Genomic DNA, 55,467 nt, shown 5'->3' with positions numbered 1-55,467 from the left:
CGTCTCGTAAGGCATGACCAGCGCCCGGTAGCGCGGTCCGAACAGCAGCATGCCGATCAGCGCACCCTTGGCGTCGAGAACCGGGCCGCCCTCGAAACGGCCGCCGGCGCCGACGGCAAGATTGATGCGCCGGTCGATGGTGCCGCCGCGCATCGAGCGCCAGGCCGGACCGACTTCGCCGACCGAACCTGAGACGGCCAAAGCGGAACCCTGGCTGTTGCCGATGGCAATGGCGATGTTGCCCGGCCGCACCGCATCCGCCTTGGCCAGCGCAGGCGCTGTAGTCGCGTCAGCGGGCTTCAGCAGGGCGACGCCCGTTGAAGGATCGCGACCAATCAGTTCGGCCTTCACCGTCTCGCCCGAGGTCAACACCAGCTCGATCTCCTCGCCGGCCTCGACAGCCTCTTCGGCGGTGACGAAATAGCCGTCGCGCCAGTGAAAGGCGGTGGCCGTGCGATGATGATGCGTGGCGAAACTCGCCGTCGCCGGCGCTGCCGTGGCGGCGAGATCGGCGATGGCTTCCGAAAACGCACTCAGATTGAAATCGCTCATGAATATCTCCTGGGTTTTCTCTGCCCCAGATATCGCTCGACAGCGCGCCCGGAGGTACTCGCCTGACGGCTAGTTGCTGGTTTGACTGGCCATCTGGTCAGGTCGCGATGGTTCGGCCCGCTCCGCACATATAGTCATCCTTTCGCCCGAAAACACGGAGCCCTTCCATGGCCCTCGCCGCAGCCAAATTCGAACCTGACGATATATTGCTCGACGCCTATTCGACGACGGTCGCCGATGCCGTCGACCGCATCGGCCCGGCTGTCTGCCGCATCGAGCGCGTCGGCGGTCAGGGCGGCCATGGCTCCGGCTTCGTCATCGCGCCGGACGGGCTGGTCGTCACCAACTTCCACGTCGTCGGTGATGCCAGGACAGTGCGTGTCTCGATGCCGGACGGCGCCTCCCGCGAAGGCCGCGTGCTTGGCCGAGACCCCGACACCGACATCGCGCTGGTGCGCGCCGACGGAAGCTTTGCCGATATCGCACCGCTCGCTGATTCCAAGCGGCTGCGGCGCGGCCAGATCGCCATCGCCATCGGCAATCCGCTCGGCTTCGAATGGACCGTCACCTCCGGCGTCGTCTCGGCGCTTGGCCGCTCCATGCGCGCCTCGACCGGCCGGCTGATCGATGACGTCATCCAGACCGACGCAGCGCTCAACCCCGGCAATTCCGGCGGGCCGCTGGTGTCGTCGGCCGGCGAGGTCATCGGCGTCAACACCGCCATGATCCATGGCGCGCAAGGCATCGCCTTCGCGGTTGCCTCCAACACCGCCAATTTCGTCATTTCGGAGATCATCCGGTTCGGCCGTGTCCGCCGCGCCTTCATCGGCGTCTCGGCCGACACCGCCAGTTTGCCGCGCCGCGCCGCCTTGTTGTCGCAAGTCTCGACCAGCACGGCGGTTCGCCTGCGCAGCGTCGAGAAGGACGGCCCGGCGGCCAAGGCCGGCCTGAAAGAAGGCGACATCATCGCCGCCATCGACGGCCGTCCCGTCACCGGCGTCGACGACCTCGTGCGCATCCTCGACGCCGAACGCATCGGCCGCGAGACGCTGTGCACCGTCGTGCGCCGCACCGGCGTCAGCCAGGTGACGGTGACGCCGGTGGCAAGGGCCAGTTGAGGCGGGCGCTCAGGCTCCCGCCACCCCTTCCGTATACTGCGCCAGAAACGCCTCGCTCGGCGGGATCGGCTTGATGACGTCGATCAGCACGCCATTGGGGTCCTTGGTGATGAAATGGCGCTGGCCGAAGGGTTCGTCGCGCAGAGAGCGCAGGATCGGCAGGCCGGCGGTGACGACCCGCTCATAGACGGCGTCCGGGTCGCGAACCTCGAAACTGATCAGCAGGCCCGAAGTGCGGCCCCGCCCCTCTTCCGGGATTGTCTCATGGTCGCCCTGGACGATGCCGAGATTGACTCTTCTGTCCTCCACCGATTGCAGATGCACATACCAGTCGCTTTCGAACAGCGGCTGGAAGCGGAAATGCTTCACATAAAAAGCTGTCGTGCCGGCGACGTCGCCGGTCATCAGCACCGGGTAATAGCTCGTCGTCTTCATCCTTTCCTTCTCCCGTCAATTAACATACAGTCTGCATGTAAACCGAATTAACATACAGGCTGCATGTATGCAACACGATTCCGCGCGTCGTTCCAACCGTGATCGCACCGAAGCGACGCGCGCCGTCCTGATTGCCGCGGCGCGAAAGCTGTTCACCGAAAAATCCTATGCCGAGACCGGCACGCCAGAGATCGTCGCCGTCGCCGGCGTGACGCGCGGCGCGCTCTATCATCACTTCGCCGACAAGCAGGCGCTGTTTGCCGCCGTGGTCGAGCAGGAGGCGGCAGCGGTCGCCGAGGAGATCGAGCGCGCCTCGCCGCCATCGCTGTTTGCCCACGACGCGCTGATTGCCGGCTCCGACGCCTATCTCGCCGCCATGCGCGCACCGGGCCGCACGCGGCTGCTGCTGCTCGACGGCCCGGCCGTGCTTGGCCGTGCCGCCATGGACGCGATCGACAATCGCCACGGCAATCGCTCGCTGCGAGAGGGGCTGGTCGCGGCCATGCGGGCGCAAACGATGACGAGGTTGCCGGCCGACGCGCTGACCGCGCTGCTCGGCTCCGCCTTCGACCGTGCCGCCCTGGCCATCGAGGCCGGCGCCTCGGCGCAAGATTACCGCGCCGTGCTCATGGCGCTGATCGATGGACTGTCTCGTGCTCCTCATCAGGCACCTCGCCCGGCTCGAACTCGTTGAAGCAGCCGAGCTGGCGCTTGAACTGGTCGATGAGCCAGGCCGCCGCCGGCTTCGGGCTGCGATCGTTGCGATGCATGGCAAACAGCGGCGAGCTCACCTCCCTGAAGGATTCGAGGTCGATTTCGACCAGCCGGCCACTCGCCAGGTCGTCTGATATCAGCCAGCGCGGCAGCCCGCCCCAGCCCAGCCCCTCGCGCATCAGCATATGCTTGGTGCGCACATCCGTCAGCCGCCAGGTGCGGTAGGCGAAGACGCCGAAATCGCGTCCCTTGGTGCGCTCCGACTGGTCGGTAACGACAAGCTGCGTGTGTTCGCGCGCATCCTCGATCGCCACCGGCTTCGGCAGCAAGGCCAGCGGGTGGCTGGGTGCGGCGGCCAGCACGATCGACATGACGCCGATGCGCACAAGATGCACGTTGACCTCGCCCAGCAGGCCACCAATGCCAAGGTCGGCCTGGCCGCTGACGACATGGTCGGGGATCAGGCCGAGCGTGCCGATATGTAGCCGCAGCATCACGGTCGGAAACTGCGCCTCGAACGCCTTCAGCACCCGCACCAGCACCGGCGACGGCAACGCTGAATCGACCGACAGTGCGACTTCAGCCTCAAGCCCCTGATGATGGCCGTCGACGCGCGAGCGGATGCGCTGCAGCACGCCGATCATGCGCCGCGCATCCTCCAGCATCGCCCGGCCGATCTCCGTCAATTGCGGCTCGCGCGTGCCCTCGCGCTCGAACAGTTTCAACCCAAGCTGCGCCTCGAGATTGGCGATGCCGTAGCTGATCACGGACTGTGCCCTGTTGAGCTTGCGGCCGGCGGCCGAGAAGCTGCCGGCATCAGCGACCGTCACAAAGATCTGAAGTTGATCGAGCGTCGGATTGGGCTGCATCATCATATCCATTTAATGGATGGATCGTATAGAAAATATACCAGTTTATCGAATGGATCGATAGCCCCATATCTGGCGGGACAAATCATTTCAACCGCTGGAGAGCCCAAAATGTCCATTCTTCTTGTCACCTCAAGCCCGCGCGGCGCGGCCTCGCATTCGACACGCATCGCCACCGAATTCGCCGAAAAGCTCGTTGCGGCCGATCCGTCGAACACGCTTGTCGTGCGCGACCTCGTCGCCAATCCGTTGCCGCATATCGATGCCGACTATGCGACGGGCATCTATACCCCAGCCGAAGCGCGCACCCCGCGCCAGGCTGAAGTCGTCGGCGTCTCCGATGTTGTACTCGACGAGCTGTTTGCCGCCGACACGGTGATCCTGGCCACAGGCTTCATCAACTTCAACATTTCCTCGACGCTGAAATCCTGGGTCGACCACATCTCCCGTTCCGGCAAGAGCTTTGCCTATGGCGAGAACGGCCCCAAGGGCCTCGTCACCGGCAAGAAGGTCTATATCGTGCTGGCTTCGGGCGGCATCTATTCGGAAGGCGCTGCCGTTCAGTTCGATCACGCCATTCCCTACCTGCGCGGCGTGCTCGGCTTCCTCGGCATGACCGATGTCGATGTCATCCGCATCGAAGGCGTCGGCATGGGCCCTGACGCGGTGACCGCAGCGCTCGCCAAGGCGACCGCCAAGGTCGATGCCGTGGTGGCCGCCAGCCAGGGTGTCGCGGCTGCGGCGTAACGAGCCGAAATTTGTCCGCATCGAAAGGCAGGCGTGCGCGCCTGCCTTTTGCGTTCTAGCCAATGAAATGCCTGAGCAACCCCGCCGAAGCGACCCCGATCAGCACAGTCGGCAGCATGGAAAATCGCGTGGCTGCGATCAAGGTAATGGCCAGCGCCAGAAGGTCGGCCGGATTGCTCGAGACAAAGGCGGGCGCGATGACAGAGATCAGCACGCAGCCGGGCGCCGCTTCCATCACCGCCGTGGCACGGGCGCTGAGCGTGCGGTTGCGCAGCACGACATAGCCGCCGATGCGCGTGAAATAAGTGACGCCGGCCATCAGCACGATGGTGAGAAGGGTCACGGCATCAATCATGCATCACCCGCCATCAGCCAGGCCGCGACCAGTCCCGACATGGCGCCCGCGGCGACATACCAGGCACCGGGAACGAAGAGATAGAACAGTGCTGCAACGACCAGGCTGCCCAGCCAGGGCCGCGCCGCCGCAATGCCTGTCCACATGCCGCGCATCAGCACCAGGAAGACAGCCGGGAAGGCCATGTCGAAACCATAGGTCCCGACGTCGCCGAGCATCGGGCCGAGCACGGCACCGAGCGTGGTGAAGGCCACCCAGGTGAGATACATCGCCAGCGCCGCGCCCATATAGTAGCGCGGGCTGAAGGCCGGCGTGATGCCGGCGGCGGCCCGCTGTTTGGCATCGGCCAGGCCCAGCGCCCAGCTTTCATCGCACATAAGGAAAAGCGCCGGAAACACCTTGCGCCGTGGCAGGTCGCGCAGGAATGGCGCCAGGGCCGCTCCCATCAGCAGATGGCGGCTGTTGACCAGGAAGGTGATGGCGACGATGAGCACGATGTGCGGCGGCGACGTCCACAATTGGATGGCCGCGAATTCCGAGCCGCCGGCGAAGTTCAGCCCTGTCATCATGGACAGTTCAACCGTGCTCAAGCCTTTCTGCGTGGCCTGGGCGCCAAGCACCAGCGCATAGGGGATGGTGCCGAACAGCACCGGCGCGCAGGACGCCACGCCACGGCGGAATTCGGATTTCGAACCATCTGCCATCGCCTCGACTGCCTGTGAAATGCTCATGTGTCTCCACTGGCGCGCCTCGCGGCCGCCGCTTCCGGGTTGCGTCTGGACTCCCGTGATGTCGGCCGCAAACATAGCGGCACCGGCTCACAATTTGGTTGCGAAGATTGTTGTATTTCATCAGAATTTGGCATCAGATGCCACGAAGTTATAAATAGATGGAATCCGAAGCCATGAAACTTGATGAGATCGACAAGCGGATACTGCGGGCGCTGCAGCGCGACGGCCGCATGGCCAACAACGATCTGGCCAATGAGGTCGGGCTGTCGCCATCGCCTTGCCTGCGTCGCGTGAAGTTGCTGGAGGAGGCCGGTGTCATCGACCGCTACGTCGCCGTGCTCAACCCGGCCAGTATCGGCAAGGGTCTGACCTTCTTCACCCGCATCTGGCTGAAGACGCAGGACGAGGACACGATCGAGCATTTCGCCACCGAAGTCGCCAAGCTTCCGCAGGTGATGGAGTGCTATTTGATGCTCGGCGATTGCGACGCCATGGTGCGCGTCGTGGCGGGCGGCATCGACGATTACCGCCGTTTCCAGTCGGAGCATTTGAGCCGCATCAAGGGCGTGCAGAACGTCAAGACAGACGTCCCCAGCCAGACGATCAAATACACGTCGGAACTGCCGATCTGATCTACCGAAAACGGCGCCCTTTCAAACTGGATAAAAAATGCAACCGGATTGTAGGATCGGCCTCGGTGCCGGCGTCCTTCGGATGCAAGCAGCGCTGAGCGCTGCCCTCTGGCATGGGAGATTTGAATGAGCCTTTCCTATCGTTGGGTCATCGTCGCGGCTGGCGCGCTGATGTCCTGTGTCGCCATCGGGACGATGTTTTCGCTGGCGATCTTTCTCGAGCCGATAGCGATCGACACCAACTGGTCGCGCGCCGGCATTTCGAGCGCCATGACGCTCAACTTCCTGGTGATGGGCCTTGGCGGCTTCGCCTGGGGCGCGATATCGGACCGTTTTGGCGCCCGCATCGTCGTGATGATCGGTGCGGTTCTGCTTGGGTTGGCGCTGGTGCTGGCCAGCCGCGCCGGTTCGCTGTTGAGCTTCCAGATAACCTACGGCGTGCTGGTTGGTCTCGCGGCAAGCGCCTTTTTCGCGCCGATGATCGCGCTGACCACGGGCTGGTTCGACACCAACCGCAGCCTTGCCGTCTCGCTGGTCTCGGCCGGCATGGGCGTGGCGCCGATGACGATTTCGCCCTTCGCCCGCTGGCTGATTTCGGCCTATGACTGGCGCACCGCCATGTTCGACATCGGCATTACCGCCTGGGTATTGCTGTTGCCGGCGGTGCTGCTGGTGCGCCAGCCGCCGAAGCCCGTCGTGGCCGATACCGGCTCCGCGCCGGTTGCCGAAGGTGCCGGCCTGACGGTCGGCCAGGCGCTGCGCTCACCGCAGTTCATCGTGCTGGGGCTGACCTTCTTTGCCTGCTGCGCAGCGCATTCCGGGCCGATATTCCATATGGTCAGCTATGCCATGCTGTGTGGCGTCGCCCCCATGGCAGCTGTCTCGATCTACAGTGTCGAAGGCCTGGCGGGCCTCGGCGGCCGGCTCTTCTACGGCGTGCTGGCCGACCGGCTGGGCGTCAAACCGGTGCTGATCGCGGGCCTGGCGATCCAGGCGATCGTCATTGCCGCCTATCTCTCGATCAGCCGACTTGAGCAGTTCTACATGCTGGCCGTTATCTTCGGTGCCACCTATGGCGGCGTCATGCCGCTCTATGCGGTGCTGGCGCGCGAATATTTCGGCCAGCGCATCCTCGGCACCGTGTTCGGCGCCGCCACCATGCTGTCCAGCCTCGGCATGGCGCTGGGACCGCTTGCCGGCGGCATGGTATTCGACGCCTACGCCAACTATTCTTGGCTGTTCATCGGCTCGGCTCTTATCGGGCTCGGCGCGGTCGGCATCGCCATCGCGTTCCCGCCACTGCCGCGCAGGGAGTTGCAAGTGGCTTAGTCCGGGTCGATTTCCCAAACCTTTGCTGGCCAGGCACGCAATCAGCTTGGCCGGTTTGGTTCGCTGCGGATCCTGTCCCCTGTTTCATCCGTTCCCCGTTGTGCGAGTGCGGAAGTCCACGGCCAACGTTTGCACCAAGCGACGACCGACCTCGCGCACCCTGTCCACACCAGTGAGGGGCACCCTTATGGCCGAACATCCTAGTGGAAGAGAAAACAACAGAATTGCAGCGAGCGCTGTTGCCGACGACGATCCGCGTCTCGCATTCATTTATCAAGAAGCGGTGAGAGGTCTCACGCAACAGCAAACCCTTGTGGAGAACATGAGCAGCCGCGCCGGCAGCCTCGTCTTCGCCACCGCATTCGCAAACTCATTGCTTGGCGGTGCAGCCCTTTCCAACGGGCTTGGGCCTTGGGACTGGACTGCGGTGGCCCTGCTGTTCGGCATCGGCGGGCTGATCGTCTTCATGCTTTGGCCCTACCACCAATACACATTCCGCTTCGATCCCGAAGAGTTGCTTGACCAATATGTCGACGGCGACAGGCCGACGACGATGTCGGACATGCGCCGCGCGCTTGCCCTTCGCATCAAGGCGGACATGGCCGGCAACTGGCGAATTATCCAGCGGCTGCGGAAGGCGCTGCAGGTTGCGTTGCTGTTCCTGTTGCTTGATATCCTGGCCTGGCTTTTGGCGATTGCGGACGTTTAAGCCGGAGGGCACCCGGCTCTGCCCGGCCGACGCTTGAATGACAGGCAACCTACGATGGATCGAAAAGCTTTCTTGAGCATTTAAGCTTTGGCTAATAGTAGCCCAGGAGAGAACCAATGAAAAAGACGCTGCTCATTTTGAGCCTGCTCATTCCGCTCTCGGCGTGCTCCCGGACTGAACAAGGCGCTGCCGTCGGCGGCTTGGGTGGTGCGGCCGTAGGCGCCGCGGTGGCCGGCGACCCTGTGCAAGGGGCGGTTGTTGGCGGTGCGGTTGGCGCAATAGCCGGGGCCGTCATCGGGCACGCCAGCGAAACCGGCCAGTGCAGATATCGCGATCAGTATGGCCGGGTTTACGTTGCACGATGCCCGGAGGGTTACTGACCTCGAGGCGCGTGATCTCTTTCGATCACGCGCCTGCTCCGGAGGGAGATAAGCGAATGGTCTATCGGATCAAAAAACTGCTGGGTTGCTGGTTCGCCGTTGTCAGCGCCGCCGCAATATATGTCGCATCCACAGCCGCGATCTCCGCCGCGCCGGTTGATGCCAAGACGATTGCCGATCACTTCTCGTCGGTAAGGTCCATGTCCGGGGACTTCGTCCAGTCGGGTCCAAATGCGGAAAGGACCCGTGGCAGGTTTTTTCTACAACGCCCCGGCAAGATCCGGTTCAACTATGCAGGCCAATCTGGGATCAGCGTGATTGCGGATGGCAAATCCCTGGTGGTTCATAACAAGAGACTGAAGACGTCGCGGCTGCATGCTCTCTCGAAGACGCCGCTTAAGCTGCTGCTCGACAACAAGGTCGACTTCTCCGGCAGTCGCCTCAAAAGCATCAGAGAAGACGGCGCCCAAGTTACCGTCAAGCTGGCCGACAGATCGGCTTTCGGCAATTCGAACATCTCCATGGTGTTCGACAGAAAATCGCTCGATCTGCGCAGATGGAGCCTCACCGACGAGAAGGGACTTACCACAACGGTGACCATCTCAAATGTGAAGCAGGGCGTTCGCGCGCCCGAGGGCACCTTCGTTATCGACTATGCGGCAAACCGTGAATTCAACACGACAACGAAATAGCCGAAACTGCAGCCATAGTCACAGCGCCGGAACCAATAGGATCATCGGCGGTTTAGTCCATGAAGGGACCGGAACCGCAAAGGACGCGGCACAATGATTGAAATTCACAGCATCGAAGCGGCCAACGCCAGACTGCGCATAAGGAGAGCAGAGAACTCTTTGAAGCGCGCCAATGACTTGCTGGACGAGGAAGGCGGCGTCGCCCTTAATCTGGCATTGTGCGGCCGGATAAGGGCCGCGCAAAGGCACCTGATCGAGGCCAGGGCACGCCTGATGACGATCGACCCCGCTAGGACCAATTGATCCGCTGGCGGCCGCACGTCAATCCCTGAACGATAGATTTATCGCGGCGCAAGGCCCGCGTGGTTAGGCGTTAGTCTGGTGGCGACGATCCGCCCTCGGCCCTACCCGAAAATCCGCTCGCCCTGTTCGTCGACCAGTTGGATGCCCTTCTTGATCGAGATGTCGACGGCGTCGTCGAGCCCGGCGAAGCGGTCGGCGCGGATGAATTTGTGTTCCTTCACCACGCCGTCGATCTCCCTGGAGACGACGCCGCACGTCTGGTACTGGCCATCCGCCTTGTAGGGCGTGGCGCTGACCAGGAAGCCCTTGTGCTCGACCTGCTTGGCTGGCGCTGCACTCGTCGGCTCGGCCGTCTGGGTTCCGCCGCCGCCACCGCCGAAAAGACGCTTCAGAAAAGACATCGGACTTCCTCCAACAGCATTCATCCCGCATCATGTAGAGCGACGCGGGATGAATTTCACTATCGGTCCTTGGCCCGGCGGGCAAGGGCGGCGTCCCATCGGCCGGACGAGCTTACTTGTGCGACAGCGCTTCCAGCGCCTCGGCGGCAGCTTCGAGGATGGCGATCGCCTCGGCCTGTTTGTCGGCCGGGGCGTCGACGAAGTCGCCCAGAGCCGTGCGCAGCCGGTGGCGGACTGCGCGGAATTCGTCGCGCGCTTCCGAACGATCCCCGCGGCCTCCCCGGCCGCCACGACGCCCGCCCTCTTCGCTCTCGTCGTTCCAGCCGAACCAGTCGCGCGCCTTGGCCATTTTGCGGCCGAAACGCTCGAGATGGTCGAGCACGCCGTCGATCATCTCGCGGTTATCGGCGAGATGCGCCTGGCCCGCTTCGGTGATCGAAAACACCTTCTTGTTGCCGTCGGCGGCGGAGGCGGCATAGCCGGCCTCTTCCAGGAAGGTCAGCGTCGGGTAGACCACGCCCGGGCTCGGGCTGTAGATGCCGCTGGTGCGCTCTTCCAGGGCCTTGATGATGTCGTAGCCGTGGCGCGGTGCCTCGGCCAGCAGCGACAGCGTGATCAGCTTGAGGTCGCCGTCGGCCAACATGCGCCCGGCGCGGAACATGTCGCCCGGGCCGCCGCGTCCTCCGCCGCGGCCGCCGTGGCCGCCGTGGCCGAACGGGCCAAAGCCGCCGCCCCCTCTGCCGCCGAATTTGCCGGCCATGTGCATGAACATGCGTTCGCCGAAATGATTGTTCCCAAAATGTTTGTGCATTGATTGCTCCTTGAGTTGTATCTTACGATATATCTTAATTAGGCAAGCCAATCGACGGAGTCAAGATATATCTTACGATGTATCTGAATGCGACGCCAGAGGCTTGCTTTCACCGGAACGTGCCGCTAGAAGACCCGCGAGCGCCTCGGCTGCTCCGTAAGCGTCTGCCGTCAAGCAACGCATCCAACCCGGTCTTTCCGGGCAATTCAGCCGATCACCGGCGAATGGATGCAATGCGACGGACCGGACACTTCAGGGAAACTCCCAAAATGACTGCAAGACGCCAGCGCAGAAAGCTGCCTGCCCGCTATGCCGCTGTTCTCAGCCCGTTGGTGCTGTCGCTGTTGATGACCTTCATCGTCTCGCTCATCTCGACGTTGAAAAGCCTTGGCTTCCACCCCGACCTGCCGTCCATCTGGCTGACCGCCTGGGGCCTGTCCTGGCTGGTGGCGTTTCCGACGCTGCTGCTGGTGCTGCCGGTGGTACGCCGGATCGTCGGCGCGCTGTGCGAGCCGGCCAGCCGATAGATCGCACGAAAAGGTCCGGAGATGTCCTCCGGACCTTTGCGCTCCGGTCGTCAATCACGAAGCGCTACCAGCGACCCTTGCGCCGGTTCCAGGCATAGAGAAGATCGGCGAAGCGGTCGTAGGCAAAGCGTGTCAGCGGCAAGGCAACCGGATTGCCGAACAAAGTCGCCAGCCAGCCCTCGCCCGGCGTGACCTTCCACACGGCGATGGCGACGTCGGCGCCGACCAGCAGCCTGCCCGCCGCGTCGGTGGCGTGCAGCCGGCGGCGGATATCCTCAAGCGCGGCGCCATGTCCGGCAAGCGCTGCCGGTTCAAAATTGATGTCGCGGAATTCGATCTGCCCGGCCTTGACCGCCTCGACCAACCGCCGCTTCTGCCGGCTGATCCCGGCATCGCAGACCGGGCAGCGCGTGTTGTACCAGACAGTCAGCATCTATCCGTGGCCATGCCTATGGTGCAGGTCGGGATAATGCGGATGCCGGTGGCGCATCGGGGCATGCCGGTGCCAGTGCGAATGCGGCTCGCTCACCGGCCCGTCATGATGGTGCTGGTGGTGCTCGTCATGCACATGGCTGTGTTCGTGTTCCAGTTCCTCATGATCGTGCTCGTGCTCATGGCGTTCCGACAGATGCAGCCACAGGCCAACGCCCATCAGCAGTCCGGCGACAGCCAGCTTGAGCGTGACGGCGTCACCCAGGAGGACGATTGCCAGCAACGCGCCGATGAAGGGAGCGAGCGAGTAATAGGCCCCTGTCCGCGCGGTGCCCAGATGACGCAGCGCCACGATGAACATCACCAGGCTGACCCCAATGCCGAAGAAACCGACTGCGGCGGTCGCTGCAATGACCGACGCCGGGGGAAACAAAGCCCCGCCGGCAAGCGCCAGCCCGACATTGACGACACCCGCCACTAGCCCCTTGAGCATGGCGATCACCACCGGGTCGGTGGCGGAGATCCTGCGCGTGAAATTGTTGTCGACCCCCCAGGCCAGACAAGCCCCTGCCACCAGCAAGGCGCCACGGTTGAAAGCTACGCCCTCGCCTTGCCATGACAGAAGAACGGCGCCCGCCAGAATGGCGAAGGCGCCAAACAGCAGGCGCCGGTCGACATTCTCGCGATAGACGAGCCAGGCGATCGCCATCGTCGCCAGCCCTTCCAGGTTGAGCAGCAGCGCCGAACTGGACGCCGTGTTGAGGGTCAAGCCGAACATCAGCAGCACCGGCGCGATGACGCCGCCCATGCCGATCGCCAGCGCCAGCCAGGGAATATCCCCGGCGGTCAGTTGCGCCTCCCCGGCCGCGGCCTGCCTGCCCCGAAGCTGGCGGTACAGAGCGAGGCCAAGACCGGCACCGAGATAGAGCAGCCCGGCCAGCATGAAGGGATTGACGCCATTGAGCAGCAGCTTGCTGAGCGGTGGCGTCGCCCCGAACAGGACGGCCGAGCCAAGCGCGAGTGGCACGCCGGGCCACAGATGCGAATGGGAATGCGGTTCGGACATGATCTCACCCTATCATGGCAGGTGCGTCACTTGCGGCGCATGGCAATCTTTGGCCCGACGCACTTGTTGTCGCGAAACAGCGCCCACTCCTCGCAAAGGCGCCTATTGGGCAAGCGGCAAAACCCATATTCGTTGCCGGCCTTGTCCTTCCTGATCACCAGGCGCCCGCCGATCTCGCCACAATGGACGGATGCCGGATTGGCCATGCCGACCGGTTTTTGGGCGCTGGCGCTGGCGGAGAACGGCAGCGAGGACAAAGCAGCAAAACTGGCGACCAATATCGAAACTTTTTTCATCGCGATCTCCCTCGGCCGCATTCTATCATGGCGAAACGCCCCGTCTTGCGGCAAAGCGCCACCAAGCCGGCACCAACCAGCACCTTCGAGACACTCTGCCGATTCCTTCACCCGAGCGAGGTGATGATCTCGCGGTAGGCCAATTCGGGGAACGCCTTCAGCGTCCGCGTCCTGACATTGCCGGCCGCCGCCAGCATCAGCGAGAAACGCGCCAGCACCGCGTCGTCGGGCGCTTCGACCACCGCCACCATGTCGTATTCGCCCATGGTCAGGTAAAACGCCTTGAACGATCCGCCCATGTCTCCCAGTTGCTTCCTGGCGGCGTCGAGCCGCTTTGGTGACTCGCGCACGTTCCTGGCACCCTGCTCCGTCCAGTTCATCAGCACGATGTAGCTTGTCATGGCACACCTCCTCCGGGGCCACGGAGCACGGCGGCTTCACCGGGGCGGGCATCCGGGTTGTCGCCCAGAAAATGCATCCGACACGGAAATTATCCTCCCGAAGGGCCCGCGCCGCAAGAGCGCGTCCCACAACAAAAAAGGGCGCCATCGGCGCCCTTGAACTCTTTGCATCGGTAAGTCTCAGCTATCCAGGAAGCTGCGCAGCTTGCGCGACCTGCTCGGGTGCTTGAGCTTGCGCAGCGCCTTGGCTTCGATCTGGCGGATACGCTCGCGGGTGACCGAGAACTGCTGGCCGACTTCTTCCAGCGTGTGGTCGGTGTTCATGCCGATACCGAAGCGCATTCTGAGCACGCGCTCCTCGCGCGGCGTCAGCGAGGCCAGCACGCGCGTGGTGGTCTCGCGCAGATTGGCCTGGATCGCCGCGTCGATCGGCAGGATCGCCATCTTGTCCTCGATGAAATCGCCCAGATGCGAATCCTCCTCGTCGCCGACCGGCGTTTCGAGCGAGATCGGCTCCTTGGCGATCTTCAAGACCTTGCGCACTTTTTCGAGCGGCATGGCGAGTTTTTCAGCCAGTTCTTCCGGCGTCGGCTCGCGGCCGATCTCGTGCAGCATCTGGCGCGAGGTGCGCACGATCTTGTTGATCGTCTCGATCATGTGCACCGGAATACGGATGGTGCGCGCCTGATCGGCGATCGAACGCGTGATCGCCTGCCGGATCCACCACGTCGCGTAGGTCGAGAACTTGTAACCACGGCGGTATTCGAATTTGTCGACCGCCTTCATCAGGCCGATATTGCCTTCCTGGATCAGGTCGAGGAACTGCAGGCCGCGATTGGTATATTTCTTGGCGATGGAGATGACGAGGCGCAGATTGGCTTCGACCATTTCCTTCTTGGCGATCGCCGCTTCGCGCTCGCCCTTCTGCACCTGGTTGACGATCTTGCGGAATTCCAGGATCGAGATCGCCGTTTCGGTGGCGAGGTTCTGGATCTCGGCGCGCAGGTCCTTGATCGCATCCTTCTCGTTCTTGGTGAATTCCTTCCAGCCGCGCGATGTCAGATTGCCGATCGAGCGCGTCCAGTTCGGGTCGAGCTCGGAACCCTGATATTCCTTCAGGAACTCTTCGCGGCGCACGCCGTAGCTTTCGGCCAGCCTGAGCAGCTTGCCTTCGTTCTGCACCAGGCGCTTGTTGATGTCATAGAGCTGCTCGACCAGCGCCTCGATGCGCGCCGTGTTGAGCGACAGCGACTTCACCGCCTTGATCAGCTGGTCCTTCAGCTCCTTCAGCCGGCGATCCTGGCTGGGCGACAGCGTGCCCGCGGCGGCGAGCCTGTTCTCGACCTGCTGGTCCTGCAGCTTGCGCAGCTTTTTGTAGGTGTCGGCGATAACGTCGAGCGTCTCCATCACCTGCGGGCGGAGTTCCGCTTCCATCGCGGCCAGCGACAGGCTCGCTTCGTCCTCGTCTTCGTCGTCGTCATCCGTCAGCCCACGCGTATCGGCGCCGACATTGGTGATGTCGTCTTCGTCGTCGCGCGAACGGCGCGGCTTGTCCTCGACCTTGGCTTCCTCGACGCGCTCGACCACCGGCGCCTGCTTGGCCTCGGGGCCGGCATAGGTGGCTTCGAGATCGATGATCTCGCGCAGCAGGATCTTGGATTCGTTGAGTTCGTCGCGCCAGATGATGATGGCCTGGAAGGTCAACGGGCTTTCGCACAGACCCGCGATCATCGTCTCGCGACCGGCCTCGATGCGCTTGGCGATGGCAATTTCGCCCTCGCGCGACAACAGCTCGACCGAGCCCATCTCGCGCAGATACATGCGCACCGGATCGTCGGTGCGATCGGTCGGTTCTTTCTTGGTGGTGGTGGCGGCGACCGCGGTGCCGGTCTGTTCAGCCAGCTCGTTGGCGTCTTCCTCGGCATCGGCCGCGGTGTCGGCGGCCTCGGGCTCCTCGCCCTGCTCGTCGTCCTCGACCACGTTGATGCCCATGTCGGACAGCATCGCCATCGTGTCCTCGATCTGCTCGGAGGTCACTTCCTCTGAGGGCAGCACCGAATTCAGCTCGTCCATGGTGACATAGCCGCGCTTCTTGGCGGCCTTGATCATCTTCTTGACAGCATCATCGGAAAGGTCGAGCAGAGGGCCATCGGTGGCGCCTTCGCGTTCGGTTTCGACCTCTTCCTTTTCCTTTGTCGCCATAGTTTTTATCTTCTCCTAGCGGCCGAACTTCAAAGCCGCGTAAGCTGTCGGACCAGTCAAATCGGATGCGCTCGCTTATGAAACGCGCTTCACCGGGCCAGTAACTGCATCAACTCGTTTCGTTTGGTGTATGTCGTTGCCCAAATCGGGTTTCCCCCTTTTGGGCGACATCCATTAAGTCCAGATTAACCCTGATATCTGTGGCAGGCGGACTGCCTGTCCAGTGACCAGTACCTCACATCGCTTATTTCCCGTCGACGCGGGTTCGGGTTAACGTTTCGAATCGTCCTGATTCCGCCAATCTGCCAGAAGGTCAAGCGCCTCTCGCATGATTCGCATGAAAAAAGCGAATCAATTACCCGACTTAGCCCGTTACGCGCCATTTGGACGCGCAACGACGCTTTCTCAATTCACTCGCTTCCAACTAAGCTCGCCCTGCCCTGCCCGAGGAGACGCCAAACCCTTCGATCAGCGCTTCCGTGGCCTGCACATCCTGGAATTGCGCCTGAATTTCGATCAGGTGCCGGTAGTTTTCGTCTGTGGGATCGGTGGCGAGCGCCGCTTCCGCCTGTTTCAGTTCCTTATGTAAGGTGCGCGCGCTGCGCTGCAAGTGCAGCGCCTGGCTGAAAGCATCGCGGGCATCTTCAAGGGCAGCGGTCTCCAGCGCCGGCCATTGCCGCATTCGCCGGATCAGGCCGACGGCCCGCTCCCAGATCTCGGCGCAGCCGGCGCGTTCGATCGTCGCAATCACCGCCTGCCGGTCATTGGCCATGTCGTGCGCCATTGCATCGAGGATTGCCGCATGCAGCCGCCTCAGATCGGAGTTGGCGAGATCGAGGAACTCGATATGGGCGAAATTCTCGTCGATCAGCGCCGGATGGTTGATCAACGCGACGATGATCGTCGCCTCGCGCACCGACATCCCCTCGCCGCCACGTTTGACCAAAGCCGACTGGCCGAGGCTTTCGGTGATCGCCATGCGGCCGCTGCCGGCCTTTGCGAACTGCCCGCCGGGCGCGGCCGTCTTGCCCTGGCCCTGTTTCCAGTCCTGCCCCTGCCGACCTTGCCGGGCACTGCGCTGCGAGCCGAAGAAGCTCAGCACACGCTCCCGCATCTCCTGCTGGTAGTGGTAGCGCAGGCTTTCGTCGCGGATGCGGCTGGTCAGTTCGCGCAGCGTCTTCTCGAGCTCGGCCCGCCGCTCCGGCGTATCGAAGACGCCGCCCGCCGTCTCACGCATCCACAAAAGGTCGACCAGCGGCCGCGCCTCGGCCAGAACGCGACGAAATGCATCCGGTCCTTCGGCCTTGACCAGATCGTCGGGATCCTTGCCTTCCGGCAGCAGCGCGAAACGCGCCGAGCGGCCGGCCTGCACAGACGGCAGCGCCATATCGGCGGCCCGCCACGCTGCCTTCAGCCCGGCCTTGTCGCCGTCGAAGCACAGCATCGGCTCCGGCGCCATGCGCCACAGCAGCTCGAGCTGGTTCTCGGTAAGCGCGGTGCCAAGCGGCGCCACGACATTCTCGAAGCCGGCCTGTGCCAGCGCGATCACGTCCATATAGCCTTCGACGGCAATGACCGTGCCGTCCTTGGCCAAGGCCTTGCGGGCGCGGGCGAAATTATAGAGCACGTTGCCCTTGTGGAAGAGCTCGGTGTCAGGCGAGTTCATGTATTTGGCCAGCGCATCGGGCGCCAGCGCACGGCCGCCAAAGGCGATGATCTTCCCCCTGGAATCCGGGATCGGGAACATGATGCGGTCACGGAACCAGTCATAGGAAACCGGAATGTCGTCGCCGTGGCGCACCAGTCCGCAGGCCTCGATATCGGCTTTCGGCACGCCCTTGGCGGCGAGATGCTCCTTCAGCGCATTGCGGCTGTCGGGCGCAAAACCGAGCCGGAACGATTGCTGCGTCGCCGGCGTCAGTCCGCGGTCGCGCAGATAGGCACGCGCCTTGGCGCCTTCCGGCCCTTGCAGCCGTTCCTGGAAGAACGCGGTCGCCATTTCCATGACGTCGGTCAGGCTGGCGCGTTCCTTTTCGCGCCGCTCCTCCTGCGCGTCGCGAACCGGCATCGGTACACCGGCCATGTCGGCGATTTTTTCCACCGCTTCGGGAAAGCTCATCCCGTCCAGTTCCGTGAGGAACTTGAAGTGATCGCCCGAGACCGAACAGCCGAAACAATGATAGCGGCCCTTCTTGTCCTCGCAGTGGAAGGATGGGCTCTTCTCGCCATGGAACGGGCAGCACGCCCAATAGTCGCCGCGCGGCGCGTTGGTCTTCTTGCGATCCCACGCGACGCGCTGGCCGATCACCGATGAAATCGGCACGCGGTCGCGTATCTCGTCGAGGAAGGCGGGTGGAAAGCGCATCGGGGAACTCGTTTCCCCACCATATAATCATGCCTGGGAAGCCCGACGACCCCTAATACGGGCCATACCCGGTTTCCACAGGGCAAAAAGAAAGGCGGCCGTAGCGGGCCGCCTCCCTTTTCAATGTCCGGCAAGTGCCGATTAATGCGCGGCAAGCGCGCCGAAGATGACGCCGGAGAGGATGCCGACCAGCACATAGTCGTTGCCGACGCGGATCCATTCCTGGCCGCGGCCGGGACGATGCAGGCCGTAGCGGCCATAGTCGCGGATCGGCTGATGGCGCTTCCAGCCGGAATATTTCTGGCCATGCCGCCACTGGTTCTTGTTGTAGCCAGGCTTGCCGGGCTTGTTCCAGTCGCGCCGATTGTCGGGCTTGCCAGGCCGACCGGGCTTGCCGGGCTTGTTCTTCCAATCCTGGGTGTACTGCCCCTGCTGCGCATTGTTGGACGCGGCCTGGGCGGACTGGATGGTCGGCACGGCCAGCATCGAGACGGCGAGAACAGAGAGGATAAAGCGCTTCATGGTGGGGATACTCCTTGGTTGTCGATGCCAGAGGAATAGCGGGCCACCGATGAACCGAAACTGAACACACGCATTACAATTGTGTAATGAATTCCTTGATTTATACAAAAAAGCTGAACATGCCCGCAAAGGCAACAGCCAGTAACATCGCAAACTCGGCCTATCCGGCGCATCGCGCCCGCCCCGCAATGCAACCATTTACGCGTCCGTCCATTTTCCGACACTGCCTGTCGCGCCGCAGCGGCCCTTGAAATCGACAAGATTTTATTACCCGGCTAAAATATTCGAGTTATTATAAGTCGCCGCCATGAACATGATTCGTACCCTCGTTTTCCCTTCTGATCGCCACGCCAAACAGGGCGCGCATCCTGTTTGCATGCGGGGGGCGAAATGAGCGGGTCCGTCGTCCTCCTGCATCTGGCCGGCGCCGTGGCGCTGATGCTGTTTGCCACCCGCATGGTGAAGACCGGTGTCGAACGCGCCTATGGCGACGTGCTGCGCCATCGCCTGCGCGCCACCATGCGCAATCCGATCATGGCGGTGCTGGCCGGCACCGGCCTTGCCATCGCCCTGCAGAGCTCCACCGCCGTCACGCTGCTGGTCGGCTCCTTCGCCGGCTCTGGCATCGTCTCGGGCGCCGCGGGCCAATTGGCAGTGCGCGGCGCCGAGATCGGCTCGGCGCTGGTGGTCAAGCTGCTGACCTTCGACCTCACCCTGCTGGTGCCGCTGTGCCTGATCACCGGCACGGTCATGTTCATGGCCACCGAGCGGCGCGACTGGCGCCAGTCCGGCCGCATCCTGGTCGGCATCGGCCTTTTGATCCTGTCGCTGGAGATGATCGGCCAGGCATCGGAGCCGCTGCGCAACAGCCAGCTCATGCCGGTCATCATCAATTACTTCTCGACCGATTCCATCACCGCCTATCTGCTGGCGGCACTGATCACCTGGCTGTTCCAGTCGAGCATCGCGGCGGTGCTGTTGATGGCGACGCTGGCAGGCCGTGGCCTGATCACGCCCGAACTTGGCGTCGTTCTCATCCTCGGCGTCAACCTCGGCTCCTCGATCATCGCGCCGATGCTGACCCGCTCGTCGAGCCCCGAAGTTCGCGTCGTGCCGATCGGCAATCTCCTGATGCGCGGGCTTGGCTCGCTGGTCATGCTGATCCTGGTCATGATCTTCAGGCCGCACTTCGCCTTTCTCGGTTCGACGGCGGCGGACCAGATCGTCAATGCCCACATCCTGTTCAATGTGCTGATCCTGCTTGCCGGCCTGCCGCTGGCAGGCTTCGTCTACCGCGCTTCGGAGAAGATCGTCGCACTTGGCACCAAGCCCGTGCCGGCCGCCTCGCTTGACGTCGTCGAGCTGTCCGCGCTCAACGAAAGCGCGCTCGACGTGCCGAGCCAGGCGCTGGCCAATGCCACCCGCGAGGTGGTGCGGGTCTGCGAGACGATCGAGATCATGCTCAAGCGCATCATCGAACTCTATGAAAGTGCCGACGCCGACAAGATCAAGGCGCTGGCCGCACTCGACGACCGCGTCGACCGCAAGCACGCCGCGATCAAGCTCTACCTCGCCAAGTTGACCAGGAACCCGCTGACCGAGGACGAAGCGCTGCGCTGCCAGGAACTGATCGGCGCCTGCGTCAAGCTCGAGCAGGTCGGCGACATCATCGTGCGCAACATGCTGGTGCATGTGAAGAAGAAGTTCGAGCGCGGGCTGGAATTCACCGACGAGGGCTGGGCCGAGCTGTGCGCCTTCCATGGCTCGGTGCTGGCCAATGCGCGGCTTGCCTTCAACGTTCTGGTGTCGCGCGATCCCGAGACCGCCCGCCAGTTGGTGCTGGAAAAAGACCGGCTTCGCGATCGCGAAAAGGAAACCAGCGCCAGCCATTTTGTTCGCCTGCGCGACGGCACCGCCAAGAGCGTCGAGACCAGCTCGATCCATCTCGACACCATCCGCGACCTGAAGCAGATCAATTCGCTGCTGGCCTCGATGGCCTATCCGGTGCTCGAGGAGCGCGGTCTGCTCACTGGCTCGCGGTTGAAGGCGAGCTGAGAAGCGGCCGATCTCCCCCCTCGTGGGGGAGATGTCCGGCAGGACAGAGGGGGCGCCGTAGAGCGCGGCCGATACCGCCCTTTGATTTGCTTGATTTGTCACCGGCTTCAGCTCCGGCAGAAAGTTCGATAGGCTGGCGGGACAGCGCCCCCCTCTGGCCTGCCGGCCATCTCCCCCACAAGGAGGGAGATTGGCGCTTCATCGCCGCCCCACTCAAGAAAACCTAAACTCGCGACAAAAATTTCTGGATTGCCCGCGACGCCCATCCGTGGTTTGAGGCCCTTCCAGCTAAGGCTTCCCGCCATGTCGCTTCCGCTCATCGCCCTGTTCATTGCCGCATTTGCCTTCGGCACCACCGAATTCGTCATTGCCGGCGTGCTGCCGCAAGTGGCGCAAGGTCTTGGCGTCTCGGTCCCCTCGGCCGGCTATCTCGTGTCCGGCTATGCCGGCGGCATCGCCATTGGCGGCCCGCTGCTGGCGCTCGCCACCAAGTCGTTGTCGCGCAAGACCTTGCTGCTCGGCCTCGCCATCGCCTTCACCATTGGCCAGGCGGCCTGCGCGCTGGCGCCCGACTTCACCTCGATGCTTCTGTTGCGCATTGCCGTGGCGGTCGCGCATGGCGCCTATTTCGGCGTCGCCATGGTCGTCGCCGTCGGTCTCGTGCGCGAGGACCAGCGCGGCATGGCTGTCGCCGTCATCCTGTCCGGCCTCACCGTCTCCAACGTCATCGGCGTGCCGGCGGGCACCGCGATCGGCAACATCTGGGGCTGGCGCGCCACCTTCTGGGTGATGTGCGCGCTGGGCGTGGCGGCGACGCTTGCGATGGCGGCATTGTTGCCGCGCACCACCGGATCATCGGCCAAGCCCGCCGGTTTCGCCCGCGAGGTTCGCGTGCTGGCCCGCCAGCAAGTCTGGACCTCGCTGATCCTGATGCTGATGCTGATGATCGGCCAGTTCGGCCTGTTCACCTACATCACGCCGACCTTGCTGGAGGTTACCGGGCTCGACGAGAACCTGGTGCCGTGGGTGCTGCTGCTCAACGGCGTCGGCGCCACGCTCGGCGTCTTCCTCGGCGGCAAGCTCTCCGACTGGAAGCTGATGCCGTCGCTGATCACCATGCTGGCGCTGCAGGCGGTGATGCTGGCCGTCATCTATGCCGTCAGCCCCTATCCCCTGCCGATGGTTGTCGCGATCGTCATCTGGGGCGGTCTCAACTTCGCCATCGGCACACCGATCCAGACCCGCATCCTGGCCTGGACCGCCGACGCCTCGAACCTCGCTTCGTCGCTCATTCCGTCCGGCTTCAATGTCGGCATCGCACTTGCCGCGTCGCTGGGCGCCGCCATGCTCAATGCCGGCTATGGCTACCGCAGCCTGCCGTTGCTCGGCGCAATCGCCATGCTGGTCGCCGTCGCGGTGGCGCTGGCATCCTATGTCTGGGAAGGGCGCAGCAACGCCACGCCGCCGCTGACGGCCCCGGCGGAGTAGACCACTCACCCGCCAACGCAGCAGGCGCATGGCGTTGGCGGTGACCAGAACGGTGGCGCCGGTGTCGGCCAGGATCGCCGGCCACAGGCCGGTGATGCCCAAAATGGTGGTGACCAGGAACACCGCCTTCAGCCCGAGCGCCACGCTGATGTTCTGGCCGATATTGGCCATCACCGCCCGCGACAGCTTCACCATCCGCACGACGTCCATGACGCGGCCATGCAGGATCGCCGCGTCCGCAGTCTCCAGCGCCACATCGGCGCCGCCGCCCATGGCGATGCCGATGTCGGCGGCGGCGAGCGCCGGCGCATCGTTGATGCCGTCGCCGACCTTGGCGACCATGAACCCCTCGCGCTGCAATTCACCGACGATGCGCTGCTTGTCCTGCGGCAACAGCTCCGCCCGCGCCTCGATGCCGAGCGAAGCGGCAATGGCTTCGGCGGTGCGGCGGTTGTCACCGGTCAGCATCACCGCGCGGATGCCCTCGGCCTTCAGCGCCGCGATCCCGGCTGCCGCATCCGGCCGCGGCTCGTCGCGCATGGCGATCAGCGCTGCCACCACGCCATCGGCCACCAGCACAGAGACGGTCTTGCCCTGGCCGTTGAGGCTGTCGATGGCAAGGCGCTGCGCTTCGGTCATGTCAGCGCGTTCGCCCGCCGCCGGACCGGAGCCGAGGAAAACAGCGACGCCGCCGACGCTGCCCTCGACGCCCTTGCCCGAGATTGCCTTGGCCGCCAGGGCCGGCGGCACCGGCGCCTTGTCGGCCTTGGCCCTCTCCAGGATCGCTAAGGCCAGCGGATGGCTGGAGCCCTGCTCGAGGGATGCCGCCAGCGCCAGCACGGTGCGCTCATCGCGGCCATAATAGGCCACGATGTCGGTTACGACAGGTTTGCCTACCGTCAGCGTGCCGGTCTTGTCGAAGGCCACCGCCGTGATCCGGCGAAAGCCTTCCAGCACGGCACCACCTTTCATCAACAGGCCACGCCGCGCGCCGGTCGCCAGCCCTGCGGCGATCGCCGCCGGCGTCGAGATGACCAGCGCGCAGGGGCAGCCGATCAGCAGGATCGCCAGGCCCTTGTAGATCCATTCGTTCCAGTTGCCCCCGGCAAGCAGCGGCGGCAGCAGCGCTACCAGCGCGCCGACCGCCAGCACGGCCGGAGTGTAGGTGCGCGAGAAGCGGTCGATGAACCGTTCAGTCGGCGCCTTGGCTTCCTGCGCCTCCTCCACAAGCCGCACGACCCGGGCGATGGTGTTGTCGGAAGCGGCAGCCGTCACCCGCACCTTGAGCACGCCGTCGGTGCTGATCGTGCCGGCAAAGACGGCGTCCGCAACGCCCTTGCGCTTCGGTGTGCTCTCGCCGGTCACTGGCGCCTCGTCGACGTCACCAGCCCCTTCGACGATCTCGCCATCGGTAGGGAGGCGGTCACCCGGCCGCACAACGATGACGTCGCCGACGGCAAGGTCTTCGGCGGAAACCTCTGATGTGCCGCCCGCCCGCTCGACCAAGGCTGTCTTCGGCACCAGATCGGCAAGTCCCTGGATGCTCGCCCGCGCCCGGCCGGCGGCGACACCCTCCAGAAGTTCGCCGATCAGGAACAGCACCACCACGGCGGCTGCCTCTTCCGTGGCGCCGATCATCACGGCGCCTATCGCCGCGATGGTCATCAGCATCTCGATCGAGAACGGCGTGCCTGCCAGCGCCGCCATCAGCGCGCGTCGCGCGATCGGCACCAGGCCGACCAGCAGCGCGGCCAGGAACACCCAGCGCTCCGCCACTGGGAACAGATGGCCGATGCCATAGGCGGCGAGAAGCGCTGCCGCGCAGGCCAGCGTCAACACCGTCCGGCGGGAACGCCACCACGCCTGCCCCGGCTCGGCATGGCCATGATCATGGCCCGCATGATCGTGGTCTTCATGGTCCTTGTGGACGTGATCGGCGTGCACCTTGTCTGGCATCGGCGATACGTGCGCCTCGGCCTTGACGATGCCGTAGCCGAGCCGTGCCACCTGCTGCAGCACCTTGCTATCGTTGAGCGAACCGCCGTGGCTGACCGTCATGCTGGCGCCGGTCACCGAAACCGAGACATCCGCGACGCCATCGAGGCGACGCACCGCCGTATCGATCTTGGCCGCGCAGGAGGCGCAGTCCATGCCGCCGATCTTGAACCGTGTCTGCCCGATTGTTTCCTGCTTGAGGGGAGCCGTCATCACATCACCTGCCTGTCTTGCCCGCGCGGCGTCGCCGCATGGGTCTTGAATGCTGATGTCAGGCATTGTAATTGCTCTAGTGACTAGAGCTTCAAGAGGCAAATTCATGTTTTCCATCGGTGATCTCTCGCGCCGCACCGGGGTCAAGGTGCCGACCATCCGCTACTACGAGCAGATGGGCCTTGTTGCCGCACCCGAGCGCTCCGAAGGCAACCAGCGCCGCTATTCCCGACAGGAGCTGGAGCGGTTGGCCTTCATCCGCCACGCCCGCGATCTCGGTTTCGCCGTCGAGGACATCCGCTCTCTGATCGGTTTGAGCGGCCACCCCGAGCAGCCCTGCGGCCACGCCGACAAGATCGCCGAGGAACAACTGATCTCGGTGCGGGAAAAGATTGCCCAGTTGAAGCGGCTCGAGGCCGAGCTCGAACGCATCGCCACGTGCTGCAATGGCCAGACGGTCGGCGATTGCTACGTCATCCGTGCGCTGTCGGATCATGCGCTGTGCGCCGATGAGCATGGTTGAGACACATCCTACAGCTCGATCCGGAACCGCAAGCTTTCCGCCCCGCCATAGGCGGCGTCCTCGAAGAAGCGTTCGACGAGCTTGCCGCCATTGGCCAGGATCACCTTGTGCGAAGCCGGATTACCCGGCTTGGCGGTGATCTCAACGTGAGCCAGGCCGACCGCCCTCGCCTCGTCCAGCATCAGCCGCAGCGCCTCGGTGGCGTAGCCGCGCCGCCGCTTCCACGGCACCACCGCATAGCCGATATGGCCGAGCACATGCGGCGGCAATTCCGACGTGCCCTTCTGCCAGCGAAAGCCGATCGAGCCCGACGCCTCGCCATCCCAGATCCAGCGGCGGAAGCCCGGCAGGCGCGGCACCTTCTTGCCGTCGGGCAAGCTGATCGCGCCACCCTTGCCCTGGGGATCGTCGAGGTCGGCAAGAAAGGCCACGGGATCCTTTTCGATGGCCGCGAGCTGCTCGCGCGTCGCCTCCATCAGCCGCACATTGTCCGGTGACCAGCCGCGTTCGAGCGCCGCCTTGTAGGACGGCAGATGTTCAAGTGCGGGTTTGACGATTTCGATCATGGTGCACCGGCGCAGACGCGACATCGGCAAGATAGCATCCCTGCCCGGGAAGGCACGGTCCACCAAAGCGCAGTCTCTTACGACAAGGGCCGCGCTCCCATCACTGGAAACACGGCCCTGGCGTTGGGTCCTTGGGAGGACCGGTGCTCCGGCGCGGCCGCGCCGGAGCACCTTTAGCGATCTCAGGCGATGTCGAAGCGGTCGGCGTTCATCACCTTGGTCCATGCCGCGACGAAATCCCTGGTGAATTTCGCCTTGGCGTCCGCCGAGCCGTAGACCTCGGCAAGTGCGCGCAATTGGGCGTGCGAGCCAAAGATCAGGTCGGCACGGGTGCCGGTCCACTTGACCGCCTTGGTCTTGCGGTCACGCGCCTCGTAAACTTCGTCGGAGCCGGCGGCCGGATCCCAGACCGTGTTCATGCTGAGCAGGTTGACGAAGAAGTCATTGGTCAACGTCCCAGGCCGGTCGGTGAACACGCCGTGCTTCGAGTTGGCCGTGTTGGCGCCCAGCACCCGCAGACCGCCGACCAGCACCGTCATTTCGGGTGCGGTCAGCGACAGCAATTGCGCCCGGTCGACCAGCATGGCCTCGACCGACATCGGCTGCCTGCCCCTGACATAATTGCGGAAGCCATCGACTTTCGGCTCGAGCGCGGCAAAGGAATGGACATCCGTCTGTTCCTGTGAAGCATCCATGCGACCCGGCGTGAACGGCACCTTGGTCTCGTGCCCGCCGTCCTTCGCCGCCTTCTCGACCGCGGCGACACCGCCGAGAACGATGATGTCGGCCAGCGAGATCTTTTTCCCGCCGGTCTGTGCCGCGTTGAACTCCTTCTGGACGGCTTCCAGCTTCGCCAGCACCCTCGACAGTTCCGCCGGCTGGTTGACCTCCCAATCCTTCTGCGGTGCCAGTCGGATACGTGCACCATTGGCACCACCGCGCTTGTCGGAATTGCGGAACGTCGAGGCCGAGGCCCACGCCGTCGAGACCAATTCCGAGACCGACAGGCCCGATGCCAGGATCTTCGCCTTCAGCGACGCGATGTCCTGCTCGCCGACCAGTTCGTGGTCGACCGCCGGGATCGGGTCCTGCCAGATCAGCTCTTCCTTCGGCACGAGCGGGCCGAGATAGCGAACGACCGGACCCATGTCGCGATGGGTCAGCTTGTACCAGGCGCGGGCAAACGCGTCGGCGAACTGGTCCGGATGCTCATGGAAGCGCCGCGAGATCTTTTCATAGGCCGGATCGACCCGCAGCGCGAGATCGGTGGTCAGCATGGCAGGTGCGCGGCGCTTGGACGGATCGTGGGCATCCGGCACGGTTCCGGCGCCGGCGCCGCCCTTCGGCGTCCACTGATGCGCGCCCGCCGGGCTCGTGGTCAGTTCCCATTCGAAGTTGAACAGATTGTCGAAGAAGTTGTTGCTCCACTTGGTCGGCGTCGTGGTCCAGGTCACCTCGAGGCCTGAGGTGATGGCATCGCCTGCGATGCCCGTGGCATGCTTGCTCGACCAGCCGAGGCCCTGCGCTTCGATGCCGGCGCCTTCCGGCTCCGCACCCACCAGCGAGGCATCGCCGGCGCCGTGGGTTTTGCCGAAGGTGTGGCCGCCGGCGATCAGCGCCACGGTCTCCTCGTCGTTCATGGCCATGCGGCCGAACGTCTCGCGAATGTCGCGTGCCGAGGCCAGCGGATCCGGCTTGCCGTTCGGCCCTTCCGGATTGACATAGATCAGTCCCATCTGGACGGCGCCGAGATGGCCCTGGAGTTCGCGGTCGCCGGAGTAGCGCTTGTCGTCGAGCCACTTGGTTTCCGAACCCCAATCGACGTCCTGCTCGGGTTCCCAGACGTCGGCGCGGCCGCCAGCGAAACCGAAGGTCTTGAAGCCCATCGATTCCAGCGCGACGTTGCCGGTGAGGATCAGCAGGTCGGCCCAGGAGATCTTACGGCCATATTTCTGCTTGACCGGCCACAGCAGCCGGCGCGCCTTGTCGAGATTGGCATTGTCCGGCCAGCTGTTGAGCGGAGCAAAACGCTGCTGGCCTGCCCCGGCGCCGCCACGGCCATCGCCGATGCGGTAAGTGCCGGCACTGTGCCAGGCCATGCGGATGAACAGCGGCCCGTAATGGCCGAAGTCGGCCGGCCACCAATCCTGCGAATCCGTCATCACATGGTGCAGGTCCTTGATCACCGCATCGAGATCGAGCGACTTGAATTCCTCGGCATAGTCGAACTTTTCGCCCATCGGATCCGAAAGGTTCGATTGCTGATGGAGAACGCCAAGATCGAGTTGGTTGGGCCACCAGTCACGGTTGCTCCTGCTGGAGGATCCGTGTGCAACGGGGCATTTGCCGGCGCTGGGATCATCGGTCTGTGCGTCCATGTTCTTCTCTCCGATCGTGGCTGTGTTGAGCTGTTCAACTGCTGCGTGAACAGGGACACAAAATGTCCCTGTAGGCGGTCCGTTTTCATGGCTGGCGCGATGACCTATGCCCGATACGCGGACCGAATATGTTGGATGTCCTGTTGCTGCGGGCATGCGCCTCACCAGACGGTCCCGGCTGCTCCTCATCTTCGTTGCGACTCCTATAGCAAAGCCGCTTGATTAATTTAAGTTGGATTTCCTGATTACAGCGATAAGATGACGTTATGACAAATCTGACGCTGAAGCAGTTGCGTTATTTCGAGGCACTGGCGCGGCACAACCATTTCGGCCGCGCCGCGGATGCCTGCGCGATCTCGCAGCCCGCCATCTCGGTGCAGATCCGGGAGTTGGAGGAAACGCTGGGCACGGAGCTTTTCCAAAGAGGCCCACGCCAGGTCCGGCTGACCAATTTCGGCGAGGAATTCGCCTTGCGCGTTCGCGACATCCTGCGCTCGGTGGATGAGCTGACGGATCTGGCCCGCGCCTCTCGCGACCGGCTGGTGGGACGGTTGCGCATCGGCGTGATCCCGACGATCGCACCCTACCTTCTGCCTGCCATCATCGGCAACCTCGCCCGCATGCATGACGGGCTCGATATCCACGTGCGCGAAACGCAGACGCAGAAGCTGATCCAGGAACTGGCCGACGGGCGGCTCGACGCGGCCATCGTTGCCTTGCCGGTCTCGGAACCCTCACTGACGGAGATCGTGCTGTTTGCCGAGAACTTCGTGCTGGTCCGGCCCGGCGAGGATGAGGGAAAGCCGGTGCCCAACCGCGAAATGCTACGCGAGATGCGGCTGCTCCTGCTCGAGGAGGGCCATTGTTTTCGCGATCAGGCGCTGTCGTTCTGCAACATGCATTCGGCGCGCCCAAGGGAGTTGCTGGACGGCAGCTCGCTGTCGACCCTGGTGCAGATGGTCGGCGCCGGCGTCGGCGTCACCTTGATCCCCGAAATGGCCGTGCCGGTGGAGACACGCTCGGCGTCGGTCTCTATCGCCCAGTTCGCCAACCCCCAACCTTCACGGACCATCGGCATGATCTGGCGCAAGACAAGCCCGATCGCCAAACAGCTGCTGCTTATATCCGAAGTCGTTCGCCTAGCGGCCGAAACGTTGCGCGCGCAGCACAGTTCGACATTGCTTGCGCGGCCCCTGAACCTACCGGCAGCGGCCCAATGAAGGCTGGCTGACCGGATCGTCAGCCTGCCGCGTGGAACCGGATTTCACCTTTGTTGAGGAAGCAGGTCTTGTTGAACAGCGACAGGTCCAGAGGGTTCGGTAACCGCACATCGCCGATATCGGGAACCGATTTCTTCGCTGGATCGTATGACCGATCGATCTGCGAGATGAAGACGAGGATCAATCCCCTGTCGCTGGCAAACGCCTTCAGCGTGCGAACCTGCGCCATCAGCTCCGGATTTTGCCGCTTCTGGTCGAGCAGTTGCAGATAGTCGATCACCACCAGCGTGCCGCGCGGCGCCGAACCCAATGCCTTGACGATGTAGTCGGCGCTGATCGCGTCGGAATTGTCGAACACGAACCGGTCGTTGAACTGCACAGGGTCCGCCCCGATGGCGCGAAACCGGTCGAGCACATCCCGCTGCGTATATTCCAATGTGAAGAACACGCCCCGACTGCCGGACTTCATGGCTTCGATTGCCAGTTCGAGGCTCATCAACGTCTTGCCGTGGCCGGGTCGTGCACCCACCAGAACGAGATCGCCGGGCACCAGCTGCGCAAACAGTAGACCGGCAGGTGCCGCCTCGGCTGCCTTGGCCGCGAGCAGGCTCCAGCTGGTGAAACCTTCCTGCGCTGCAACACGATCAAGCGCTTCGTGGAGCGCAATCTTGGCCTCGCGGGACAACAGCCTGGCTTGACGCTTCAGATGGTAAACGGGCGCGGACAGCTTCATTGCAAAACCTCCTGGTGCGAGCCGTTTTCGCAACCCCTCCTAATGCCTGGCGCTCGACAGTCGGTTCAGTGATCGGATAGCCCTGCATGGATGATGCTTTCCCGGCGGAGGGAGGAGGCGTGGGCTGCGCCAGAATCAGATGATAGCTCAATCCGTGCGTATCGAAAATCGCGGACCTCCAGGGATCAGGGCTCCGAATTCGCGCTCTTCACGATAGGAATTTTTTCTTGACTTCCTGCCCTCACCTATGGTACATATTTGTCCATGGTGCTGATTTGCGCCAGTGGCCCGCCGCACAGGCGGGTTTTTCGTTTGATGCTCCGTCAGCCAAGACGCCGAGGGCTCCGAAGGAACCCGCCAACCCGAGTTCGTTGCCCTGCTTCAAGGATGCGAAGCCGTCCGCCGCGAGCCTGGAGCCAGCATGTCGGCGTAGGCTGTTTGCATGGATCGACCTGCTCTACGGATCTTCATGCGGGTACGCTAAACAAGATGTGTTTCGCCTGATCATGCGAGGCCATCTATGATCGATTCTCGCGGCAATGCCGCAAGGAATCGCCATTCGCTTCGACAGGAGAATTGATCCGGTGCGGTTGAGATCTGTTTCTCTGGGCGTCGTCGCCAGCTTTTTCGTCGCCGTCATCGCCGTGACGGTGTCGGCTCGATCCTTTGCCGCACCATCTGACGTGCCGGCCTGGCTGCAGGCTCATGTCGGCAACAGCGACGGCCAGATCTCACAAATTGTCCTCGAACGAGCCCGCGCGCTTTACCGGAAGAAGGTCGCGCAAGGTGCTGTCAAGAACCCCTGCTACTTCGCCATGGATGCGACGCGCCCCAGCGATCTGGGCAATGGCGTGCTTGGCCGCCGCTATTACGTCATCTGCGAGGCCAGCGAGTCCTTTCGCGCGATTTCGTCGGGCCATGGCAGCGGGCGGAATTTGAAGGGCGTCGTCGATTTTTCGAATGGCAAGCGGTGCGCTAGGAACTTCGGCAATGCGATGGATTCGTCGTTGACGGCCGGCGGCGCCTATATGACCCGCGAGGCAAAAACCTCGTTCAAGGGCTACTACCGCACCGCTGCGAAACAGGACGTGGTTTTCCAGCGCACCTTCATACAGTTCGACGGCGAAGGCGAAGCCGCGAACGCCAGGCAGAGGGTGATCGGCGGCCATGCGGCCCAGGTTCTGCGCGGCATGTGTCTGCGCAAAAACCCGAACAGCTCGCATGCCGACCATGACGGCTTCGTGCCGTTCGGCAAGCTGGTGGACTATGCCGGCGGCCGCAGCAATGGCTGCACCAGCTGGTCGCCGGCGGATGCGCAGCAGATCATCCCGATGGTCAAGGATAATCCGACGACGCTCTATATCTACCCGGAATCGCGCGACATCGCCGCGGTCGCGGCTAACCATTCGCAGCCGGGCGCCTACTGGAACGCGTCCTGCCTGAAGGAAATCGGCACACCGAAATTCTGGCCGCGAAAGACCCTTGAGCCGATCATCGCCCAATATAGGAAGGATCACCCGGCACCGCCGCCGCAGCCGCTGCCGATCTGCGAAGCGTCTTGAAGTCCGCATCGCACCGCCGCATCGATTAGGACCGTGCTGCTTTAGGTTCGGCGTGCGAACCCCATTGATCGGCAGCCCTTGCGACCCACCATCAATGATTCAATCCGCTCTCCAAGGTCAGCGCGCCGGTAGCTCCGGTGCCCCCTCTCTCTCCTCGATATCGCAACTCGAAACAGCTGTGTGCATAGGGGGATGGATCAAGACTGGCTGAATGCTCTGGCCGAGGAAAGATTTTCCGGCACCACGTTCAGCCGATTGTGTTGGTTGGAACCAACGGCCTGCTACCCAGTTAGAAAGCCAGCAAGTCTGGTAGCCTTGCCGCCATGTGAATCAAAACCGCCGAGGCAGTCTAAGGCCTAACAGGAATTGCGTCCTGGGAAGCCGGTGTGCCTGCCGCCACCGCAACCTGGGCTGCACAGTCGCTGACGACAGCCCTGCAGACACCGTCGCCGACAGCCAAACAACAGGAGGTATGCCGACATGAAAGCAGTCCGCATCCACGCTTTTGGCGGACCTGAGGTCCTTTCGATCGATCAAGTCCCCTTGCCTCGACCGCTTGACGACGAGGTCGTGCTCAGGGTTCGCGCCGCAAGCGTCAATCCGATCGACTACAAGACCCGCGAAGGGTCGGTGAGCGAGGCCCTGCCGGTCACGCTCGGACGCGACGTGTCCGGCACGGTGGAAATCTGCGGTACGCGGGCGCATACGTTGAAGAAGGGCGACCCGTTATTTGCCATGCTTGGTCATGACCGGGGCGGCAATGCCGAATATGTCGTGGTCAAGGCGACGGAGGCGGCTGCGAAACCGGATCGGCTAAGCCATGTCGAAGCCGCCGCGGTGCCGCTTGCCGGCATCACTGCATGGCAGGGCCTTTTCGACCATGGCCGCCTCAAATCCGGGCAACGGGTTCTCATCCATGGCGGCGCTGGCGGCGTCGGTCATCTGGCGATCCAGTTCGCCAAGGCCGCGGGCGCGTTCGTCGCGACAACCGTTTCCGCCGAGGACGTGGTTTTCGTCCGTGAGCTCGGCGCCGATCAGACGGTCGACTACAAGAATCAGCGTTTCGAAGAGGTCGTCGATGCGGTGGACCTGGTGGTCGACCTTGTCGCGGGCGACACGCAGGAGCGCTCCTGGGAGGTGCTCAAACCTGGCGGGACGCTCGTTTCCACTCTTTCCCAACCGTCGCAGGAAAAGGCAAACTTGCGCCGGGCGCGTGGCGTCTCCTATCTGGCCGAACCAAATGCGGCGCATCTTGCCGAGATCGGCCGCCTCATCGAGGCCGGTAAGGTCACCCCCTTCGTGCAAGCCACCTACCCTCTTGGAGAGGTCGCCAAGGCGGAAGAACGGCTGGAAAATGAGCATGTGCGTGGCAAGATCGTGCTTGAGGTTTCCGCCTAGCGAGTTGGTGCTTCAGCCGTCCCTCTCGAACGGGTCATCCGATCCGCGCGTCGCCGTCGCTGTCCGGCATGTTCGGAAACAGCACCTTCAGCTTGTGTTCCGCGCTTGCCCAACTGCCCGCAAGCGGTTGGCGGCATGATCCTGATGCTGCTCGGTCGCGACCTGCTTGGAGTCCAAACCGCGTTCTTTGGAATGCTGTGCCTTGTCGCGATTGGACAGAACCTTGTTTTCTTCGAGCTTGTCCTTTGGCGTTACCGTCATGGCGCCTGTCCCGGAACCCTTTCCCTGCAAACCTGCTCCGATGTGTTTCTTGCTCCCGCGTGCCATGGCTGCCTCCAATCTATGACAATGTTCCAGGATCGGTGCTCCTCTAGTCGTCAGGACGGTTTTTGTGATGGACGCTTTCCTGATTTTTGCCGCGAAGGATGTTGCGGTCGTCCGGATCGACGAGGTCCGGTGTGTCGGTTCTCATGTCCGATCCCTTGCGTAGCGCTTCGCGTTCCGCCGCTGATCGTTTCAGATCCGCCTCTGCATCGAAATCCTTGCCGGCGTTCTTTGTGTTTTCCCGCTCTTCAATGATGCGAATTTGTTGATCGTGGGTTTTGCGTCCAGTCATCGTTTCCTCCGGCGTGTTCGTGTTGGCGCTCGAAAGTCACCGGCCACCTCTACGGTTGGGTCACAGCGCTTGCCTGTCCGAGCCTGCCCTCGTGCTGATAATGGCAAGGTGGCGGGATCGTTCCGAAGGCATTGAACAAGCTTTTCGCCAGATGGCTCGGTTCGGCCTAGGCGCTTACGTTGACCGAGGCTGCCGCCCCGTCTTCTGAACCAGTACGTCCTTTGAACGTTTCGGCGACCGCCGGACTGGCGCCAGACGCCTTTCCGTCGCGCTCCGGCTCAGCGCAGGAAATCGACCACAGCCTGGATGAACTCTGCCGGATATTCGATGTTCGACAGATGGACCGCGGGCAGCACTACCAGCTTCGCGCCAGGCACCGCCGCGGCAATCATCTCGCCGTGGCTGGCTGCTGTCACCGTGTCGTGCCGACCGGCGATCACCAGCGTCGGCCGCGGTATCAGCGCTACGGTACGGCGAAGATCGGCGTCGCGAACCGCCGCGAACAGACCCGCCAGGCCCTGCCGGTCGATATCCAGCAGCATGGTGCGAAAGTCTTCGACCACGGGCTCGTTGGCGGCAACCATCGACGCGGGGAACCAGTTGCTCAGGAACGTCTCGGCGGTTTCCGACATGTCCGGCGCCTGTCGCACGGCGGCAATCCGCTGGTCGAAATAGCTTGCCGGCGAGAGATGAGACGAGGTGTTGCTCAGGATCAGCCGGTCGATCCGCTCGGGCGCGTGGATGCCGAGCCACTGCGCGACGAACCCGCCAAGCGACAGGCCAAGGAAATGTACGCGTTGCAGGTCGAGCGCATCGAGCAGCTCGATGACGTCGCGGCCAAGCCGGTCGAGCGAGTAAGCGCCGACCGGAACGCTCGATCCGCCATGGCCGCGAAAGTCGTAGCGCAGGACACGGAAATGCTTCGACAATTCGCCGATCTGCCTGTCCCACATGTGCAGCGTGGTGCCGATGGAATTCGACAGCACCAGCACCGGCCTGCTTGCCTCGCCGTCGAAGCGGTAGGCGATGCGCGTGCCGTCGCCCGTTGTGACGAAATTCAGCTTGTTCATGATGAAAATCCTTCTGGAACGTTTTGATAGGCAAACGTAGCCGAGGGATAATTTTGTTGATATTACAAAGATAGGACAGTCTTTGTAATGAAACCTGACATGGCCGAATTTACCCTCCACGACCTTCAATGCTTCGATGCGGTGGTTCGCACCGGAGGCTTTCAGCCTGCGGCGGCCGTGCTGCATCGCTCGCATCCGGCGGTGTTCGCCGCCGTCGCCAAGCTGGAGCGACAGCTCGACCTTAGCCTCCTGGACCGCAGCGGCTATCGCGTGCGTCCGACCGAGGCGGGGCTGTCGTTCCACCGCCGAGCGCTATCGCTGCTGCGCGAGCTGGACGGTTTGCGCGTCCATGCCGCCCAGTTGGCGATGGGTGAGGAAAGCGATATCCATGTGGTGATCGGCGACCTGTGCCCGCGCCCGCAGGTGCTGGGCATGCTCGGGCGGTTCTTCGCACGGTGCCCCGGCACCCGCCTGCATCTGCATTTCGAAGCGGTGGGCGGCCCATGGGAGCGTCTCTTCGACGACGAAGCCGATCTGATCCTGCACTGGGTCGACAAGGGCGATGCGCGGGTGGAATGGGTCGATTTGTGCAAGGTGTCCTTTGTTCCCGTGGTGGCGCCGGGCTTTCTGCCCGAGCGTATCGAGCAGCCGATCACCCTGGACCAGATGCAGGCACTCACCCAATGCGTCATGCGCGACAGCGCCCGCCATTCGCCACAACAAAACTATTCGCTGATCGAAGGCGCGCCGCAATGTCTCGTCGCCGACCAGGGCATGAAGAAGGAGATCATCCTGCAGGGCCTTGGCTGGGGCCACCTGCCCCGCTTCCTGATCGAGGAAGAGCTGCAGGACGGGCGCCTGCGCTCCATCACCGGCCGTCATCTGCCGGGCCGCACCGATGAACTGGTCGTGGCGCGGCGCCGCGACCGGCCGCATGGGCCGATCGCGAACCGGCTGTGGGATCATATCCAGCAGGAAGCGCCGGCATTGCGCCGTGCATTGGAGCCGAGGGGGCCCGCCGGACAGACACCCACCAACCAGTCGCGAAAGGCGCAAGTGAAAATCGGCCGTTAATGACCGGTGCAACGCCAGGACTTCTCGGGTCCCGTCCAGCGATCACTTCTTGACATACGCTCCAGGCTGGCGGCCGCTCTTCGGGGCCTTGGCGTCCTTTGAACGCTCCGCGATAGCGGGGCCGGCCCCGGACGTCTTTTCGGTTGCGGCGCTCGGCGTCGCTTGCCGCGGCGGGTTTTGTCCGTCCGACTGGCGGGTGCGGTCTTCCACTTCCCCCATCCGGCGGGTGAGCCCTATTCCGCCAGCAGGCTTCTTGTTGGCGGCCGCGTCCTGGGAGAATTCATCGGAAGCGTCGGCATTGGTCTTTGCCGGATATTTCGTCGCACCGGTTTCATAGCGGGTTTCGTTCTCAGTCATGGCATCTCTCCAGTTGCATGACGGATAAACATCTCGGCGCTATCCGGGTTCCAATTCCTGGACTTGGATTCCGGACGGACCTGGATTCGGAGAGCGCCCGGTCGGCCGCCCTACTGCAGCAGTCCCTTGACGATGCCACTCGCTTTGCCGAAATCCATCTGGCCGGCATATTTCTGCTTCAGCGCGGCGATCACCTTGCCCATGTCCTTCTGGCTGGCCGCACCGGTCGCGGCGATCGCCTCGCGCGCCGCCGCGGTTACCGCCGCATCGTCCAGTTGCGTCGGCAGGAAGGTGCGGATGATTTCCATCTCGCCGCGCTCCTGCGCGGCCAGTTCCGGCCGTTTGCCGTCGTCGAATGCCTTGGCGGATTCCTCGCGCTGCTTCACCATCTTGGCCAGGATCTGCAGGATCTCCTCGTCGCTGGCCGGCTCCTTGCCCGAACCGCGATTGGCGATGTCGCGGTCGTGAATGGCGGCCTGGATCAGCCGCAATGTCGGCAGCCGGTGCTTGTCCTGCGCCTTCATCGCGCTCTTCAGGGATTCGGCGATTTTGCCGCGCATGGTGCATTCTCCTTCGATCGGCGCGGACAATAGCGCCGGGGGCGAGCCAAGGCAAACCCTGATATGCCAGAGCAAGCCACTGATTTTGCTAGGCGAAATAAAACATGGCGGCATTTCGCATGATCATTGACCGCCCTGTCCCCTTCCCCTATGTACTGGGCCTTGCATGAACGGAAATTTGACTGCGTGGAAGCCGCGAAATCGCCGCTTCGCGCCGTTTGCCGCGCAGATGCCCGCCGGGCCGGTTGCAGCGCGCGGCCTGATAGGAGTGCCGCATGGCCGAGATGACCGCCGCCTCGACGCCCGCATGGGCCACTGAAAAGCCAACCGCCCTTCTGGTGCTGGCCGACGGCACCGTCATCGAAGGTCGCGGCCTCGGCGCCACCGGCTCCGCCGTCGCCGAAGTCTGCTTCAACACGGCGCTGACCGGCTACCAGGAAATCCTCACCGACCCGTCCTATGCCGGCCAGATCGTCACCTTCACCTTCCCGCATATCGGCAACATCGGCACCAATGACGAGGACATCGAGGATCTCAACCCGGTCGCCCGTGCCGGCGCCGTCGGCGCCGTGTTCAAGGCCGATGTCACCAACCCGTCCAACTACCGCGCCGGCACGGGTCTCGACCAATGGCTGAAGAAGCGCGGCATCGTCGCCCTGTCGGGCATCGACACTCGCGCGCTCACCGCGCTGATCCGTGAAAAGGGCATGCCCAACGCCGTCATCGCGCATGCGCCCGATGGCGTGTTCGACATCGACGATCTGAAGCGCCGCGCCGCCGCATGGTCGGGCCTGATCGGGCTTGACCTCGCCAAGGAAGTCACCTCGGGCCAGTCCTCGGTCTGGCGCGAGACGCCCTGGGTTTGGAACGAAGGCTTTGGCGAACAGGCTGAGCCCTCCATGCACGTCGTTGCCATCGACTACGGCGTCAAGCGCAACATATTGCGCCTGCTCGCGGGTCTCGGCGCCAAGGTCACCGTGGTGCCGGCCAAGACCGGCGCTGAAGAAATCCTCGCCATGCAGCCGGACGGCATTTTTCTCTCCAACGGCCCCGGCGACCCGGAAGCCACCGGTGACTATGCCGTACCGGTCATCCGGGACCTGTTGAAGACCGACATCCCGGTGTTCGGCATCTGCCTTGGCCACCAGATGCTGGCGCTGGCGCTGGGCGGCAAGACCGCCAAGATGCATCAGGGCCATCACGGCGCCAACCATCCGGTCAAGGACCACACCACCGGCAAGGTCGAGATCGTCTCGATGAACCATGGCTTTGCCGTCGATGCCGACTCGCTGCCATCAGGCGTCGAGGAAACCCATGTCTCGCTGTTCGACGGTTCGAACTGCGGCATCACGCTGACCGGCCGGCCGGTGTTCTCGGTCCAGCATCACCCCGAAGCCTCCCCCGGCCCGCAGGATTCGCACTATCTGTTCCGCCGCTTCGTCAATTTGATCCGCGAAAAGCGCGGCGAGGAATTGCTGGTCGAACGGGCCTGACGCGCTCCGTTGGCGCTACGGCTCATCTGCCTGCCGGCATCTTCTCCCCGGCAACGCCGGTGGCGACGTTCGTGCGCGCCACGGGCCTCGCCACCTTGGTGACAAAGACAATGACCGCCAGCGTCAAGAAGCACGCGCCGAGCAGATAGGGTGCGCCGCCGAAGGTCACCGGCGCGCTTGGCCCGGTGAACCAGGAAAAGATCGCCGTGTAGAGCAGCGGCGTGATGATCGAGGTGATCGAGAAGATCGAGGTCATCGCCCCCTGCAACTCGCCCTGCGCCGAAGGCGGCACCTTGGCGGCGGCGAGGCTCCTCAGCGGCGGGTCGGCCAGCGCTTCCAGGCAGCCGACGACGATCACCGCATAGACCATCCAGCCTTGCGACGCGAAGGCGTAGCCGAAGGCGCTGGCTGCCGTGAAGGTCAGGCCGATGACCGCCGTCTTCCATTCGCCAAGCCTCGGGATCACACGCGGCAGCACCGTCGCCATGACGATCGCGCCGCACAGGCCGAAGGCGCCGAGCGAGAAGCCGATCTGCTGCTCGCTCCAGCCATAGCGGTAGCTGGAGACGAATGACCACACCGCCGGATACATCATGTGCCCGAGCGTCATCAGGAAGAAGGTGAGCCCGATCCAGCCGATGCCTTGGTATTGGCGCATCTGCAGGAGCGTGCCGACAGGGTTGGCGCGTTTCCACTCGAAGCGGCGGCGATGCTTGTCATCGAGCGTTTCCGGCAGGAAAAACAGCGCGATGAGGAAGTTCACGAAGGCAAGTCCGGCGGCGAAATAGAACGGCACGCGCGGCCCGAACGTGCCGAGCAGCCCGCCCAGGACCGGCCCGATGACGAAGCCGACGCCAAATGCGATGCCGAGCAGGCCGAAATTCTTCGCCCGGTTGTCATCGTTCGAGATATCCGCGATGAAGGCTGACGTCGTCGAATAGCTGGCGCCCGAAATGCCGGCCAGCACGCGCCCGATGAACAGCATCGGGTAGGACCAGGCGACGGCGCAGATCAGATTGTCGATGGAGAAGGTCAGCACCGAGGCGAGCAGGATCGGCCGCCGTCCGAACCGGTCGCTCAAGCCACCCATGATCGGTGCGAAGACGAACTGCATCGCCGCATAGACGAAGAACAGCCAACCGCCTTCGATCGCCGCACCGCTGATACTGACCCCGGTCAATTCCCGGAGATAGGCCGGCAGCACCGGCATGATCATGCCGAAGCCGATAATGTCGAGCAGCAGCGTGGTGAAGACGAGCGCAAGGCCCCGTCTGGCGGTTTTGGGGTCGATCATGCTGGGTCAAGCTCCTCTGCTCGCCCTGGGGCGCAGGCGGACGCACCTTATAGGCGAGCCCGCAGCAAGGAACAATAAGGGAACAATCCCGATGCGTTCATCCTGACAGCCCCTGACGGCGGCTAGGCCGTCAGGTCAGTGCCCGGAAGCGGCTATCAAATCGGCCCACTCAGCGTGTTGCAATCCGACAGCTTGCCGCTCTTGTAGCCGCGCGCCAGCCAGGTCTGCCGCTGCTGCGAGGTGCCGTGGTTGAAGCTTTCCGGCACGACATAGCCTTGCGTCTTCTTCTGCAGCGTGTCGTCGCCGATCTGCTTGGCAGCATTCAGTGCGCTCTCGATATCGCCCTGCTCCAATATGCCTTTCTGCGCGGTGTAGTGCGCCCACACACCGGCGAAGCAGTCTGCCTGGAGTTCGATGCGCACCGACATCTGGTTGGCCTCGGCCTCACCCATGCTTTGCCGCATCTGGTTGAACTTGGACATGATGCCGGTCAGGTTCTGCACATGGTGGCCAACCTCATGCGCGATCACATAGGCCCGCGCGAATTCGCCCGAAGCGCCGAACTGCTGATCGAGCTGCTGGAAGAAGGTCATGTCGAGATAGACCTTGTGGTCGCCGGGACAATAGAACGGTCCGGCCGCCGCGGAGGCAAAGCCGCAGGCCGAACGGACCTGGCCGGAAAACAGCACCAGCTTCGGATCCTCGTAGGTCAGCCCCTGCGACTTGAAGATGCCGGTCCAAGTGTCCTCGGTCTCGGCCAGCACGGTCGCCACGAACTGCTTCATCTCGTCATTGGCCGGTGTGGCACCGTTGTCCTGGCCGCTGTTGTCGGTGATCTGGCCGCCGCCCGGCAGCAGGCCGCCGTCGCCGCCACCCAGGATCGTCGAAGGATCGAAGCCGAAATACCATCCGGCCAACACCACAAGGATGACGAGGAAGATGCTGCCGCCGCCACCGGTGCGGCCGCCGATCGGAATGCGGAACTGGCCACCGCCGCCGCCGAGTCCGCCACCGCCGCTGTCGCTGCGGTCGTCCTCGATATTGTCACTCTGACGACGGCCCTTCCAGAGCATGGCAACTCCTCGTGCAGCAACTTCCCCGTTGTTCCGGGCAACAAACAATTATCCCAATGGTTGCGCCAAGTCACAGCATTTTTCGATGGCCTTTTTGGCCACACGGTCGCCTTGCGGCCAAGTTCGTTGCGGCGAGCGGCTCGGCGTTGCAATCGTCCCCATGGCCGAGACTATCGAAGACCGTTAATGTCCGTTTCTCTGGGAAGCGAGGGGCGCTTGCGGACGATCGGCCAATTCCTGCTGTTGCTGACGGCATTGACTTGTTTCGGCATCGGGTCCGCCCGTGCCGCCACGCTCGATTCCAGCGTTGCCGTCACCGATCCCGCCACTTTGCAGGCATTGGAGCGCGGCGGACTGTCGATCAGCCGCTTGCTTGGACCTGCACTCGGCGTCACCCGCGAGGTCGACAATCGGGGCCTGTTTTCAGTGCCGGCTTTGGCCACCGTGCGCGACACGGTCAAGCAGCAGATCGCCGACGAAGCGAAGACCAGTCCGGACCCCTATGTCGCTGATATGGCGAAGTCGAAGGACACCAGCCAGAAATTCAACCCGAAATACATCGACGACGACGGCTCGACGCTCGACCTGACCGGCGTCGTCAACCGCATGGACCGCGGCTATCTCGGCCACACCGAATGCGGCGAGATCCGGCTGATCTACCGCTTCCACTATTCGATTGCTGAAAAGCCGGTGAAGGGAAAGGCTGGCCAGCGCATTTCCTCGCGGCTGCCGCTGACCATGAGCCTGGTGTTCAACGCCAAACCCAGGCAGGCGCAGGCCCGCGCCTCGAAGGACCTGCCAAGCGCCACCGACGTGTCCTGCGCCGAGGTTGCCCAGCGCTGGCTGGCAGCCGGAAAGAAAGACCTGCCACCCGACCAGCTTGCCGCCTGGCTGCGCTCCGACGAGGGGCCGCTCTCGGGCGCCATGCTCAATTCGTCGCAGATCATGCGGCTCGAACTCAACATGCAGGTGCTCAGGCTGTCGGCCTCGACGCGGCGCGATTTCGGCGGCCATGCCGAATATCTCCTGAAGATCTTCAAATGGGATCCGGCTGCGTCCAGCTTCTATGAAGCGAAGATGGAAAACCAGATCGACCGCGCCATCGTGCTGGCCGACAAGCCGTCCTTCGCCAAATGGCTGCTCACCGACCGCAACATCTACGACCTCGACCATGGCCGGCTGGTGATCGACGAAAAATTCCTGGCCAAAAGCGCCGTCTCCGTCGCACCCGGCGGCCTCAGCCGGTCGCAGAACAACATCGCCTACGGGCTGGTCGACGACGCCGACATCGACAAGGCGCTGAAGGACTATGTCGCCAAAGGCAACACGCTCTCGACCATCAAGTCGGTGGCCGGCTTCGACTTGCGGCTCAACGAGATGAGCTGCACCGGCTGCCACCAGACGCATGGCATTGCCGGCTTTCATTACACCGGCGCCGATCCGGCCAGCGAGCCGCGCCGCAACGCCGTCTTCGTGCCGGGCTCGGCCGTCTTCTTCGCCGACCTGCCGCGCCGCCGTGCCATCGTCGAGCAATTCGCCGCCGGCGGCCATCCGGATTTCGCCAGAGGCTTCGCCGCCCGTCCCGACGCCAGATACGCCGAGGCGCTGAAAGGCACCGACCTCTACAATGGCTGGGGCTCGATCTGCTATCGCGGCGATGATTTGAGCTTCAAGGACTGGAGCTGCGGTGCGGGCCTGCGCTGCGCCGGCGTCCATGAAAGCGCCATCCATCCGGGCTTCGGCACCTGCGTCAGCGAGGCCGGCACGGCGGTCGGCGACCCCGTCGAGTTCGGCGAGATCAAGATGTCGAGCTGGGGCAACGACCAGTATTGCCGCCTGTCGCCGGCCACCGCCAAGACCTGCGCCATCGATCCGGCGCGGGACAAGAAGCCGCTGGTCAAACTCGCCGGCTATGGCGCGGCGCGCCAGCGTTACGACAACCCCGAACAGAAGACCGGCGGTTTTCCCGGCGGCATGCTGCGCAAGGCGAGTTGCGACAAGCTTCCCGACGAAGCGACGTGCGGGCGCCTGGCCAAGACCGGCTTCAACGACTGCATCGCGTCGGGCAAGGACCACAAATTCTGCACGAAGGAATTCACCAAGACCGCCGGCCTGCGCGCCTGCGACAAGGCACATCCCTGCCGCGAGGACTATATCTGCACCGCAGGCTATGACGATCTGGCGCAAGCCAAGCCCGGCAAAGGCACCTGCATTCCGCCCTATTTCATCTTCCAGTTCCGCGTCGACGGCCATCCGCGCAGTTGGGTGCAGGATGTCCGTGAGTGAGAGAACGGTTTGCTGAAAGCGCCGCCACATGCCCCGGCAGACGGCTTTCGCTCAGAACCGCTGACGTCGGCCTGACAGAAGTCTAATCTTTCTGCTTGGCGCCGGCGCTCTTGCCGTCGGAACTTTTCGACCGTTCCTCGAAACGCGCCGCGCCCTTTTTCAGCGGATGGCCGGTCTCGGCCTCGGTCTTGCGCTCATCCCTTGCCGCCGCCTGCTTCAGTCCCTCGGCCGCCTGCTTGCCCTTGGTGGGCGGTGCCTGTTCAACGCCCATCGCTTCCTCCTTGCCGCGCGACTTGCGCGGATGCCAGAAGCAACGTGCGTAGCGTGCGGCGGTTCCGGCGGCTGGGGAAATCAGGCAATGCGGCTCAGCGCGCCGCCGTCATTGCTTTTCGGAAGGCTTCCAGCGTCTCGGCGCTGACATGGTGCTCGATGCCCTCGGCGTCGATGCGCGCTGTCTCCGCACTAACGCCGAGCGAGCGCAAGAAAGCTTCCACCGTTTGGTGGCGGATGCGGCTTTCCTCCGCGACTTTGCGCCCGGCTTCGGTCAGGAACACGCCGCGATAGGGCTTTCGCGACACCAGGCCGTCGGCGCACAACCTGGTCAGCATCTTGGCCACTGTCGGCTGGGCGACGCCAAGCCGTGCGGCGATGTCGACCTGGCGCGCTTCGTTGCCGTCTTCGATCAGGTCGGCGATCAGCTCGACATAATCCTCGACCAACGCACTGCGGCGCGCTTCGCGCTGCTGCCGGAAGCCCTCCGAATGAATTTCGGCGTCGAGCAGCGGCTCGCGGGGGACTGGTCTGTTCTTCAGCGCCAATACGCGCTCCTCTCAGGACTATTTGCCATCCATGCTTTCATAGCACGGGCTCTGATTCTTCAGGCCGTTTATTTGCATTCCGCGACAGGTGCAACCGGGGCTTCCGATTGCCGTTTCACCCGACGACCGCCAGCCGCATAAAAAGCAACGACAATGAACTATAGCATATTGCATAATGTTGAGCCATGGCATAGCTTAAGGCAACATTGTCCAGTCTCGCGGAAAGCCCTCCTTCATGTCTGAAGCCGAAGCCACAGCCTCCCGTTCCTCATGGCGGTTCGCCAGGCCCGACGAGGACGAGCAGCCCAGCCTGCGCGAAGTCAATTCCTCCATCGCCGTGCCGAACTCGGGCGTCTGGTTCCGTCGCCTGTTCGCCTTCATGGGTCCAGGTTACATGGTCTCGGTCGGCTATATGGACCCAGGCAACTGGGCGACGGACCTCGCCGGCGGCGCGCAGTTCGGCTACACGCTGCTGTTCATCATCATGCTGTCCAACCTGATGGCGATTCTTTTGCAGGCGCTGGCGGCACGGCTCGGCATCGCCACCGGCCGCGACCTCGCCCAGGCCTGCCGGGCGTACTATCCCCGGCCGGTCAACTTCGTGCTGTGGATCGCCTGCGAACTGGCCATCATCGCTTGCGATCTGGCCGAGGTCATCGGCACCGCTATCGCGCTGCAGCTCCTGTTTGGCATCCCGCTGATCGGCGGCGCCATGCTGACGGCGCTCGACGCCTTCCTCGTGCTGCTGCTGATGAACAAGGGTTTTCGCTATCTCGAAGCCTTCGTCATCGCGCTGCTGATCATCATCTTCAGCTGCTTTGCCATCCAGATCTTCGTCGCCGCCCCGCCGGCCGGCTCGATCCTGCACGCCATGTTCGTGCCGTCATCGCAGATCGTCACCAACCCGGCGATGCTCTACATCGCCATCGGCATCATCGGCGCCACCGTCATGCCGCACAATCTCTATCTGCACTCCTCGATCGTGCAGACCCGCGCCTATGAACGTACCGACAAGGGCAAGCGCGATGCCATCAAATGGGCAACGACGGACTCGACCATCGCCCTGATGCTGGCTTTATTCGTCAACGCCTCGATCCTGATCGTGTCCGCGGTCGCCTTCCACAACACCGGCCATCAGGATGTCGCAGAGATCGGCCAGGCCTTCGAGCTATTGTCGCCGCTGCTCGGCCTCAGCATCGCCTCGATCCTGTTCGCGGTGGCACTGCTGGCTTCCGGCCTGAACTCGACGGTGACCGCAACGCTTGCCGGCCAGATCGTCATGGAGGGCTTCCTGCGCCTGCGCATTCCCAACTGGGCGCGCCGGCTGCTGACGCGCGGCCTCGCCATCATCCCGGTGGTGGTCGTCACCGCGCTCTATGGCGAAAAGGGCACCGGCCAATTGCTGGTGTTCAGCCAGGTCATCCTGTCGATGCAGCTGCCCTTCGCGGTCGTCCCGCTGGTGCAGTTCGTCTCCGACAAGAAGAAGATGGGCAATCTCGCCATTCCGCGCGGCGTCGCAGCCCTTGCCTGGGTAGTCGCCGCGGTCATCCTGGGGCTCAATTTCAAGCTGCTCTACGACACCATGTTCGGGGTCGGTTGAACCCCGCCTCGCCGGGAAATCGGCTACCCTCCGGGGAGGCTAGTCTCGCGACAAATCGGCAATCCACGCTATGTTGTCCCGCAGCATGACCCGGATCGAAGACATCAGGAAATTCTATGCGCGGCTGATGGCCGCCAATGCCGGTTCGCCCGACCCACGCCTGGAGGCGGCTTTCGCCGAGGTTCCGCGCGAAGCGTTTCTCGGTCCGGGGCCGTGGACGGTCATCGCCGGGAACGGCAAGGTCACGACGCCGAGCGCCGACCCGGCTCATATCTATCAGAACGTTCTGGTGACGATCGACGACGACAAGGGCATCAACAATGGCGAGCCGTTCCTGCACGCCATGTGGATCGGAAAGCTTGCACCGAGGCCCGGTGAGGCGGTTTGTCATATCGGCGCCGGCACCGGCTACTACACCGCCGTGCTGGCCAGGCTGGTTTCGCCCGGCGGCACCGTCACCGCTTTCGAACTCGACGAGAAGCTCGCCGATCTCGCGCCACAAAATCTCGAAGCCTATGGCAATGCGACGGTGGTCCATGGCAATGCCGTGACGACGCCGTTGCCACCATCCGACATCATTTATGTCAATGCCGGGGTCGTAGCGCCCCCGGCCGGATGGCTGAAGGCGCTGCGGCCAGGCGGCCGCATGATCTTTCCCTGGCGGCCGGCCGAGCGCGTCCCGCTGGCGGTGATGGTGACCCGCACGCAAAAAGGCTTCACCTGCGATCCGTTCATGCGGTCGTGGTTCATTCCCTGTGTTGGCGCCTCGGTCGCGGACCCCGCGGCGATGATCCCCACCCGCGAGCAGGCCGCGCGCAGCCGTTCAATCTGGCTGGCGCAGGACAAGGCGCCGGACGACACCGCCACTGCCATATCAGGCGATGTCTGGTTCTCATCCGAAAATATTGAAGCCGGACCTCGCGAATGACGGCGGTTTGCCAAAATTTCTTATGTCCTGTCGGACCGTTGGCTCGCCGACCGTCCTTGGGCTGAAGTCCGGCCGCCGACGGCGTGGATCGAAGAACGGGAGCATTGGAATGAGAAAGATCATCGCTGCGACATTCATCAGCCTCGACGGCGTCATGCAGGCACCCGGCGGCCCGGAAGAGGATCCGGTCGGCGGCTTCAAGTTCGGCGGCTGGACCTTCCATTACTTCGACGAGGCGGGGGGCGCGGCGATGGATGAACTGTTCTCCAAGCCTTTCGCCCTGCTGCTCGGCCGCAGAACCTACGACATCTTCGCCGCCTACTGGCCGTATCACAAAGATCCAATCGCGGATGCCTTCAACCCCGCGACCAAATATGTGGCGACGCATCAGCCTGACACCCTCACCTGGCAGAACACGCAATCGCTCGGGCCTGATATCGTTGCGGAGTTGCGCCGTCTCAAGCAGGAGGATGGACCTGACCTGCTCATCCAGGGATCTGGCGATCTGATCCAGACCTTGCTCGCCAACGGGCTGATCGACGAGATCCGATTGATGATCTTCCCGCTGTTGCTGGGCAAGGGCAAGCGGCTGTTCGGCGACAGCGCGATGCCGGCCGCCTTCAAGCTTGTCAAGTCGCAGACTTCCAGCACCGGCGTCATCATGGCGACCTACGAACGCGCGGGCGAGGTCAAGGTCGGGTCGTTTGTCACGGGAGAGCCGTCGGAGGCCGAGCTCGAGCGGCGCAGGAATTGGAAGTAGAACTGCCGAAACATGGCGCCAAGTTGGAACACCCCTCATCCGACCGAGCTTCGCTCGGCCACCTTCTCCCACAAACAAGGGGAGAAGGCTGAGTCTGGGGCATGTAGCTCAGCCAATCTCCGGCGTCGATGACTGGCAGGGACATGCGCGCAATCTTGCCTTCTCCCCTTGCGGGAGAAGGTGGATCGGCGCGCAGCGCCGAGACGGTTGAGGGGTGCTCCAGCGAAGCGAGGCGTTCAAGCCGCCACCGGCCGTCGCGCCAACCCATCGCGGATATGGCGTGCGAATTCCTGCGCCGCCGGCCCTACCCCATGCCTCGGCAGATGCAGGTTGATGGCAAAATTCGGCAGCGGCGGCAGGCCGGACTCCGATGGCAATATGTCGAGATCGGCTGGCACCGTGGAGGCCAGCCAAGTGGTGACGGCAAGGTCCGACCGCACCGTCGCCGTCGTCGCGTCGATGTTGCCGTTCTCGAACACGGTGCGCCACTCCAGCCCATGCTCACCGAGCGCCGCCAGCACCGCCGGGCGGAAGGCGCAGGTATCGGCGACGATCGAGACCGGCAGCGGCCGCTTGGCGCGGGCAACGCCGCCTTTGGCACCGACCCAGACCAGCCGGTCGATGGCAAGGCATTCGCCCGCTGTCGGACCAACCCGCTCCTCGATCACCGCAAGGTCGATGGTCCCGGCCGCAAGGGCAGCCGTCAGTTCCGGCGACGAGCCGCAGACCAACGATATCTCGACTTGCGGATAGGTCTCGGCATAGGTCTTCAGCACCGGCGCCAGCAAGGTGCCGACAAGGTCGTAGGGCACGCCGAGCCGCACCTGCCCGGCCACCGGTGTTCCAGCCATCTCGACCCAGATCTCGTCATTCAAGGCCAGCAACCGCTTGCCCCTGCCGAACAGCTGTTCACCGGCGCGCGTCAGCCGCAAGCCGCGCCGGTCGCGCTCAAAGAGGCTTGAGCCAAACGCCTCCTCCAGCCGCTTGACCTGCTGGCTGACAGCACCCTGCGTCAGGTGCAGCGCATTGGCCGCCGCCGTCATGCTGGCCTTGTCGGCGACGGTGATGAAGGTGCGGATCAGCGTCATGTCGAGATTTCGGATCATGACCGGCATTATCTATCCTAATGCTGACTATAGCAAACATTGCATTTACTGAAGTTCGCGCTCGGCTACGATCGCAGCCCTCTCACAGAGGATGCCGCATGCTCGACTCCATTCTCCCGCTCATCCTGTTTGCCATCGTCGCCACCACCACGCCCGGCATCGCCACGACCCTGTCGACGGCATCGGGCGCGCAGTTCGGCTTTCGCCGTTCCGTGCCTTTGCTGGTCGGCAGCGCCGCCGGCCTCGCCACGGTGACGGGCGCCGCCGCTGCCGGGCTCGCCGGCCTGCTGCTCGCCGTGCCTTCGCTGCAACTGGCCATGAAGGTCATCGGCTCGCTCTATCTCGTCTGGCTGGCGATCAAGATCGGCCGCAGCGGACCGCCCAATCTGGATGTAACCATGGCCAGGCCGAACAGCTTTCTCGGCGGCGCCGGCATTCAATGGATGAACCCGAAAGGCTGGGCGATGGGACTGGGCGCCGCGGCGTCGTTCGCGGCATTGGCCAGCGGGCCGATGCAGCTCGCGCTGCTGCTCGGCGCCACTTTCGGCCTCGCGGCCGCCGCCTCGCTTTCACTGTGGTGCGTGGCCGGCATGGTGCTGGCGCGGCTGCTCAAGACCGAGCGGCAATGGCGCGCGCTCAACATCGTCCTGGCACTGGTGCTGGCCGCCTCGATCATTCCGATGTGGCGGCCGGTGTAGGGGCCGCGGCGGCCTTGCAGAACCTGGGGGCTTGCCCCCGACAAAGCGCTTATGCTGTGCTGGTCGATCCCCACTCCGTCTCGGCTTCGCCGAGCCACCTCTCCCCCGATCGACGGGGTAGAGGAAAGGCGCCAGGCTTCTTGCCGTCAACGCTCGTCCAGCAAAGCTCCCTTCCTTTCCCTCCGGAGGGGGAAAGGTGGCGCTGCGAAGCAGCGACGGATTGGGGGAACCACGTGGCAATCAAGCCTCACACCGATCAGTCACGCCAGTCACAGAAGATATGTGCATAGCGTAGCGACAGAGCGGGGGACAGAGGTGGCCCTCAAGCCGCGTAACGCGCCGCCGGCTTATCGGCGTGCAGGCTGCCGTAGAAGGTCTGCCGGGCACCGAGGAAAATGTCCAGCTTGGCAGGCTCGGCGAGCGCCGGCACGGTGACCGCCTCCCCCCTGGCAAGGCCGACAAGGGCTGCATCGACCATATTGTCGGCCGTCATGATGATTTCCTTCGGAAGAGTATCGATGTCGCCGCCGGAAAGCTCCCAGAAATCGGTCCGGGTCGCGCCCGGCAGAACGACCTGTACCTTCACGCCCGTGCCGGCGACTTCGCGCTGCAGCGCTTCGGAGAAGTTGACGACATAGGCCTTGGTGCCACTGTAGATGCCGCCGAACGAGGTGTCGAAGGCAAGCACGGAGGCGATGTTGACGATCGCGCCGCGGTTGCGTGCCAAAAACCAGGGCAGCACGGCACGGGTCAGCCGCGTCAGGGCGATGACATTGACCTTGATCATGCGTTCGGCAGCGTCCGCATCGGCGGTTGCCACCACCGACTGGCCGCCAAGGCCGGCATTGTTGACCAGCAGCGTCACGCTGTCGTCGCTGGCGATCGCCTGCTCGACGCGGCGGACGTCGTCGTCGTTGGAGAGGTCGGCGCTGATGACGCTGACCTTGCGGCTATAGATCTGGCGCAGCTTCCCGGCCAGTTCCTCCAGCCGGTCGGCGCGCCGCGCCACCAGCACCAGATCGTAGCCCTGCCCCGCCAGCCGGTCGGCATAGACCGCGCCGATGCCCGACGAAGCACCGGTGACGACCGCCGTTCCCTTGTTGCCCTGTCCACTCATTGTCCTGTTCCTTCTTCGACTGATCTGGTTCGTTTCGGCCGACCCGGCGCCGTGGCATCTGCCGCACTGCCGGAAAGCCGCTTGATTTGATTTAGTGGTATATGCCACTAATCGTGAAGTAGGCATATGCCACTATCTTGTCAATGAGACGGGCGGGGATTATTTGAGGGGAGCAGCCGGGCCTCATTCCCCGGCGCCAGGGACCATCATGTCAAAGGACAGCCTGCCCGGCCTCACGCTCTGCAATAACGCCGCGCTGCGCCGCGCGGCGCGCAAGCTCGGCAAGTTTTATGATGATGTGGTGGAGCCGTCAGGCCTCAAGGCGACGCAGCAGGGCCTGCTTTACCAGATCCATATGGGCGATGAGCCGGCGATGGGCGCGATCGCCACGTCGCTGATCATGGACCTGTCGGCGCTCGGCCATACGCTGAAACCGCTGATCCGCGACGGCTATGTCGAGACCTTCGCCGACCCGGAGGACCGCCGCGTCAAGCGTGTACGACTGACGCCAAAGGGCCTGGACAAGATCGAGGAAGCGATGAAACTGTGGCAAATCGCCCAGCAGCGTTTCGAGGATGTCGTCGGCAAGGACAAGGCCGAAGATTTGCGCGCGGCTCTGGATGAGATCGCCGCGCTGGATTTCGATCTGCCGCCGGCCACACCCTAAGGCGTTAGGCCAGCGTTGCCAAAAGACTCTACTCGGCAGGCATCTCTACAGGCCGAGCCGCCCAGCGACCGGCCACCACGATGCCAAGCCCGATGATCGGGAAGATCGCGGCGACCAGGCCGAGATCGGCCGGCGCGCCGTAACGCAGCACGGCACCACCGACCATGGCACCCAACGCCACGCCGAGATAGAGCGCCGAGGCGTTGAGCGACAGCACGATCGGGGCGGCATCGGGCGCCAGCTTGATGATGCGGCTGGCCTGCGCCGGCGGGAACGCCCAACCGACGATGCCCCACGGCACCATCATCGCCATCAGCGCCGGCCCGGCAATATGGTGCGGCAGGAAGGTCGGGATGACTGACAACAGGACCAGCATGCCGGCACTCAGCGCCAGCGACCAGCCGACGGTGTGGGTCGCGCCGAACCGGTCGGCGGCCTGGCCGCCGCCAATGTTGCCGATGACGGCACCGACGCCGAAGGCGAGCAGCATGCCGGGCAGCGCGATCTGGCTGAGACCGCCGCCCTCGATGGCAAGCGGCGCGACATAGGCAAAGACGGTGAAGGCGCCGATCAGCGCCAGCACTGTCGTCAACAGGATCGGCATCACGCCGGGACGCAGCGCTGCCGCCAGCCTGCGCTTCAAGGGCAGCCTGGTGCCAACGATGCCCCGCGGCAGCCGGTACCACAGGATCGCACCCGCAAGCGCGCCAAGGCCGGCGATGGCAAAGAAGGTGCCGCGCCAGCCGGCAACGGTGGCAACGAGCGCGCCCAGTGGCGCACCGAGCGCAACGGCCACAGTGGTGCCGCCGACGACGACGGCGATGGCACGCGCCCGGTGATGATCATCGACCAGCGCCACCGCGGTGCCTTGCGCGGTTGCGGCGAACAGGCCCGACGACAGCGCCATGACGATGCGCGCGATCAGCAGCAGTTCGAAGGAGGAACTCAAGGCAGCGGCGATGTTGCCGATGACGAAGAACACCAGCGTCCACAGGATGACGCGGCGCCGGTCCCACTCGCCGGTCAGCGTCGCCAGGATCGGCGTGCCGATCGCATAGGCGAGCGCAAAGGCGGTGATCAGCGTGCCGGCCAGCGGAATGGAGATGCCGGCATCCGCCGCGATGTCGGGCAGAAGGCTGGAGATGACGAAGCCTTCGGTCGAGATCGTGAACGATCCGAGCGCGAGCCAGAAAAGGCGCTTGTCCATGGCGGGATGTCCTTAGTTCAAAAGTTATTGAACAATTGGACATAGTAGGGCATCATGTCAATGAAGCCAGGGAAAAATAGCTGAACCTTCCTGACAGCCCTGTGTCAGCACAGGTCGGGCGGGGTCGGCGCGAAGACGGAGAAAGGCCGCGTGCGGGCCAACAATGATGGATGCGTTGAAATCGGAGCCGACTGTGCTTAGTTTCGAGCCATGACCTTGCCACACCCCAATACGGACCAGATCAGCCTGCCGATCGTGCTTGGTGTGCTCGGCGACCCGACCCGGCTCGCCATCGTGCGCTATCTCGCCAGCAAGCAAGGCGTGCCGCTGAACTGCAGCCAGTTCCTCGATTTCGGCTCGAAGACCAATCTGAGCTACCATCTCGCCAAACTGCGCGAGGCCGGCGTCACCCGCGCCGAGGTGGTCGGCACCAACCGCATGATCACGCTGCGCCGCGCAGATCTCGACGCCCGCTTCCCCGGCCTGCTCGACAGCGTCATCGCCGCCGCCGGCGACGATCCGGCACTGCCGGCGGTCGGCGGCCACGACATCGAAATCCACGCCTGAACGCCGAAGAATTTGGGTTCCTCCGCCCCCGCAAAGCGGGGGAGAGGTGGCCGCGAAGCGGTCGGAGAGGTGGCTTCGTAGGGCGAATGCTCTCTGGAAACCTGGGCACCGTCGCGCCAACCCCCTCTCCGTCTCGGCTTCGCCGAGCCACCTCTCCTCCACTTTTCGTGGGGCGAGGAACCTAGGTCCTGCTAGCGTCGCCATTCCGGCCTGACATTCATTAACCCACGGAGCCTCCCCTATGCGCATCGCCGTCCTCGCCGATATCCACGGCAATGTGCTGGCACTGGACGCCGTGCTTGACGACCTGCGCCGGCGCGGCGGCGCCGACCTGACCGTTAATCTCGGTGACAGCGTTTCCGGCCCGCTGTGGCCGCGCGAGACGTTTGCGCGGTTGGAGGCGCTGAACCTGCCGACGGTGCGCGGCAACCACGACCGCCGTGTCGCCGCCGACCCCGCTGATGACACCATGTGGCCCTCCGACGTCTATGCGCAGGAGCGGCTGACCGAGGCACAGCGCCAGGTGCTTTTCGCCCAGCCGCTGACGCTGGAGATCGCACCCGGAATCATCGCTTTCCACGCCCGTCCCGACCATGACGAGAAATATCTCACTGACACGATCGTCAATGGCCAGCTGGTGCGCGCGCCGCTGACGGCGATCCGGCGGCGGCTGAAGGCGCTCGAGCCGGCTTGCCGCATCGCGCTGTGCGGCCACAGCCACCGCGCGGAACTGATCCGCGTCCCCGATGGTCCCGTCATCTTCAATCCGGGCAGCATCGGGTGCCCTGCCTATGACGATTCGACGCCGCCGGCGCATGTCTCCGAGCAGGGCTCGCCGCATGCGCGCTATGGAATCGTCACCTTGGGCGGCAACGGCCAGCCCGACCGCTTCGAGGCCATCGCCGTCGACTACGACCACGAGGCGGCCGCCAGGCAGGCCGAACAGGCGGGCCGGCCGGAATGGGCTTACGCGCTGAGAACCGGGTTCATGCCCCTGCCCGGCTGAACGCTGGCGAAACGGCGGCCCGAATTTTCGGGCTTACATGGCGCCGCGTCGTCCCTTATAAAACCGGCCGGGCTTGCGGCGGGCTCGATCCGCCGGCACGGTATCAGCGCACGGCCAAACGATGAGGCGCACAGTTACGCTCCGAACAACCCTCCATGCGCTGATTGCGGCTACGCTGTTGATGACGGCGTGGCCGGTGGTTGCTCCCGCTATGGCTGAAGAGATGGCCCAAGAGACGCCGGAACTCGTCATCTCCGTCGTCACCGGCCTGGCGCCGGACGACCTTCTCAAGGTGCGCACCACCGCATCGCCGGTCGCCACGGTCGAGGCGCGGCTGAGCAGCGGCGACATGGTCACCAATCTCGGCTGCAACGACATCAACGGCTACAAATGGTGCAAGATCGAGAGCACGGGCAAGGAGAAGCTGAGCGGCTGGGCGCCGGCGCGCTATCTCATCCCCCTCAATCCGGCCCCCTATGTCGAAGGCGAGACAAGACCGGCCGATGCGCCGGTGGTTGCCTCCACCGGCAGCGCCAATGAGGCCGGGCAGGCCTCGGCGCCGGATCAATCGCAGGCCATCGGCTCGGCCAACAGCCCGCCGGTCCCCCCGCCCGACCTGACAGCGCGGCTTGGCGGCGCCGGTCCGGCGGCCGAAAGCACGCCGAAATCGGCCGCGGAAATCGGCCACGCCGCAATGCAGGATGCGTACCTACTGGCGCTGGCGGCGCCTGACGTCCCGCTTGATTCCGCTCCGATGCTGGCTTCTGCCCCCGAGATTCCCTGCGCCCGCTATGTCGGCCAGCCAATGGAGCGCTGCAAGGTCAGCGTGGTGCACACCGCCGACAAGGCGAACATCACTGTGACCTGGCCCGACGGCGGCACGCGCATCATCTCCTTCCGTGCCGGGCAGCCGGCCGGTTCCGACGCGCCCGGCGACTTCCGCTTCACCCGCGAGGGCAGCCTCAACATGATCCGCATCGGCGAGGCCGAGCGTTTTGAAATCACTGACTCTCTGGCGCTTGGGAATTAGCTGGACTATCGGACGCCAGCGGGACAACGCCCCCCTGTCCTGCCAGACATCTCCCCCACATGGGGGAGATCGGCAATTCCGGCGCTGTTCCCTTCCTTCATCGTCGAAAATTGGCGAAAGAGGTCGCGACGTCCAATCTCCCCCCTCGTGGGGGAGATGTCCGGCAGGACAGAGGGGGGCGCGCCGGAACGAGGCGCTTCTCGGCTGGGGGGCCGCCCACAACAACCCTCATTTTCGGGGTTACATCCCGCAAAACTCTTCCCTATAAGGCCCTCCTAGCCTGATACCAGAATCGCGAGCACAACCGGCCGGGTCTTCCCGTCCCGGTTTTTTGTGCAAGCCGCCCGCCGAACGGACCTTTGACATGCCAAGACGCACTGACATCAAGTCGATCCTGATCATCGGGGCCGGCCCCATCGTCATCGGCCAGGCCTGCGAGTTCGACTATTCCGGCACGCAGGCCTGCAAGGCGCTGAAGGAGGAAGGCTTCCGCGTCATCCTGGTCAATTCCAACCCGGCCACCATCATGACCGACCCGGAACTGGCCGACGCCACGTACATCGAGCCGATCACGCCCGAAGTGGTCGCCAAGATCATCGCCAAGGAGCGGCCCGACGCGCTGCTGCCGACCATGGGCGGCCAGACCGCGCTCAACACCGCTCTTTCGCTGCGCCGGATGGGCGTGCTCGAACGCTACAATGTCGAGATGATCGGTGCCGATGCTACCGCCATCGACAAGGCCGAGGACCGCGCGCTGTTTCGCGAGGCGATGAAGAAGATCGGCCTGGAAACGCCGAAGTCGATGCTGGCCAACGCCACCGACGTCAAGAACACCGACCGCAAGACGCATGAGGCCGAACGCGCCGCCCTCAAGGCGGAGAAGCCGGCCGATCTCGACGCCGCGCTCGACGCGCTGGAAACCCGCTGGAACCTCGGCGAAGGCGACCGCAAGCAGCGCTACATCAGCCATGGCATGGCGATCGCCGCCCAGGCGCTCGACCATGTCGGCCTGCCCGCCATCATCCGCCCATCCTTCACCATGGGCGGCACCGGCGGCGGCATCGCCTACAACCGCGCCGAATTCTACGAGATCGTCCAGTCCGGCCTCGATGCCTCGCCGACCACCGAAGTGCTGATCGAGGAAAGCGTGCTCGGCTGGAAGGAGTATGAGATGGAGGTTGTCCGCGACAAGGCGGACAATTGCATCATCGTCTGCTCGATCGAGAACATCGACCCGATGGGCGTGCATACGGGCGACTCGATCACCGTCGCCCCGGCGCTGACGCTCACCGACAAAGAATACCAGATGATGCGCAACGCCTCGATCGCGGTGCTGCGCGAGATCGGCGTCGAGACCGGCGGCTCCAACGTCCAGTTCGCCGTCAACCCGGCCGATGGCCGCCTGGTGGTGATCGAGATG

At 63.8% G+C, this 55,467-nt stretch carries 56 protein-coding genes and 2 pseudogenes (1 of these 58 only partly in view); 28 read left to right on the top strand and 30 right to left on the bottom strand.

Features of this window, described 5'->3' with window-relative positions; genetic code table 11:
* On the bottom strand, nt 1-552 hold the 5' portion of the coding sequence (locus EN943_RS03415) for a S1C family serine protease (RefSeq protein WP_127411502.1). The gene continues 321 nt to the left of window position 1, outside the view; the window shows 552 of its 873 coding nt (coding positions 1-552); the start codon lies at nt 550-552; the stop codon falls past the left edge of the window.
* A 167-nt stretch (nt 553-719) separates the two neighbouring features.
* On the opposite strand from EN943_RS03415, the gene EN943_RS03410 reads away from it, so the two are divergent.
* Nucleotides 720-1,670, top strand: coding sequence for a trypsin-like peptidase domain-containing protein (locus tag EN943_RS03410; RefSeq protein WP_127411501.1), 951 nt, complete (start codon nt 720-722; stop codon nt 1,668-1,670).
* A 9-nt stretch (nt 1,671-1,679) separates the two neighbouring features.
* Here the strand turns inward: EN943_RS03410 and EN943_RS03405 are convergent, their stop codons facing one another.
* Complete coding sequence (locus EN943_RS03405; protein WP_127411500.1) at nt 1,680-2,105, bottom strand: VOC family protein; 426 nt, start codon at nt 2,103-2,105, stop codon at nt 1,680-1,682.
* A 67-nt stretch (nt 2,106-2,172) separates the two neighbouring features.
* Between EN943_RS03405 and EN943_RS03400 the strand changes: the two genes are divergently transcribed.
* Nucleotides 2,173-2,799, top strand: a complete 627-nt coding sequence (locus tag EN943_RS03400) for a TetR/AcrR family transcriptional regulator (protein ID WP_127411499.1) — start codon at nt 2,173-2,175, stop codon at nt 2,797-2,799.
* Here the strand turns inward: EN943_RS03400 and EN943_RS03395 are convergent.
* Complete coding sequence (locus EN943_RS03395) at nt 2,732-3,688, bottom strand: LysR family transcriptional regulator (RefSeq protein WP_127411498.1); 957 nt, start codon at nt 3,686-3,688, stop codon at nt 2,732-2,734. The two genes, EN943_RS03400 and EN943_RS03395, sit on opposite strands and share 68 nt — an antisense overlap.
* Nucleotides 3,689-3,799: 111 nt before the next feature.
* On the opposite strand from EN943_RS03395, the gene EN943_RS03390 reads away from it, so the two are divergent.
* Nucleotides 3,800-4,435: an FMN-dependent NADH-azoreductase gene (locus EN943_RS03390; protein ID WP_027162050.1), complete on the top strand. Its 636-nt coding sequence runs from the start codon at nt 3,800-3,802 to the stop codon at nt 4,433-4,435.
* Nucleotides 4,436-4,490: 55 nt separating this feature from the next.
* On the opposite strand, the gene EN943_RS03385 is transcribed toward EN943_RS03390, so the two are convergent.
* On the bottom strand, nt 4,491-4,790 hold the full coding sequence (locus tag EN943_RS03385; RefSeq protein ID WP_127411497.1) for an AzlD family protein: 300 nt from the start codon (nt 4,788-4,790) through the stop codon (nt 4,491-4,493).
* Nucleotides 4,787-5,521 (bottom strand): AzlC family ABC transporter permease, encoded by a 735-nt coding sequence (locus EN943_RS03380; RefSeq protein ID WP_127411496.1) that lies wholly within the window; start codon nt 5,519-5,521, stop codon nt 4,787-4,789. The genes EN943_RS03385 and EN943_RS03380 overlap by 4 nt, the downstream gene beginning before the upstream one ends.
* A gap of 173 nt (nt 5,522-5,694) precedes the next feature.
* Between EN943_RS03380 and EN943_RS03375 the strand changes: the two genes are divergently transcribed.
* From EN943_RS03375 to EN943_RS03350, 6 genes are all read left to right on the top strand, one after another.
* Nucleotides 5,695-6,153, top strand: coding sequence for an Lrp/AsnC family transcriptional regulator (locus EN943_RS03375; protein ID WP_127411495.1), 459 nt, complete (start codon nt 5,695-5,697; stop codon nt 6,151-6,153).
* Between the two features lie 126 nt (nt 6,154-6,279).
* Nucleotides 6,280-7,482: an MFS transporter gene (locus EN943_RS03370; protein WP_127411494.1), complete on the top strand. Its 1,203-nt coding sequence runs from the start codon at nt 6,280-6,282 to the stop codon at nt 7,480-7,482.
* 46 nt (nt 7,483-7,528) lie between these two features.
* Nucleotides 7,529-8,191, top strand: a complete 663-nt coding sequence (locus tag EN943_RS03365) for a hypothetical protein (RefSeq protein ID WP_245475573.1) — start codon at nt 7,529-7,531, stop codon at nt 8,189-8,191.
* A 116-nt stretch (nt 8,192-8,307) separates the two neighbouring features.
* Nucleotides 8,308-8,571 (top strand): glycine zipper domain-containing protein, encoded by a 264-nt coding sequence (locus EN943_RS03360; RefSeq protein WP_127411493.1) that lies wholly within the window; start codon nt 8,308-8,310, stop codon nt 8,569-8,571.
* Nucleotides 8,572-8,627: 56 nt separating this feature from the next.
* Nucleotides 8,628-9,263 carry an outer membrane lipoprotein carrier protein LolA gene (locus EN943_RS03355; RefSeq protein ID WP_127411492.1) on the top strand — a complete coding sequence of 212 codons (636 nt, stop codon included), beginning with the start codon at nt 8,628-8,630 and terminating at the stop codon, nt 9,261-9,263.
* A 93-nt stretch (nt 9,264-9,356) separates the two neighbouring features.
* Nucleotides 9,357-9,566: a hypothetical protein gene (locus EN943_RS03350; RefSeq protein WP_127411491.1), complete on the top strand. Its 210-nt coding sequence runs from the start codon at nt 9,357-9,359 to the stop codon at nt 9,564-9,566.
* Nucleotides 9,567-9,667: 101 nt separating this feature from the next.
* Here EN943_RS03350 and EN943_RS03345 read toward each other — a convergent pair whose 3' ends face one another.
* Both EN943_RS03345 and EN943_RS03340 read right to left on the bottom strand, forming a co-directional pair.
* Nucleotides 9,668-9,967, bottom strand: a complete 300-nt coding sequence (locus EN943_RS03345) for an HlyU family transcriptional regulator (RefSeq protein WP_127411490.1) — start codon at nt 9,965-9,967, stop codon at nt 9,668-9,670.
* Between the two features lie 112 nt (nt 9,968-10,079).
* On the bottom strand, nt 10,080-10,778 hold the full coding sequence (locus EN943_RS03340) for a PadR family transcriptional regulator (protein WP_127411489.1): 699 nt from the start codon (nt 10,776-10,778) through the stop codon (nt 10,080-10,082).
* 269 nt (nt 10,779-11,047) lie between these two features.
* On the opposite strand from EN943_RS03340, the gene EN943_RS03335 reads away from it, so the two are divergent.
* Nucleotides 11,048-11,305 (top strand): DUF2798 domain-containing protein, encoded by a 258-nt coding sequence (locus EN943_RS03335; protein WP_127411488.1) that lies wholly within the window; start codon nt 11,048-11,050, stop codon nt 11,303-11,305.
* Between the two features lie 64 nt (nt 11,306-11,369).
* Here EN943_RS03335 and EN943_RS03330 read toward each other — a convergent pair whose 3' ends face one another.
* The 7 genes from EN943_RS03330 to EN943_RS03300 all read right to left on the bottom strand — a co-directional run bounded on the left by EN943_RS03330 (nt 11,370) and on the right by EN943_RS03300 (nt 18,589).
* Nucleotides 11,370-11,738 carry a DCC1-like thiol-disulfide oxidoreductase family protein gene (locus EN943_RS03330; RefSeq protein WP_127411487.1) on the bottom strand — a complete coding sequence of 123 codons (369 nt, stop codon included), beginning with the start codon at nt 11,736-11,738 and terminating at the stop codon, nt 11,370-11,372.
* Nucleotides 11,739-12,803 carry a DMT family transporter gene (locus EN943_RS03325; RefSeq protein WP_127411486.1) on the bottom strand — a complete coding sequence of 355 codons (1,065 nt, stop codon included), beginning with the start codon at nt 12,801-12,803 and terminating at the stop codon, nt 11,739-11,741.
* Between the two features lie 26 nt (nt 12,804-12,829).
* On the bottom strand, nt 12,830-13,099 hold the full coding sequence (locus EN943_RS03320; RefSeq protein WP_127411485.1) for a DUF333 domain-containing protein: 270 nt from the start codon (nt 13,097-13,099) through the stop codon (nt 12,830-12,832).
* Between the two features lie 107 nt (nt 13,100-13,206).
* Nucleotides 13,207-13,500 carry a GYD domain-containing protein gene (locus tag EN943_RS03315; RefSeq protein WP_023809667.1) on the bottom strand — a complete coding sequence of 98 codons (294 nt, stop codon included), beginning with the start codon at nt 13,498-13,500 and terminating at the stop codon, nt 13,207-13,209.
* A gap of 180 nt (nt 13,501-13,680) precedes the next feature.
* A complete protein-coding gene (rpoD, locus tag EN943_RS03310; protein WP_013530149.1) occupies nt 13,681-15,702 on the bottom strand; it encodes an RNA polymerase sigma factor RpoD in 2,022 nt (673 codons plus the stop codon).
* 424 nt (nt 15,703-16,126) lie between these two features.
* Entirely contained in the window at nt 16,127-18,067 is a 1,941-nt protein-coding gene (gene dnaG, locus EN943_RS03305; RefSeq protein ID WP_127411484.1) for a DNA primase, read from the bottom strand.
* 141 nt (nt 18,068-18,208) lie between these two features.
* On the bottom strand, nt 18,209-18,589 hold the full coding sequence (locus tag EN943_RS03300; protein WP_127411483.1) for an RcnB family protein: 381 nt from the start codon (nt 18,587-18,589) through the stop codon (nt 18,209-18,211).
* Between the two features lie 390 nt (nt 18,590-18,979).
* Here EN943_RS03300 and EN943_RS03295 point away from each other — a divergent pair, with 390 nt between their 5' ends.
* Together EN943_RS03295 and EN943_RS03285 are read left to right on the top strand one after the other, a co-directional pair.
* Nucleotides 18,980-20,644, top strand: a complete 1,665-nt coding sequence (locus EN943_RS03295; RefSeq protein ID WP_013530146.1) for a Na/Pi cotransporter family protein — start codon at nt 18,980-18,982, stop codon at nt 20,642-20,644.
* A gap of 303 nt (nt 20,645-20,947) precedes the next feature.
* The gene (locus EN943_RS03285; protein ID WP_127411481.1) at nt 20,948-22,132 is read left to right on the top strand and encodes an MFS transporter; all 1,185 of its coding nucleotides are present in this window, start codon (nt 20,948-20,950) and stop codon (nt 22,130-22,132) included.
* A 9-nt stretch (nt 22,133-22,141) separates the two neighbouring features.
* Here EN943_RS03285 and EN943_RS03280 read toward each other — a convergent pair.
* Nucleotides 22,142-24,340, bottom strand: a pseudogene (locus EN943_RS03280) (heavy metal translocating P-type ATPase); the annotation flags it as partial.
* Nucleotides 24,341-24,446: 106 nt separating this feature from the next.
* Between EN943_RS03280 and EN943_RS03275 the strand changes: the two are divergent.
* Complete coding sequence (locus EN943_RS03275) at nt 24,447-24,863, top strand: helix-turn-helix domain-containing protein (RefSeq protein ID WP_127411480.1); 417 nt, start codon at nt 24,447-24,449, stop codon at nt 24,861-24,863.
* Between the two features lie 8 nt (nt 24,864-24,871).
* Here the strand turns inward: EN943_RS03275 and EN943_RS03270 are convergent, their stop codons facing one another.
* A complete protein-coding gene (locus EN943_RS03270) occupies nt 24,872-25,429 on the bottom strand; it encodes a GNAT family N-acetyltransferase (RefSeq protein ID WP_127411508.1) in 558 nt (185 codons plus the stop codon).
* A gap of 182 nt (nt 25,430-25,611) precedes the next feature.
* Nucleotides 25,612-27,807 (bottom strand): catalase/peroxidase HPI, encoded by a 2,196-nt coding sequence (gene katG / locus EN943_RS03265; RefSeq protein ID WP_127411479.1) that lies wholly within the window; start codon nt 27,805-27,807, stop codon nt 25,612-25,614.
* Nucleotides 27,808-28,073: 266 nt separating this feature from the next.
* Here katG and EN943_RS03260 point away from each other — a divergent pair, with 266 nt between their 5' ends.
* A complete protein-coding gene (locus tag EN943_RS03260; protein WP_127411478.1) occupies nt 28,074-29,027 on the top strand; it encodes a hydrogen peroxide-inducible genes activator in 954 nt (317 codons plus the stop codon).
* Between the two features lie 19 nt (nt 29,028-29,046).
* On the opposite strand, the gene EN943_RS03255 is transcribed toward EN943_RS03260, so the two are convergent.
* Nucleotides 29,047-29,760, bottom strand: coding sequence for a DNA helicase (locus EN943_RS03255; protein WP_127411477.1), 714 nt, complete (start codon nt 29,758-29,760; stop codon nt 29,047-29,049).
* 584 nt (nt 29,761-30,344) lie between these two features.
* Between EN943_RS03255 and EN943_RS03250 the strand changes: the two genes are divergently transcribed.
* Nucleotides 30,345-31,322, top strand: coding sequence for a hypothetical protein (locus EN943_RS03250; protein ID WP_127411476.1), 978 nt, complete (start codon nt 30,345-30,347; stop codon nt 31,320-31,322).
* 480 nt (nt 31,323-31,802) lie between these two features.
* Nucleotides 31,803-32,720, top strand: coding sequence for an NADP-dependent oxidoreductase (locus EN943_RS03245; RefSeq protein ID WP_127411475.1), 918 nt, complete (start codon nt 31,803-31,805; stop codon nt 32,718-32,720).
* Between the two features lie 87 nt (nt 32,721-32,807).
* Here the strand turns inward: EN943_RS03245 and EN943_RS03240 are convergent, their stop codons facing one another.
* From EN943_RS03240 to pcaD, 3 genes are all read right to left on the bottom strand, one after another.
* Complete coding sequence (locus tag EN943_RS03240; RefSeq protein WP_127411474.1) at nt 32,808-33,047, bottom strand: hypothetical protein; 240 nt, start codon at nt 33,045-33,047, stop codon at nt 32,808-32,810.
* A 43-nt stretch (nt 33,048-33,090) separates the two neighbouring features.
* The gene (locus EN943_RS03235; protein WP_127256175.1) at nt 33,091-33,336 is read right to left on the bottom strand and encodes a hypothetical protein; all 246 of its coding nucleotides are present in this window, start codon (nt 33,334-33,336) and stop codon (nt 33,091-33,093) included.
* Nucleotides 33,337-33,614: 278 nt separating this feature from the next.
* Complete coding sequence (gene pcaD, locus EN943_RS03230) at nt 33,615-34,406, bottom strand: 3-oxoadipate enol-lactonase (protein WP_127411473.1); 792 nt, start codon at nt 34,404-34,406, stop codon at nt 33,615-33,617.
* Nucleotides 34,407-34,505: 99 nt separating this feature from the next.
* Between pcaD and EN943_RS03225 the strand changes: the two genes are divergently transcribed.
* A complete protein-coding gene (locus EN943_RS03225) occupies nt 34,506-35,480 on the top strand; it encodes a LysR family transcriptional regulator (protein ID WP_127411472.1) in 975 nt (324 codons plus the stop codon).
* Nucleotides 35,481-35,522: 42 nt separating this feature from the next.
* Here the strand turns inward: EN943_RS03225 and EN943_RS03220 are convergent, their stop codons facing one another.
* Together EN943_RS03220 and EN943_RS03215 are read right to left on the bottom strand one after the other, a co-directional pair.
* The gene (locus EN943_RS03220; RefSeq protein WP_127411471.1) at nt 35,523-35,837 is read right to left on the bottom strand and encodes a hypothetical protein; all 315 of its coding nucleotides are present in this window, start codon (nt 35,835-35,837) and stop codon (nt 35,523-35,525) included.
* Between the two features lie 110 nt (nt 35,838-35,947).
* Nucleotides 35,948-36,397 (bottom strand): GatB/YqeY domain-containing protein, encoded by a 450-nt coding sequence (locus tag EN943_RS03215; RefSeq protein ID WP_013530126.1) that lies wholly within the window; start codon nt 36,395-36,397, stop codon nt 35,948-35,950.
* A 275-nt stretch (nt 36,398-36,672) separates the two neighbouring features.
* Here EN943_RS03215 and carA point away from each other — a divergent pair, with 275 nt between their 5' ends.
* A complete protein-coding gene (gene carA, locus EN943_RS03210) occupies nt 36,673-37,890 on the top strand; it encodes a glutamine-hydrolyzing carbamoyl-phosphate synthase small subunit (protein WP_127411470.1) in 1,218 nt (405 codons plus the stop codon).
* Between the two features lie 22 nt (nt 37,891-37,912).
* Here the strand turns inward: carA and EN943_RS03205 are convergent, their stop codons facing one another.
* Nucleotides 37,913-39,184 carry a TCR/Tet family MFS transporter gene (locus tag EN943_RS03205; protein WP_127411469.1) on the bottom strand — a complete coding sequence of 424 codons (1,272 nt, stop codon included), beginning with the start codon at nt 39,182-39,184 and terminating at the stop codon, nt 37,913-37,915.
* Nucleotides 39,185-39,339: 155 nt separating this feature from the next.
* Nucleotides 39,340-40,257, bottom strand: coding sequence for a neutral zinc metallopeptidase (locus EN943_RS03200; RefSeq protein WP_127411468.1), 918 nt, complete (start codon nt 40,255-40,257; stop codon nt 39,340-39,342).
* A gap of 186 nt (nt 40,258-40,443) precedes the next feature.
* Here EN943_RS03200 and EN943_RS03195 point away from each other — a divergent pair, with 186 nt between their 5' ends.
* Nucleotides 40,444-42,543, top strand: coding sequence for a hypothetical protein (locus EN943_RS03195; protein WP_127411467.1), 2,100 nt, complete (start codon nt 40,444-40,446; stop codon nt 42,541-42,543).
* An 82-nt stretch (nt 42,544-42,625) separates the two neighbouring features.
* Here EN943_RS03195 and EN943_RS03190 read toward each other — a convergent pair whose 3' ends face one another.
* Both EN943_RS03190 and mntR read right to left on the bottom strand, forming a co-directional pair.
* Nucleotides 42,626-42,814: a hypothetical protein gene (locus EN943_RS03190; protein ID WP_127411466.1), complete on the bottom strand. Its 189-nt coding sequence runs from the start codon at nt 42,812-42,814 to the stop codon at nt 42,626-42,628.
* 94 nt (nt 42,815-42,908) lie between these two features.
* On the bottom strand, nt 42,909-43,361 hold the full coding sequence (gene mntR / locus EN943_RS03185) for a manganese-binding transcriptional regulator MntR (protein ID WP_127411465.1): 453 nt from the start codon (nt 43,359-43,361) through the stop codon (nt 42,909-42,911).
* Nucleotides 43,362-43,596: 235 nt separating this feature from the next.
* Between mntR and EN943_RS03180 the strand changes: the two genes are divergently transcribed.
* The 3 genes from EN943_RS03180 (at nt 43,597) to EN943_RS03170 (ending at nt 46,649) form a co-directional block, all read left to right on the top strand.
* A complete protein-coding gene (locus tag EN943_RS03180) occupies nt 43,597-44,961 on the top strand; it encodes an Nramp family divalent metal transporter (protein ID WP_127411464.1) in 1,365 nt (454 codons plus the stop codon).
* A gap of 85 nt (nt 44,962-45,046) precedes the next feature.
* Nucleotides 45,047-45,889 (top strand): protein-L-isoaspartate O-methyltransferase, encoded by an 843-nt coding sequence (locus EN943_RS03175; RefSeq protein WP_164778056.1) that lies wholly within the window; start codon nt 45,047-45,049, stop codon nt 45,887-45,889.
* Nucleotides 45,890-45,998: 109 nt separating this feature from the next.
* On the top strand, nt 45,999-46,649 hold the full coding sequence (locus EN943_RS03170) for a dihydrofolate reductase family protein (RefSeq protein ID WP_127411462.1): 651 nt from the start codon (nt 45,999-46,001) through the stop codon (nt 46,647-46,649).
* 236 nt (nt 46,650-46,885) lie between these two features.
* Here EN943_RS03170 and EN943_RS03160 read toward each other — a convergent pair whose 3' ends face one another.
* The gene (locus tag EN943_RS03160; RefSeq protein ID WP_127411507.1) at nt 46,886-47,755 is read right to left on the bottom strand and encodes a LysR substrate-binding domain-containing protein; all 870 of its coding nucleotides are present in this window, start codon (nt 47,753-47,755) and stop codon (nt 46,886-46,888) included.
* Between the two features lie 98 nt (nt 47,756-47,853).
* Between EN943_RS03160 and EN943_RS03155 the strand changes: the two genes are divergently transcribed.
* Nucleotides 47,854-48,453, top strand: coding sequence for a LysE family translocator (locus EN943_RS03155; RefSeq protein WP_127411460.1), 600 nt, complete (start codon nt 47,854-47,856; stop codon nt 48,451-48,453).
* A 322-nt stretch (nt 48,454-48,775) separates the two neighbouring features.
* Here the strand turns inward: EN943_RS03155 and EN943_RS03150 are convergent, their stop codons facing one another.
* Complete coding sequence (locus tag EN943_RS03150) at nt 48,776-49,570, bottom strand: SDR family oxidoreductase (protein WP_127411459.1); 795 nt, start codon at nt 49,568-49,570, stop codon at nt 48,776-48,778.
* Nucleotides 49,571-49,778: 208 nt separating this feature from the next.
* On the opposite strand from EN943_RS03150, the gene EN943_RS03145 reads away from it, so the two are divergent.
* Nucleotides 49,779-50,237 carry a MarR family winged helix-turn-helix transcriptional regulator gene (locus EN943_RS03145; RefSeq protein ID WP_024504123.1) on the top strand — a complete coding sequence of 153 codons (459 nt, stop codon included), beginning with the start codon at nt 49,779-49,781 and terminating at the stop codon, nt 50,235-50,237.
* 28 nt (nt 50,238-50,265) lie between these two features.
* Here EN943_RS03145 and EN943_RS03140 read toward each other — a convergent pair whose 3' ends face one another.
* A complete protein-coding gene (locus EN943_RS03140) occupies nt 50,266-51,444 on the bottom strand; it encodes an MFS transporter (protein WP_127411458.1) in 1,179 nt (392 codons plus the stop codon).
* A 210-nt stretch (nt 51,445-51,654) separates the two neighbouring features.
* On the opposite strand from EN943_RS03140, the gene EN943_RS03135 reads away from it, so the two are divergent.
* From EN943_RS03135 to EN943_RS03120, 4 genes and pseudogenes are all read left to right on the top strand, one after another.
* Nucleotides 51,655-52,011, top strand: coding sequence for a helix-turn-helix transcriptional regulator (locus tag EN943_RS03135; RefSeq protein ID WP_127260980.1), 357 nt, complete (start codon nt 51,655-51,657; stop codon nt 52,009-52,011).
* Nucleotides 52,012-52,252: 241 nt separating this feature from the next.
* On the top strand, nt 52,253-53,017 hold the full coding sequence (locus EN943_RS03130; RefSeq protein WP_127411457.1) for a metallophosphoesterase family protein: 765 nt from the start codon (nt 52,253-52,255) through the stop codon (nt 53,015-53,017).
* A 211-nt stretch (nt 53,018-53,228) separates the two neighbouring features.
* Nucleotides 53,229-54,047 (top strand): SH3 domain-containing protein, encoded by an 819-nt coding sequence (locus EN943_RS03125; protein WP_348630097.1) that lies wholly within the window; start codon nt 53,229-53,231, stop codon nt 54,045-54,047.
* 364 nt (nt 54,048-54,411) lie between these two features.
* A pseudogene (locus tag EN943_RS03120) lies at nt 54,412-55,467 on the top strand (carbamoyl phosphate synthase large subunit); the annotation flags it as partial.

It is taken from the genome of Mesorhizobium sp. M7A.F.Ca.US.006.01.1.1, from assembly GCF_003997935.1.
GTDB lineage: Bacteria > Pseudomonadota > Alphaproteobacteria > Rhizobiales > Rhizobiaceae > Mesorhizobium.
Note: the sequence above shows the minus strand (reverse complement) of the source record. Positions and strands in the feature narration are given on the sequence as shown.

Coding starts and splice junctions, on each gene's coding strand:
- EN943_RS03410 (WP_127411501.1), top strand. CDS start 720: ATGGCCCTCGCCGCAGCCAAATTCGAACCTGACGATATATTGCTCGAC.
- EN943_RS03405 (WP_127411500.1), bottom strand. CDS start 2,105: ATGAAGACGACGAGCTATTACCCGGTGCTGATGACCGGCGACGTCGCC.
- EN943_RS03400 (WP_127411499.1), top strand. CDS start 2,173: ATGCAACACGATTCCGCGCGTCGTTCCAACCGTGATCGCACCGAAGCG.
- EN943_RS03395 (WP_127411498.1), bottom strand. CDS start 3,688: ATGCAGCCCAATCCGACGCTCGATCAACTTCAGATCTTTGTGACGGTC.
- EN943_RS03390 (WP_027162050.1), top strand. CDS start 3,800: ATGTCCATTCTTCTTGTCACCTCAAGCCCGCGCGGCGCGGCCTCGCAT.
- EN943_RS03385 (WP_127411497.1), bottom strand. CDS start 4,790: ATGATTGATGCCGTGACCCTTCTCACCATCGTGCTGATGGCCGGCGTC.
- EN943_RS03380 (WP_127411496.1), bottom strand. CDS start 5,521: ATGAGCATTTCACAGGCAGTCGAGGCGATGGCAGATGGTTCGAAATCC.
- EN943_RS03375 (WP_127411495.1), top strand. CDS start 5,695: ATGAAACTTGATGAGATCGACAAGCGGATACTGCGGGCGCTGCAGCGC.
- EN943_RS03370 (WP_127411494.1), top strand. CDS start 6,280: ATGAGCCTTTCCTATCGTTGGGTCATCGTCGCGGCTGGCGCGCTGATG.
- EN943_RS03360 (WP_127411493.1), top strand. CDS start 8,308: ATGAAAAAGACGCTGCTCATTTTGAGCCTGCTCATTCCGCTCTCGGCG.
- EN943_RS03355 (WP_127411492.1), top strand. CDS start 8,628: ATGGTCTATCGGATCAAAAAACTGCTGGGTTGCTGGTTCGCCGTTGTC.
- EN943_RS03350 (WP_127411491.1), top strand. CDS start 9,357: ATGATTGAAATTCACAGCATCGAAGCGGCCAACGCCAGACTGCGCATA.
- EN943_RS03345 (WP_127411490.1), bottom strand. CDS start 9,967: ATGTCTTTTCTGAAGCGTCTTTTCGGCGGTGGCGGCGGCGGAACCCAG.
- EN943_RS03340 (WP_127411489.1), bottom strand. CDS start 10,778: ATGCACAAACATTTTGGGAACAATCATTTCGGCGAACGCATGTTCATG.
- EN943_RS03335 (WP_127411488.1), top strand. CDS start 11,048: ATGACTGCAAGACGCCAGCGCAGAAAGCTGCCTGCCCGCTATGCCGCT.
- EN943_RS03330 (WP_127411487.1), bottom strand. CDS start 11,738: ATGCTGACTGTCTGGTACAACACGCGCTGCCCGGTCTGCGATGCCGGG.
- EN943_RS03325 (WP_127411486.1), bottom strand. CDS start 12,803: ATGTCCGAACCGCATTCCCATTCGCATCTGTGGCCCGGCGTGCCACTC.
- EN943_RS03320 (WP_127411485.1), bottom strand. CDS start 13,099: ATGAAAAAAGTTTCGATATTGGTCGCCAGTTTTGCTGCTTTGTCCTCG.
- EN943_RS03315 (WP_023809667.1), bottom strand. CDS start 13,500: ATGACAAGCTACATCGTGCTGATGAACTGGACGGAGCAGGGTGCCAGG.
- rpoD (WP_013530149.1), bottom strand. CDS start 15,702: ATGGCGACAAAGGAAAAGGAAGAGGTCGAAACCGAACGCGAAGGCGCC.
- dnaG (WP_127411484.1), bottom strand. CDS start 18,067: ATGCGCTTTCCACCCGCCTTCCTCGACGAGATACGCGACCGCGTGCCG.
- EN943_RS03300 (WP_127411483.1), bottom strand. CDS start 18,589: ATGAAGCGCTTTATCCTCTCTGTTCTCGCCGTCTCGATGCTGGCCGTG.
- EN943_RS03295 (WP_013530146.1), top strand. CDS start 18,980: ATGAGCGGGTCCGTCGTCCTCCTGCATCTGGCCGGCGCCGTGGCGCTG.
- EN943_RS03285 (WP_127411481.1), top strand. CDS start 20,948: ATGTCGCTTCCGCTCATCGCCCTGTTCATTGCCGCATTTGCCTTCGGC.
- EN943_RS03275 (WP_127411480.1), top strand. CDS start 24,447: ATGTTTTCCATCGGTGATCTCTCGCGCCGCACCGGGGTCAAGGTGCCG.
- EN943_RS03270 (WP_127411508.1), bottom strand. CDS start 25,429: ATGATCGAAATCGTCAAACCCGCACTTGAACATCTGCCGTCCTACAAG.
- katG (WP_127411479.1), bottom strand. CDS start 27,807: ATGGACGCACAGACCGATGATCCCAGCGCCGGCAAATGCCCCGTTGCA.
- EN943_RS03260 (WP_127411478.1), top strand. CDS start 28,074: ATGACAAATCTGACGCTGAAGCAGTTGCGTTATTTCGAGGCACTGGCG.
- EN943_RS03255 (WP_127411477.1), bottom strand. CDS start 29,760: ATGAAGCTGTCCGCGCCCGTTTACCATCTGAAGCGTCAAGCCAGGCTG.
- EN943_RS03245 (WP_127411475.1), top strand. CDS start 31,803: ATGAAAGCAGTCCGCATCCACGCTTTTGGCGGACCTGAGGTCCTTTCG.
- EN943_RS03240 (WP_127411474.1), bottom strand. CDS start 33,047: ATGGCACGCGGGAGCAAGAAACACATCGGAGCAGGTTTGCAGGGAAAG.
- EN943_RS03235 (WP_127256175.1), bottom strand. CDS start 33,336: ATGACTGGACGCAAAACCCACGATCAACAAATTCGCATCATTGAAGAG.
- pcaD (WP_127411473.1), bottom strand. CDS start 34,406: ATGAACAAGCTGAATTTCGTCACAACGGGCGACGGCACGCGCATCGCC.
- EN943_RS03225 (WP_127411472.1), top strand. CDS start 34,506: ATGGCCGAATTTACCCTCCACGACCTTCAATGCTTCGATGCGGTGGTT.
- EN943_RS03220 (WP_127411471.1), bottom strand. CDS start 35,837: ATGACTGAGAACGAAACCCGCTATGAAACCGGTGCGACGAAATATCCG.
- EN943_RS03215 (WP_013530126.1), bottom strand. CDS start 36,397: ATGCGCGGCAAAATCGCCGAATCCCTGAAGAGCGCGATGAAGGCGCAG.
- carA (WP_127411470.1), top strand. CDS start 36,673: ATGGCCGAGATGACCGCCGCCTCGACGCCCGCATGGGCCACTGAAAAG.
- EN943_RS03205 (WP_127411469.1), bottom strand. CDS start 39,184: ATGATCGACCCCAAAACCGCCAGACGGGGCCTTGCGCTCGTCTTCACC.
- EN943_RS03200 (WP_127411468.1), bottom strand. CDS start 40,257: ATGCTCTGGAAGGGCCGTCGTCAGAGTGACAATATCGAGGACGACCGC.
- EN943_RS03195 (WP_127411467.1), top strand. CDS start 40,444: ATGTCCGTTTCTCTGGGAAGCGAGGGGCGCTTGCGGACGATCGGCCAA.
- EN943_RS03190 (WP_127411466.1), bottom strand. CDS start 42,814: ATGGGCGTTGAACAGGCACCGCCCACCAAGGGCAAGCAGGCGGCCGAG.
- EN943_RS03180 (WP_127411464.1), top strand. CDS start 43,597: ATGTCTGAAGCCGAAGCCACAGCCTCCCGTTCCTCATGGCGGTTCGCC.
- EN943_RS03175 (WP_164778056.1), top strand. CDS start 45,047: ATGACCCGGATCGAAGACATCAGGAAATTCTATGCGCGGCTGATGGCC.
- EN943_RS03170 (WP_127411462.1), top strand. CDS start 45,999: ATGAGAAAGATCATCGCTGCGACATTCATCAGCCTCGACGGCGTCATG.
- EN943_RS03160 (WP_127411507.1), bottom strand. CDS start 47,755: ATGATCCGAAATCTCGACATGACGCTGATCCGCACCTTCATCACCGTC.
- EN943_RS03155 (WP_127411460.1), top strand. CDS start 47,854: ATGCTCGACTCCATTCTCCCGCTCATCCTGTTTGCCATCGTCGCCACC.
- EN943_RS03150 (WP_127411459.1), bottom strand. CDS start 49,570: ATGAGTGGACAGGGCAACAAGGGAACGGCGGTCGTCACCGGTGCTTCG.
- EN943_RS03145 (WP_024504123.1), top strand. CDS start 49,779: ATGTCAAAGGACAGCCTGCCCGGCCTCACGCTCTGCAATAACGCCGCG.
- EN943_RS03140 (WP_127411458.1), bottom strand. CDS start 51,444: ATGGACAAGCGCCTTTTCTGGCTCGCGCTCGGATCGTTCACGATCTCG.
- EN943_RS03135 (WP_127260980.1), top strand. CDS start 51,655: ATGACCTTGCCACACCCCAATACGGACCAGATCAGCCTGCCGATCGTG.
- EN943_RS03130 (WP_127411457.1), top strand. CDS start 52,253: ATGCGCATCGCCGTCCTCGCCGATATCCACGGCAATGTGCTGGCACTG.
- EN943_RS03125 (WP_348630097.1), top strand. CDS start 53,229: ATGGCTGAAGAGATGGCCCAAGAGACGCCGGAACTCGTCATCTCCGTC.